Below are 57,671 nucleotides of genomic sequence, written 5' to 3'. Positions count from 1 at the left end.
TCTAAATGATAATGAGAATATGGCTTTGCAGTATCAGAAGGTAAAGGAAGAACTGGAAAGTAAGTATGCAGATGATAGAGTAGCATACACTAATGGAAAGCAAGATATGATAGACCTTATTCTTGATAACCAATAATTTTTTCCCTTGCAGAGGCATTAGTTCTTATGTTAGGATACTATCTAAGGAAAGTACCCATGACAGGGCGTTAAGCGTCCGGGGGACGCTTGTTTAGCGCCGACCGGAGCGGAGCGTAGAGGTAGCCTCCCGAGTTTTATGATACCGGGCAACCGGAATACATAGGAAGGGAGGTGGCGCCGATGACAGCTTATGAGATCATTTCGATTTTCATTGGGATATTAGCATTGTTGATGTCCTTTGGTAGCTTGATTGTAGCGTTGCTTGCCTTTCTCGATAAGAGAAACAAGCGAAAATAAAAATGCCTATCCTGTCTGATCCACAGGATAGGCGGTGTCCTTAAGGACATTCATTAACCTAAACTCGGAGCATCCACCTTTGGAGTGGGTGCTTTCTGTTTAATTAGATATTATCATCTTATGTCTAATAATTCAAGAGGTTTCACTAATTTGGAAAAATTTTTACAGTAAGGCGGTCAGTGTCTTTTTTGACAACCATGAGAGTATGAAACCTTTTCTGTAAAATAATGTTTATAAGGTTCTTCTATGATACAATAAATATCATTAGGAGGGCCCTTTATTATGGCAAGATAAAAGAGACCTGGACATCGTATACAAATGACAGAAGGAAAACGAAACATCATCCATACTTATAAGACATGGATCGCCTAAGAGCGGCTACTGGGAGATTATAGAAAATTAGCGGGATGATAGAAAATGAAGGTTAAATTAGAAGATGATGGCGAAGATAATTCAGAACTTATTGAAGAAATAGAAGATTCATTTATAGAAGAGTATATTCCATTACCAGGACAGTATGAAATCAATGAGTACAGGATTATTGATTTAGCTAATGCACAGGATATATGGGAAGATAAGATTTTACCTCTTACTGCAAAAGAACATGATATTTTACTGGATTGCTATCGGACTAAGCTTAGGTATAGTTATTGGGTTTCTAATAGATGATATTGGTCTTGGAATGTGTCTGGGGGTTATGATGGGTGTCAGCATCGGCCCTGCAATTGATGTGCTGAGAAAAAATAAGAAATCAGAGGAGCAAGAGGATAATGATGAGAAAGAATAATGTGCTTCGCAAATATATAGCGTCATTTCTATTATTTTTGTTATTTGAGACAGTGGCAATCACGTTGTGGAAGGCTAAAGGAAACTTGTTTTATCTGTTGAATTTCAGCTACATTGGAGGATGCCTTGCGTTGGGAACAGCACTTTTTACTGCAGGAAAACGCTATACCCGACATTTTCTTGGTGTTTTTAAGACGGCAACAATCCACTACGCAGTCGCGAAGATATTCGGTCCACTGTTTTTCAATCCTGCTTGTTCACTGCGATGAAAGCAAATGTGTTCATTGTGGAAAATGTCTGCGTGTCTGCCCAATGAATGTGGAGGTCAATAAGGAATCCCGCAAACGAAAGAGAGGAACGGAGTGCATACTCTGTTATGAATGTACGAAGGTCTGTCCGACCAAAGCATTGCATTAAAAAATGGAGTTGGAGATATAGCTGCAATGGCAAAGTCGAGTTTTGTACATACACCAAAAATAAAAGATATAATTTGGAATGTAGATTATGATATACTGCAAACAAGATATAGTGCAAAATGTAACAGGAAGGAGTACGCACAGTGTCAGAGAAAAAGAAATTTACAGTATACATCGGAAGTGTAGTACTATGCGTAGGTGTGGCAGTTCTGCTTCATTATGTGTCTTTTACCAATCCTTATCTGCAATCTATTTGTCACCTTTTAAGGCCTTTTATTTATATAGGACTTTATCTGGTATGGGCGATTTCTTTTCAAAAGAGAATTATCCAAAAGGAACCCCGTCGTTGTTTAATAATGATTGCAGTGATGATGGTTTTTTGGATGCTCGTTCGTATGTGTAAATTTGAAATACCGTATGAGATGCCGACAGCACTGCGCTACGCCTGGTATCTTTATTATATTCCTATGCTGTTACTCCCTACGGTCAGTCTTTATCTGGCATTTTATATACGGCAGCCGGAGAATTATAAATTACCGGAAAGACGGTGTCTGTTATTTTTTCCGGCATTGTTTCTGATAGGGATTGTATTAACGAATGATCTGCACCAGTTAGTTTTTACTTTCCCGGAGGGAAGACTGGGGGAAGCAGCTTCCTATGAAGTAGGAGTCTATGGATATGGAGCAATGTATTATGCTATAGTCGCCTGGGATCTTGGATGTCTGCTGGTGGCACTCTTGATTATTCTATTAAGGTGTAGAAAAATTAAAAACAGGAAAATGCTTTGGATGCCTTTTGGTGCTTATGGTCTGTCGGTTGTCTATGGCATCGCCTATTATCTGAATCTGCCCTTCTGGAAAATATTTTCAAGCGATATGACAGCTGCATTATGCCTTCTGTTTGCTTTGATCATTGAAAGCTGCATCCAGTGCGGATTGATCCCTTCCAATACAGGATACGCACAATTATTTGCAGCATCTACAATTTCAGCACAGATTACAGATCAGAGTGGAAAATGCATTTATCAATCTCAGGATTCGGAATGTATTGCACCGGAAATCGTAAGGCAGGTAGTTCAATGTCCGATCATGTTAGAAAATGGGATCAGGCTGTCGGGAAAACCAATTTTGGGAGGCTATGTGTTGTGGAAGGAAAACCTGTCAGAATTACAGGAAATCGTAAGAGAGCTTGAAGATCGGAAGGAAGAATTAAAAGATGCGAATCTGATTGAGGAAGAAAATCTGAGAACAAAAAGAGAAGTAGAAAAACTTTCTGTGAAGAATCAGTTGTATGATAAAATACAGAAACAGACGGCAAGGCAGAGTAAACTTTTGACGGAATTCATTGAAGCATATTCTATGGAAGAAGATGAGAACAAAAGGGAAAAAATATTAGGGAAGATAGTTGTAATCGGAGCCTATATAAAAAGGCGTAGTAATCTTATTTTTATTGCGGAGCAGACAGTAAAATTTCCGATAAGAGAGTTGGAGTTATGTTTCAGGGAAACGATAAAGAATCTGGAATGGAATCATGTTGAGGCAGGTTTTTCCACCGCGTTAGAAGAAATACGAAGTGAAGATGCTATGCAGATTTATGATTTTTTTGAAGCAGTCATAGAGGAATCTTTGGAAGATCTGTCGGCATTTAATGTAAATTTGAAACGCAGAGAGGCGCGGATCATCATGTCTATGAGTGTGGAATGCAAAACGGATCTGCAGGAAATTGTAAGACGATATGGAGCTTATGCGGAGCAGGATTTTGACGGATCATGGCTGCTTTCTCTGATTCTGGGAGGAGGTGGCGGCAAATGATAAAAACATTTGAAAACTGTTCACCGGAGTATCAGATTACGATTGTTTGGTTTTTTATTTTTTTGACTTTGCTGTGTATGATTCTGGTTATTTATGAAGGAACAGGAAAAAGACAAAGAAAGATGTTGCTGCCGGACAGTGTATTGCTTATAGTTATTTTCCTTATAACAGCTGTCTTGTGTGTGTGGCAACGGGCGTTTTACGAAGAAGATTCCATGATATTATTTAAAATACCGTATGTGATTTTAATTGTTATAGGAATTGGTGTTTTTTTATATGTGGGATTGAAGATTTTTGGAATTTATAAGTACCGCAAGAGCTGCCTGAGGGAAAATGCAGTTCAGGAAAGTCTGGACAATTTGCCGAGTGGAATTGTTTTTTTTGATGGGAACGGAATGCCTAAACTGATGAATCGAAAAATGTATCAAATTTGCCAGAATCTGGCGGGAAGAGATATACAGAATATTACAGAACTGGAGGAAGCACTGGGACATCCTCTGAAAGAGAATGTATTTTATGATGTTGATTTGAAAGTATACTGCTTTGCGGATGGAAGTGTGTGGAAATTTTCAGAGAAAGAGATTATTACGACAGCCGGAGATCATTTTTTTCAAGTTCTTGCTTCTGAAGTGTCGGAATTATATCGGAACAAAGTGTTGCTGAAGGAAGAAAATCAGAAACTTCAGGAAATGTCTGTGGCTATGAAAGAACTTTCTAAGAATGTAATAACGCTGACCAGAGAAGAAGAAATGTTATCTATGAAAATGAGAGTGCATGATAATCTGGGATATAGCGTCCTGGCGGCACAGCGGATGTTGCTGCGCGAATCGGAAGCAGACCGGGATGTTTTCCTTTCGCAATGGAAGCAGACATTAGACTTGCTGAATAAAGATAACGAGTCTGTGAAAGGTGAACAACTGCACAGGCAGGTGCAGGAAAGAGCGGAGATTTTGGGTGTGAAAATCATTTATATAGGAGAACAAGTCTGGGAATCTCATATTTTCGAACTGATGGATATAATACTTTTGGAGGCACTTTCCAACTGTGTCCGCCATGCAGGGGCAAGCGAACTGTATGTAAAATGCAGTAGTGGGGAACAAGAATGGATTATGGTGATTACAGATAATGGACAAACAACGGAGAAGGATGTCAAAGAAGGAGGAGGATTATCCGGTATACGAAAAAGGGTGGAGCAATGTGGAGGTACATTGAGAATTTGTGCGGAGTCAAAATTTTCAATAATCGTTAAGATACCAAAGGAGGTGCGGAGATGATACGGGTACTAATCGTGGAAGACCAGCGTATGGCTCGGGAAGATATGGAAAATTATATTCAGTCCAGTGGGAGATATTGTCTGGCGGCTTCTATCACAAACGCAGCTATGGCAGAAACCGTATGCAGACAGAGCAGGTGTGAACTTGTCTTGATGGATGTCTGTACGGAGAATGATGAGAGTGGTCTTGTGGCAGCGGAGAAGATTAAAAAGACAATGCCCCAGATAAAAGTAATTATCGTGACTTCTTTAGTAGAGTGCAGTTTTATTGATAGGGCGCGCAAAGCGGGAGTAGAAAGTTTTTGGTATAAAGATGCCGGTAAAGAAGAACTGTTGGAGGTTATGGATCGTACGATGAAAGGGGAGAACGTGTATCCGGATGCTCCGCCGGTTGTGATGATCGGAACGGCGAAAAGCTGTGATTTTACACCTGGAGAATTAGCAGTTCTGCGATTAGTGGTGGAAGGAGAATCCTATAAAAAAATTGCAGAGAGCTTGTGTATATCACCGGAAACTGTAAAATGGCATATCAAAAATATGTTGCAGAAAACGAATTTTGATTCCAAAACGAAATTGGCGGTAGCTGTTACAAAGAAAAATCTGATTATAAATGGATTTTAAAAATAGCATTTTACTACCCATATGGGGAGTGCTTAAGACTCTGAAAACCGATATCATATACTATGTAAAAGTGTCTCAATCCGATGGTTCTGTTCTTTGCTGAGATGTCAGATTGTTTATAAGACACTGTCTGGAAAGGAGATAAATAATATGAGATATATTATGAGAAGAAGCTGCCTGTTCTTGGTAATGATTGCGGTTATAGTTTTTACAGGGTGTGGGCAGAAGAAAAAAGAAGATCCGGTAACCGTTACATTGTGGCATGTATATGGCGGACAGACAGAATCGCCATTAAACGATCTGATTGATGAATTTAATGAAACGATTGGAAAAGAGGAAAATATCCGAGTACAGGTTGGCAGTGTTACAAATACGAATACGATACATGAAAATGTACTGGCATCCGCATTTGGAGATCCGGGAGCCTCTAAACTGCCGGATATGTTTGTTTCCTATCCTAAAACAGTTCTGGCGATGCCGGATGATACGGAACTTGTAGATTATTATGATTATTTTACAGAAGAAGAACTGAACGAATTTATTCCGGCTTTTTTGGAAGAAGGTGTCATTCATGAAAGACTTTCCATTTTGCCGGTAGCAAAATCAACGGAAGTTATGTTTATCAATAAAACAGCATTTGATCGTTTCGCGAAAGAAACAGGAGCGAAGATGGAAGATTTAAAAACATGGGAAGGACTCTTCGCAATGGCAGAACAATATGTTGCATGGACAGATAACCAGACGCCGGACATTCCTGATGATGGAAAGAATTTTTTCGTTCATGATTATCATTTTAACTATTTTCAGGTAGGTGTAGAATCTCTGGGTGAAAATTTCTTTAAGGGAGAAAATCTGGCTTTCGGACCGGAATTTCAAACAGTATGGGAACCTTATGCAAAAGCGGCACTGTCCGGAGGAGTATGGCTTCGCAGCGGTTATGCAACGGAACCTTTGCGAACGGGAGATTCGATTGTATCGGTGGCTTCGTCAGCCAGCGTGTTGTATTATTCAGACGAAGTTACGTATGCGGATAATACATCGGAAAAAGTAGAGATTGTTTCCATGCCATGTCCCGTATTTGCCAGGGGAGAAACGATGGTCATGCAGCGGGGTGCCGGTATTTGTACGGTAAAATCTACACCGGAAAAAGAAAAAGCCTGTATTACGTTTCTTAAATGGCTGACGGAGGCCCAAAAGAATGTGGAATTTGTGACCAGTCTTGGATATATGCCGGTAAAGCAGGAAGCTTTCGATGTTTACCTTCCGGAGGCGATCGAGAAGTTAAGTGATCCGATGTATGTATCCCTGTATCAGGCTTTTTTAAAGACGCAGGAGAACTATACATTTTATACTGCTCCGAAATTGGATTCCTATCTGGATCTGGAAACAAAGTTTGAAGAACTTATCAGGCAAACCCTGTCAGTAAAGCGGTTGGAGTGGCAGGAACATCCGGAAGATATGGATAAACTTGTTTCAGAGACATTAGAGGATTTCAAAGCAGCATACACACAATAATGTCTGCCGGATCGGCAAAAAGAGGTGGCTGACATATGGGAGAAAAGAAAATAAATTTTTGGAAGATTATAAAAGGAATAAAGAGACAAAGCATCCGTATGCAGCAAAGACTGATTGTTTATTGGTGCGTGGTGATTCTAACACTTTTTTTAGTGACAGTTCTATTACTCAGTATTTTGGGAGTCCTTCCGGGAATGGATTTTAAAGTACGGGAAATGTTGTCTGCCCAGCAGAAAAATACGTTGTCAACTATGACAGAGCAGACTGATATTATGATGGCGAGAAGTATTTCTTTATCGGAAGACATTACAAAAGAATTGAATCAATGCCTGACAGTCAATGGAAAGACATTTTCAGATTTGAATGATAATCCTCAGTTGATTATGGATTTGGAGGCTGCGTTGTATCCCTCCTTGAAATCGGCATTGGACGTGAAGTATTGCAGTGGAGTTTTTGTTGTATTGGATGCAACGGTAAATACGAAGACGGAATATGCAGATACATCACGCATGGGAATCTACCTGCGCCTGTCTGATTTAAAGGCAGTAAATACAAGCAAACAGCACGTAGTTTTTTTCAGGGGGAATGCTGATATTGCAAGAGCAGAGCAGGTACAGCTCCATAACCGTTGGAATTTAGAATTTGATACGTCCGCATTGTCGGGGTATGAACAGATTATGCAGTTTGATGGAAACCGGCTGGTAGAGAGCTGCCTGTGGACAGACCGGCTGGAGCTGAGTGATACATGGGAGGATGTGCAGCTTTTATATGTCCCGGTTTTAGACAGTACCGGAAAAGTACGCGGTTTGTGCGGTATGGAGATGAGTAATCTGTATTTCAGGCTGTCTTATCCTATGGTGGAAGGTTCCTGTGGGAATATAGTGACAGTACTGGCTCCTGTGGACAAAAAAGGAAACATCTATCTGGATAAGGCGATGTTCGGAGATACAAAAGAAACGTATCTTTCACCATCAAGAACGATGACAGTGAAGAAAGGAAAATATTATAATACATATTCTACCGCTTTCGGGAATTATATAGGCAGGCATGAACTGCTTGGATTGAAGAGTTGTAATGGTATGCCGCTTGCGGTATTGACATTGATATCAGAAGCGAATTATGAAAAATTAACAGCGGACAATCGAAGGGACTGGATCATCGGTACGTTGTTGTTCCTGATTTTATTATTGGTTGTTTCTGTCGGTATGTCCCATCGTTTTGTGAAGCCGATTCTTCGGAGTTTAAAAGCACTGCAGGAGGATACGCTGACGGACGAAAACTTATCAGGCATTTCAGAAGTGGATGCACTGGTTGATTTTATGCAGAAAAAAAGGAATACGGAGAAACTGGAAAATGGAGGCATTCCTCCGAATATAGAAGAAATGCTCAAGGCGTTTGCTTTGCGTGTGGAAACTCTGACTCCGTCAGAGAGGATGGTTCTTCAGTATTATGTTGATGGATATACGATACAGGAGATTGCTTCATTGCTTTATATCAGTATTGGAACAGCAAGAAAGCATAATACAAATATGAATCGAAAACTGGGGATAACTGTCAGAGAGGAATTAATGCTGTATATTGAGTTATTTCGAAAATGCGATCAGTTAGATAAGCTGACATATAGCAGAACTGAGTAAACGAAAAAGAGTCTTTACAGCAATGTCATTAAGTTAAGATGACCAATCAAGATCTTAGCATCAGAAATGATGCTAGGGTCTTTTTTTTGTTTGCCGATAGATCTCTTTTATATTTTCACAAAAAGATACTGCGCATATATAGCGGAGAGGTAAAAATAAAACGCTATATATAGTATACTAATCGTTCGCATTTTGAAAAATAAGCATAATATACGAATGGTGACCATAGTATTTGCTTTCTGAATCTGTTACGCTTTTATTACGAAATGGTGGCCGCCCGATAAAAGAAAAAATAAAGGAAATGGATAAGGAGGGAGAACTGAGAGTGGGATGGTGATAGAGCAAGGAGGTTAACAAGGAGGTTAAAATGTGGAATATATTACGAAAAAGGATTTAATAGATTGTTCTACGCCGGATGAGTTTTGCTTTTCACTATGCTGCATGGAATGTAAAACAGTATGGAAAAGTACACCAATTCGTTTTTCCAGAGCGGGGAAAAAACCGGAAAATGAAAATCGGAAGATTATTTATGATACACTTTATGAACGGGAAAAGAATTTAGCATTTCAAAAAGCATTGAATCAGGCGAAAGAGATCTTTAATATTTGTCCGATATGTAAGCGTCTTGTATGTGACCATTGCTTTTTAATCTGTGATGATCTGGATATGTGTGTGCAATGTGCCACAAAGCTTAATGAAAAAGGTACTGTTGTAGGATGAAAACAAAAAAGAAAAATGAAAAAGAAAGGAGAACTTTGTTATGAAAAAATATGAGATTTTAGGAGGAAATTTACCAGTTGTTGTATGTGAATTATCAGCAGGAGAATCTATGATCACAGAAAGCGGAAGTATGAGCTGGATGAGCCCGAACATGAAAATGGAGACGATTTCCGGAGGCGGAATGAAGAAAATGTTCGGCAGACTGATGTCTGGTGATTCTGCGTTTCAAAACAGATATACCGCAGAAGGTGCAGACGGAATGATTGCATTTGCATCAAGTTTTCCGGGAGCGATCAAAGCATTGGAGATTAGCAACGGTCACTCCATGATCGTGCAGAAGAGTGCATTCCTTGCTTCAGAAGAAGGCGTAGAACTGTCCATGCATTTTCAGAAAAAATTAGGGAAAGGCATATTTGGAGGAGAAGGTTTCATTATGCAGAGATTGAGCGGAAATGGAACCGCGTTTGTAGAAATTGATGGACATGCAGTGGAGTATGATTTGAGTGCAGGACAGGAAATTTTGATCAGTACGGGGTACTTAGCGGCAATGGAAGAAACCTGCACTATGGATGTTGTAGCTGTAAAAGGAGTAAAAAATATGCTGATCGGAGGAGAAGGCATTTTTAATACCGTTGTGAAAGGACCGGGAAAGGTGATCTTGCAGACAATGCCAATCAGTAAGGTAGCAGAATTGCTGACTCCTTTTTTTGCAGATAAGAAGTAATTGAAAGGGGAGAAGATTATGAGAAAGAAGTTGAATTTGTTATTTGGACTGGTGCTTATCATCAGTATGATAATATTGACTGGTTGTGGAGGCTCCGGAAAAACAGGAGAGAAGAACCCGTATGAAGGAAAATGGGTAGCGGTGTCCGCTCAGATGATGGGAATGTCCGTCAGTATAGATGAAACTTTCGGAGGTGCTTTTGAATTTGAAGTGAAAAACAACGGAAAAGTTTCCTTTTCAGTTGGAGACACTACCGGGAATGGAAAATGGTCTGTCGAAGATGATCAGTTTATCTTGAGCATCGAAGGAGAAGAGATGGTGGGAATCATCGGAAAAGATATTATTTCTTTTGATAATATGCTCGAGATGGGAGTAAAGGTGATTTTTGCAAAGGATGGAACGGATGCAATGGATCCGGCACTCTATCTGACAGAGGAGGAAAATGCAGTCATAGGTGAGTGGGCTGCAGAAAGCGTGGAAGAACTTTTAGGAGACGGACCTCAGACTTCTATGGAAGGAGTAGACAACATCAATGATGCACTGCGTCTTGATTTCAAAAGTGACCGTAATGTAACAGTTATTTATAAAGGGGAGGAGATTGGGACTTTCCCATGGTCAGTTGCACTGGGATATTGTTCGATTGAATCAGAAAATCCATCTCTTACAGTGATGATAAATGACGATGGTACTTTGAAAGTAGACTACAGTGATGATGATGACTACTACACATTCCACTGTGTAAAAAGTGACAGTGAATAACTGAAAAGGGTGTGGAAATCATGAAAGGAGGGAAGACGCCATGAAAAAGAAACTATGGTGTGTGCTGTGTATCATGATATGCATGATGATGATAGCGGCATGTGGACAAAAAAAGAATCCGGAGAAGAAAAAATCGGAAAAAGCAGAGCAGGAAGAAACAGAATTTAAAGACAGAGAAAGTCTTAAATTAAGTTTATTTACAGTGTATTATCCGAAGGCATGGAACTACGATAAAGAGAATATGAAGAAAGATGAAGAATATTCTTACGTTAGATTTTTTGATGGAGATACAGTAGATGGATCCGAGAATGTCATTTCTATAGAAGCGACCAAGGAGGATTCATATACATATCGAAAGAGTTTAATTGCCTTTGGAGTGGATTTAGAGGCATATGCTGAAGGAAAAATGGACACTGTAACAATAGGAAATGCAGAATATACAGCAATGCCGGAAAGTAATTCCATAGAAAAAACGTATATGTATCGTTATGAACAGTCTGGCACATCCTATGATATCAGAGTAAGAGGACAGGAAATAGATGATTCTGACAAAGAATTGTTAGAAGGAATTGTGCTGAAATTAGAGGATGAAGGAAATAAAGACGCACCATGGCCATGGGAGGGAGAGCCTGTTGAACCTGTATTGGCAGAGCAGATGGTAGGTTCTTATACAATCGTTCCGGAATATATCCCATTTAAAGAAGCACAGGGAGTTATGCAGATTATGGATCATCAGTTTGTAAAACAGGGCAATCAAGTGTTCCATTTGCTGGAGAACAAACTGGATACTTATGAATATTCAGAAAGTGGACTTGAATTCGTATCTTCGATGGAATTAGACGATGATTTTGAATATTTGTCTGGGGACAGCAGTGGAATGTTATATCTTTCGCCTGGAATTGGAGATGTAATTGGCGTAAAAGATGGGAAAAAGGCACTTCAGACAACAGTAGACGGAGATCTGAATATGCATCCATCCGGAGAATGGGGAATCAGTTTCTGGGTGAACAGTGATACTCAGAAGATTGCGAATCAAGGCGGTAACCTGACGGCAGAACCGTGGATACTGACCGGATTAAATAAAGATGAAGAACGCAAGGGACTGTTTTCTATGATAGATGACGTACAGATCACGAATAGTCATATTATGGTTGCCGGCTCCATGGCTGTGGAAGATGAAGGCACAAAAATCGTTGTCTATGATTATGATGGCAATCAGCTTTTGAAATTAGGTGGAGAAGATATCAGTTCTCCGGACAAGCTCGGTTCCATTACAGGCATGGCGGAAACAGAAAATGGTTTTGTGGCTGCAGATGGAAATATGCGTGAAATACAATTTTGGGCAAAAGATGGAACGCACGTAGGTGCAATTTCTACAGAGGACATATTTGGTGTCAGTTATCCATGGCTGGAAGATATGCAGCTTTTAGATGACGGCTCTCTGTTAATTATGCTGACACAGGAACGAGACGACGGATCAGCAAATGAATTGATGTTTTTCAGATTGACAGGATTTTAATTGAAAAAATAAAAATCGCTTGCCGGCAGAAATTTATCTGCCGGCAAGCGATTTTTCTGTTTCCTGTTTCCAATATAAAGGTAGAATTTTATCACATCAGTGAATCAATTTTCATATTTATCGTATACAGATATATACAACATAAATGGCATAGAGGATCAACATCAGGATTCCCTCCTTTTTATCGAGTGATTTTTTGGTCCATGCCATAATCCATACGATAACACTGAATACAAGCGGAACAGCTGGGAAATGTATTGAAGGACGGGAGTTTATCATTGCACTTCCGGAAAGTTTTGTTGAGTACAAGGCAGATGACCAATTTTAAACCTATCGAATTCGATAGGTTTAAAGCAGAATCTGGTGATAATGCTTTTACGCTGACACCGTAGCAATGGATAAAAGCAACAGATGCAATCGGTATCGTATCAAAATCGGGACGGTAGAAGAGCTGGTAGAGCTGATGCTGGATGCAATATGTTCGACAAAGCCATATCAGCAGATCAACGGGGAAGCTGTACCTACACAAGTGGTCAAGAGCCGTTTGCTGAAAGTCAGGTATGAACACATCCAGTATGTGTTTTTCAGTCTTGACAGGAGTACAAGTAAAGCGAAGAATATCCGGCAGTATATGTTGAGATTTTTGATAAAATTGCCATTTCGAATTATTGCAGCTTCTGCTTGGCTGGTACTTGCAGCGGTGAATATTGTGTTGGTAAAGAGTCAGTAAGTGAGATTGAAAAGAAATACCAGGAATTACTGGAAACGTTATCCCCAGAACAGGAAGAAGTGATTACGGAATACTGTAATGCAATTTTCAGCAGTGGAGCGGATACAGAAAAGTTTTTCTATCGGTTGGGATTAAAAGATGGACTGAATCTAAAAAATACGGTAAAATCTGTATTAGAAATGATATCGTGAAATCGGAATTTGTGGAGAGATTTCTTGAACTTTCCTTATTTTTCAAGGCTCACAGCCTCTTAGATAGTGAAATGATATGTATTTTCCCTTATTTTTGCCCTTATGCGGAATCCGCAAGGGAAATAAGGGAAATTTTTGTTTAAGCATTGCTCGCTACTTTATCAAGAAGTCTTGCGGAATCCCGTTTTGCTTTTCTTGTTGAGTGAGCGTAAATATTCATTGTAGTACTGACATCAGAGTGACCTAACAGTTCCTGTACATCTTTCGGAGCTGCCCCATTGGAAAGCAGGTTGCTGGTGTAAGTGTGACGCAACTGATGGAAATGGAAATCTTCAAAGCCATCCAGTCTTTTTGACACTGATCTGCATACAATGCCGAGTGTACTCGGCAGTTCCAATGAGCCGTCTGGTCGCAGGCAGACAAAGGAGATTTTTTTGTAATCTGCCGGGACTTCCTGTGTTCCGTCAAGATGGTAGTATTCATAATATACCCTGTTTTTCACATGCACTTCTTTGTAGTAATTGCGATGATATAATTCGCCATACTGCATCCGGTTTTTGAGCTGTTCTTTTCTGGCAGATTTCAATATTTCAGTCAGTGTATCACCAAAATCAACAATCCTTGCTTTCTTCCGCTTTGTTGGTCCGATTATATTTTTGTGTTTCATACCATCGTAGCGGATACTGCGTTTTATGGTCAGGCATTGTTCTTCAAGGTTAATGTCCTGCCAGGTAAGACCGCAGGTTTCTCCGATTCGGAGTCCGGCATAATATGCAATCTGGATCGGCAGAATGGCGGGTGGATTTTTCTTTTCAAGATATTTGATAAGTCGTTCATAATCTTCGTGTGAAATTGGCTGTGTGCCTTCTTCCACTTCATCATCGGAAAAGAGGTCAACTTCCTCTGCCTGTCGTTTCAGCTTGATATATTGCATCGGATTGAAACTGATTAACTGTTTGGGAAATACTGCAAAACGGAATGACTGCTGTAACACTGCGGAGAAAGAATGGATATAATCTTTACTGTATCCTTTTCGCACCTTTCCGTCTGGAAACTCGCCACCGAATGTAAGCAGGTCAAGGAAACTCTGTAAATGTTCTGCGGTAACTGTTTTCAGTTTGCGTTCTGCAATCGGGTGTTTCTTGATACATCGGATTGCACCAAGGTAATTTTCCACTGTGCCATTACTGAGTGTTCCGGTTTTCAGTTCTTCTTCCGCCCACATATCCAGAAGTTCCCCTACCGTAAGGCTGTCTGCCTTTGCGACAAACTTCTTGTTTTCATAATCTTCCAGTGCTTTGCGGAGAAGTTTTTCCGTCTCACTTTTACTTTCGGTTCCAGCATATTCTTTCTGAACCATTTTACCGCTTGCATCTTCTACATAGAAGCGATAGTACCATTTCTTTCCTTTTTTTCTTACAGATCCTTTTGCCATAATCGTATGTCTCCTTTCGATATCAGACAATCGGAACTGTTGAAATGCTTCTTGCGTGTAGGCATCTTATGGACAAGTCCATAAGCCAATTCGCCGCTCGTCAAATCTGTGAACAGCCTGACTCGCTTGTGCTCATTGTATCATAACTCCGGTTGTCTTACTATACCGATTCAGAATCCTCATACATAACTTCGGATAAAAGATTGGCAAGCCTTTGTTCTGCTGTTTCTGGTTTTTTAGAATAGAGTCTTATCACATCTGCCATATCGTTAAATGCGTTGACAGTATGCGTGATCTCCCTGAGAAACATAATCTCATTATATTCATCTTTCGATTCAAATCCCATTGAAAGAGGCTACCGATGCAATCATCTCATCCTGCGGTTCTTTTGCATCCTCCAGCTTGATGATCTGCTGGGTCTTTCCCCGGACCAGGCCTGCATAATTCACCACTCGCGCCGTCCCTTGTATCTTACTGACCAGAATCATGATCGTCAAAAACAGGGCGATCAGGATCACTGTTAAAAGCATCATCAGCATTCTTACTATTTTAGAAATCTTACAGTCTTTACTTTTCATAACCACCTTCACTCCATATATCCTGTTATCTGATATTTCACATCTTCCATAACAGATTCTTATTTTATAATAATATCTCTGTTTTATACATTTTGCAATTTTCTCTTTGCTAATATGCTAGTACAAAGTCAGATACAAAAAACTTGCCACCTGCTACTTCTTACAAATGCATGGCAATACATAAAACTTGCCACTGACAGCATCTCTTGCATACTATGGTATAAAAAATGTGGACTGGCACCTCTTTTTTCAGGAACCTGTCCACATTTTTATTTTCTTTTCCGTATATTCACCTGTTATATCTTATGCAGTCCGGAATCTATTTTTTATATTCAACCTCGAATGATCCAAGTTCATATCCATGAACGCTTCCCTTTACCTCTCTGGATACAAGCTCTACTTTCTGTTCAAGATGTTCACTATATACTCTTGTTGTCAGAACTGTTTCCCCGTTATTAATGAATATCTCAATGGCTGATGTATCCGAAAAGATGGTAATATCCGAAAGCTCTTCCACCTTAGCAAAGCGCTGCTTTCTTCCACGTCCGCTTTCTCCCATCGATAAGGTAAAAAGCCCGTCCTTCCAGCTTATTGTAACATCTTCACGAAGCTTAAGCTCCAGATTTTTTGCTTCTTCCACGTCAAGTCTCAGTTCAAAACAGCAGTCCGCAGGCGCCCACTTTGTAAATGCTTCCAGCTCGCAGGTAAATGCATTTTTACGCAGATCTTTCATCTCCTTTAATGGATGCTGTAAGATCTTTCCATCTTTCCATTCCAGTTCTCTTGGCATGGTAAGTGCATGGATCCAGTCATATGCAACCGTTGCATCATTATCATAATCTGCATCCGGAATCCCCATCCAGCCAATCAGGATTCTTCTACCCGCTTCATCTGCAAATGTCTGTGTCGCATAGATGTCAAATCCTTTGTCAAATTCCTGAAATTTTCCAAAGCTGTATGATTTGTTCTTCAGGTCAAACTCTACCGGAAAATATCCACACTGGTACACATTCTGGTAATCATATCCCTTCTGATCTACTCCCTGTGGACAGCATGTCATAATCTGCTGGCCGTCAATCTCGAACAGATCCGGGCACTCCCACATATAACCAAATGGCTTTGCTGTCCGCACCGTATCGTACCATTTCCAGTGTTCCAGATCGTCGGAACAAAACAAAAGTGCACAGCCATCAGATTCCGCATCACGGCCTCCCTGGATCATATAATAACGGCCGTCTTTTTTATAGATTTTTGGATCTCTGACATGCTTGGACATATTCACCGGATAATCATCATTGGTCATTACAAGCTTCTTGTATGCAATATTCTTTCCATCCGGACTGAATACGTGAATCGTATTCTGTTCCCGTCCATTCATGATATAATCATAATCTTTATCCCAGAGTTTTACATTTCCTGTGTAAAAATAGTGAATTCCATCTTCACAGGTATAGGCTGATCCGCTATATACACCGTCTCTGTCCCATTCTTCGTCCGGATAAAGGAACGGCTCTTCTTCTTTATAATGAATCCAATCCTTTGTTGTGTAATGTCCCCAAAGCTTCGTTCCCCATCCGGCAAGAAATGGTGTATATTGGAAATAAATATGATTCACACCCTGAAATTCACACAGACCATTCGGATCATTCATCCAGCCTGTCGGCGGCATCATATGAAAGTGAAGTCTGTTTTTATCTTTTTTTACATTCTCCCTCATACTTTCATGCTTCGGATATTCTGTTAAATATGTCTCTTTGTTCATCTGTTCCTGTCCACCTTATCCTTACACGATTTCAGCCATCTTATCATTTTTTGCAATATGTTTTTCTTCTGTTTTGATGGTCTTTCCTTCCGGAAGCTCTGTGAAGATAACAAGAATCTCCGGAGAGTATCCATGCTTCTTCACCAGGTCGATGTCAAATCTGATAAGTGCTTCTTCTGCTGTTACTTCCTGTCCTTCTTTTACAAGTGTCTCAAATCCTTCACCGTTCATATTGACGGTATCTACCCCGCAGTGAATCAGGATCTCTGCTCCATCTGCAGTTGTAAGTCCGATTGCATGTCCGGTTGGATATACGAGTGATACGGTTGCCTTACATGGTGCCATAACGGTTCCGTCTTCCGGAAAGATAACGACACCGTCTCCAAGTACCTTGTTTGCAAATGTCGGATCTGTCGATGCTTCGATATCTTTTACTGTTCCCTCTGCTGCTGCATAGACTGCACCAGGCTCTTCTGTAATAACTGCCTTTGTTGTATCATTTTCTTTTGTATCGTTCTTTTTGTCATTTTTATTCTTATCCGGTGCTGACCACATTTTTCCAAAGATGACTGTACATACAAATCCAATCGTAATCGCGATTGCATGTGCAATGATGTAGTTAATGTACCCGTGATGTGCCGGATTAGCAATTGCCATTCCAGGAAGTGCAGTTGTACCGAATCCAAGAGCAGTAAGCTTTGAATAGTATACATATGCACCTGCAACTGCACCACCGATACATCCACCGATCAGTGGAAACTTGTAACGTAAGTTTACTCCGAAGATTGCCGGTTCACTGATACCAAATAATGTCGAGCAGAAACTTGGAATACAAAGCTCTCTGGCTTTTAAGTTCTTCCAGTTCAGGGAAAGATAACCAAGTACCGCACCACTTTGTCCAAATAAAGCTACAGACATCAGTGGATTTAAAAAGTTTGTTCCTGTCGATGCAATAAGCTGTGCTTCTACCGCACCGATAATGTGATGAAGACCTGTGATAACTACGATCTGCTGAACTCCGGCAAATAACGCATACCCGAATGCTCCCAGATGTTCTGTACTCCACATCAGTCCGTCTGTGATTCCATTAGAAAGAATTCGTCCTGCCGGACCTACAAGTGTAAAAAGTAATACCGTAGAGATAAATACTGTCAGCATTGGTGCAACCAGAAGCTTGATTACATCCGGAATTACCTTATTGAAGAATTTATCCAGTTTTGCAACTACAAATCCCATCATAAGCGCGATGATGATTCCTCCCTGGAATCCTACCATCTCAATCTTCAGTCCGAACAGACGGATAACTTCTATATCAACGGTTCCCTGTGCAGCCTGGTAAGCATTGGCAAGAGAACTGTCTAACATGATTGCTCCGATTACCATACCAAGAACCGGATTCCCGCCAAATCTTTTTACGGCTGAATAGCATACTGCCATTGGAAGGATTGCAAAGATACCTGTAGACGCAAGACTTACCAGCCGGTTGATCGCATATAAGGTATCATGTGTCTTTACTACTTCAAGTCCGCCAAGGACGCTTGTAATTCCCATCAGAAGGGCTGCTGCAAGAAGTGCCGGCATGATTCCGATAAATACATCAGATAACGCTTTGATCACTGCCTGAAGTGGATTCTGCCTCTTCGCACTTTCTTCCTTCAGATCTCCCAGTGACATATTCTGTGTATTCGTATACTCGGCAAATACCTCATATACATCATTCACTGTTCCAGCTCCCAGGATCAGCTGTAACTGATTACCTGCTATGAACGCACCTTTTACTTTGTCGATATCTTCCAGTTTTTCAATATCTGCAAGATCATTATCTTTCAATACGATCCTGAGTCTGGTTGCACAGTGTGCTGTTCCCTGGATATTATCCATTCCACCAATATTGGCTACGATCTGTTTTGATATTTCCAGATACTCATTGTTCTTTCCCATTTCTCTTCTCCTTGTATTGTTTTGCTTTGGAACCGGTTCCATTCCTATGTTTTTATTATATACATCAGCTTTTGTATGTCAACACAAAATGTCACTGCAATTTCATTTTTGGAAACGGTTCCAAAAATTGATATCTAAATTTGTCTATATTGCACAAAAGCGGGTCTGTCAAATTGACAGATCCGCCTGATTCTCAGTTCTCTTTTACACTTTTTCTTTCTATAATTTCATACGGGTTGACCTGAAGCGGGCTTACCGGCTTTCCTAAAATCATCTGGATCATCGACTCAGCACTGATCTCCCCCCAGTTCTTCCAGTCAAATTTTACCGTCGTAAGTGGCGGCTGTAACAGTTCTCCTGCTTCGTAATCGCCAAATCCTACCACGGATACTTCTTCCGGTATCCGTATACCTTTCTCTGACATTACTTTGTACACGCCAAATGCGATACGGTCTGTTGCGCATACGACTGCCGCCGGTGTCTTCATATGATCTACAAATTTCTGTACATTTTCAATTGCATTTTCATAAAAGAACGTTGTCTCTATGACTTCTTTTGGCTTTTTCTCACAGGACATAAGTCCATCGATCACTCCATGGCGTCGTTCTCCTCCTACTGCCGGGTCATCTTCAGGTACCCAGAGCATATAAATCTCCTTGAACTTACGTTGTCCGATATAATTACCCACCGCATATCCTGCATTGTAATCATCATTAATGACAGAATTCTCTCCCGGGAAGCGTTGTCCAAGAAACAGGATTGGAATTTTTAACTTCTTTACTGCTTCTTCGTATTCTTTTGTGCTTCCCGTCGCAAGAACCATAATTCCATCTACATTCATATTCTTCAGCCGTTCGATACAGCGTATTTCTTCTTCGATATCATTTTCCGTATGCATGATAAGAGGTGTATAATCATTTTTCTTAAGATAGGCAACGATTACTTCTACAAGTCTCGGTGTTGTTACCGAGTTAAATCCAGGTACCGTAAGTCCTATGATCCGGCTCTCTTTTGCATTCAGCCTTGCAAACAGATTCGGCTCATAATTATTTTCTTCGATGATTTTTTTTATCTTCTGGGCCGTTGCATCTTTGACGCTTCCCCCGTTCAGATATCTTGATACAGTACTTTTTGCCACACCGGACATCTGGGCTATATCATTTATTGTCAGTTTTTTTTCCAAATTATTTTCCCCCATAGCGTCTATTTCGAACCTGCTTATAATACAGAGAACCTGCCAGTGACAGCTTCTTCCGGACACATGCCGATTCAAAATGTCTTAATATGTATTATACTCTTCTTTGAAATTTCCTGTCAAATTATCTCCTGTCCGAAATAGAGGATTCACACAAAGAACCTGCCAGTGACAGCTTATCTTGCATCCTATGGCAGCTAAAAACCGGAATCCTGTTCGTGAATTCCGGTTTTTCTTCATTCTCTGACCATATACTAATGATTGATTAAATGATAAGGAGATGGGATACGATGAGAACAATATTTGCAGAATACAATCAGTTATCAGTTACAAAAATTAGAAGCATTTCAATCAGTTCACCATGTCACTTTTATTTTGTGTTATACTGTTTTATAGATTTTTCTTGCCCTTGTATTTGCCCTTATCAGAGTTCGTAAACACTGGTGGGACGATATAACACAAGGGAAACAATAAGGGAAAGCTCACCTGCGACAAATCCAGTGTTTTCAATGGTTTGCGGAGAATTTAATAACAAAATATAACAGTTATTAAATTTCTTAAAACAGGTGAAATCTCAATCGGAATTTGGAGGAGATGCTTATTTATGAAAAAAGGAATAAACAAATCAATCTTATTTTATGTTGTATCAGCTCTGTTTTTGATAGCCTCAGCTATTGGCTTAACGACTGGAAATGAAAATACTATGGCTATAATATGGTTAAGTCTTGGTTCTTCATTTCTTGGCTTGGGTGCGACTCATAAGAAAAAGGAAAACAATACAGATGATAAATGATTTCCTGCTTGTATTGTTGGAAAATCGGAATTCATAGAGTTCTTTTGTGATTTGCAACTGCTGGTTGACAGATTTACAGCCTGAAATGGTGGAATGCAAACAGCAAAACTGTTATATTGAGCTCATAAAATCTGCAAAAGGAGAAAAAAATGATTTTAGCTGATAAGATTACAGAGGAAAGAAAAAAGAATGGATGGTCACAGGAAGAACTAGCCAATCAGTTGGGCGTATCCAGACAGGCAGTATCTAAGTGGGAAAGTGCAGGAGCTGTTCCAGATTTGCAAAGAATTTTACAGATGTCGGAGCTATTTTGTGTTAGTACAGATTACCTATTAAAAGATGAAATGAAAGCAGAAAATATCACCTATCACGAAAGTACTGAAAGCTATGCAGAACCGTTGAAAAAAGTAACTATGGAGAATGCAAATGAATTTCTTGACATGAAAAGAAATGGATCCAAAGTAGTGGCAAACGCAACAAGTATGTGTATCTCAAGTCCAATATTATTGATTGTTCTTGTGACAATGGCAGAAGATGGCGTATTTCATGTTTCGGAATCTCTGGCAACAGTATTTGGATGTGTTTTTTTGCTTGGAATGGTTGCGGCAGCCGTCTTTTTGTTTATTACATATGGAATGCGAGAATCACATATGGAACATTTTGAAAAAGAATGCTTTGAAACAGAGTATGGTGTATCTGGAATAGTACGAGAAAAAAAAGATTCCTATGAACCGATTTTTATCAGAGGAACAGCTGTTGGGGTAGTGCTTTGTATACTGGCAGTAATTCCGACAATTATTGCCGGAGCCATGGGAACGTCTGACTATTGTTGCGGCCTTTCCGTTGGATTGCTGCTATTCATACTTGCAATAGGAGTGAATCTGTTGGTTCGTGTTGGGATGGTAAAAAGCAGTTACGATACCCTTCTTCAGGAAGGCGAATATACAAAAGAAGAAAAACTGTTTAAGAAAAAGACTGACACGTTTTCTGGTGTATATTGGTGCTTGACTACAGCGATTTACCTTGCATGGAGCTTCTGGACGATGAGCTGGGATATTACATGGATTGTATGGCCGGTTGCTGGTGTTTTGTTTGCAGCATTGCTTGGTGTGGTGAAAATGGTGTTAAAGAATGGCAGTGAAACTCAGCACTATATTTAAGATGGAGTTAAGTTTTTTTCGCATATTATACGCATCCTGAGATTCCAGTTGACCGAGTTCTTTAGAACGAAGGATTGGTGGATTAGAAAGTGTCTTTTACAGGAAGGTGATTAGATGAATGATCAATTCTTACAAGGGGTAATATTCGATTGGAATAGAATTGATAACGATAGTTATTTAAAGAGAATTAAGGCTTTTAAGGGGATTCAAAAACTTGATTTCAACAAAGCAATCACCTTTTTTGTCGGAGAAAATGGCAGTGGTAAATCAACTTTATTGGAGGCACTTGCCGTAGCACATGGTTTTAATCCTGAAGGTGGAACAAAGAATTATGTTTTTTCTACGCATGATACACATTCAGAGCTGTGTGATGCGATAAGAATTTCTAAAGGTTATCGGAAGGAAAAGTGGGGTTATTTTCTTAGGGCTGAAAGTTTTTATAATGTTGCAACGAAGGAAGAAGAATATGCAGATCTCGCACATCCTTCTGCCAAATATCATGAAAAATCACATGGAGAGAGTTTTCTCGCATTGGCACAGAACAATCTGCATCCAAATGGCTTGTATCTTTTTGATGAGCCGGAAGCTGCATTATCCCCACAGAGACAGCTTACATTGTTGATGCAAATATATAGTTGTGCAAAAGAGGGAGCACAGTTTATTATAGTTACGCATTCGCCGATTTTGTTAGGAATACCAGATGCAGATATCTATTGTTTTGATAATGGACGCATACATCTGTGCGAATATGAGGATACAGAGAGCTACCAGGTAACAGAAATGTTTATAAACAACAGGCAGATGCTGTTGGATAGATTACTAACAGATTAGATAATAAAGAAATTGACAATTTCCAGTTTGGAGAATTGAAAAAAACGGAATTTACCTATTAGGACATATAAACTGTTGACAATAAAGCTCCTATATAGTATGTTTTTAATAAACTACTATATAGGAGCTTTTGTATGGAAATGAATGGAGGATTTCTTGTCACCAAAATAAAACAGCTTGGAGACCGGATTTTCGAGAAGATTCTCAGTGAAAAGAATATTGATGCGTTTAATGGAGCCCAGGGGCGTATTCTTTATGTGCTGTGGCAGGAGGATGGTATCTCAATCAGGTCACTCTCGACTAAATGCGGATTAGCGATAACATCTCTTACTACGATGCTGGAAAGAATGGAAAATCAAGGGCTGATAAGCCGTGTTCAGTCTGAAACGGACAGAAGGAAAACACTCCTGTTTCTGACTGAGAAAGCACATGCCTTAAAGGGCGAGTACGATTCTGTATCTGATGAGATGGGCAGTATTTACTACAAAGGTTTTTCAGAGGAAGAAATTACCCGGTTTGAGGAATGCCTCGACCGCATCAGAAAGAATCTTGAGGAGTGGCAGAAGTCATGAGTATTTGTATCAAAGATCAGATTCAGAACATGAATATTGTCATTGGCTGCACAGTGGGGTGTGCATATTGCTATGCCCGCAACAACGTGAAACGCTGGCATATGATTGATGACTTCGCTGACCCTGAATTCTTTCCGGGTAAGCTCAAGATGATGGAAAAGAAACGTCCGCAGAACTTTCTTCTTACCGGCATGAGCGATCTCTCCGGATGGAAGCCGGAATGGAGAGACGCGGTATTTGCAAAGATCTTAATAAAGTGTTAGAGGTACAGAAATCATGGCAGAAGTAATAAATGGAATCCTCATTCGTGAGGTGGAAACAAAGAACATCATGACTAAGTCTAGTCTGCCGGTAGGCGGTTACTCGGTCAATCCCTATGTGGGCTGTACACATGCCTGCAAGTATTGCTATGCTTCTTTTATGAAGCGCTTTACCGGGCACAAGGAGGAATGGGGCACTTTCCTTGATGTGAAGCATTGGCCGGAAATTAAAAATCCGAAGAAATATGCCGGACAGCGGGTGGTCATCGGTTCTGTGACAGATGGCTACAATCCACAGGAGGAGCAATTCGGGAATACCAGAAAACTTCTGGAGCAGCTGATCGGCAGTGACGCAGATATTCTGATCTGCACAAAGTCGGATCTTGTGGTACGGGATATTGATCTGCTGAAGAAGCTTGGACGTGTAACCGTTTCATGGTCGATCAACACATTAGATGAAAATTTCAAGAATGATATGGACTCTGCTTCGAGCATTGAGCGCCGTATCGCTGCTATGAAGCAGGTATATAAAGCAGGTATCCGTACAGTCTGTTTCGTATCCCCGGTATTCCCCGGTATCACGGATTTTGAAACAATCTTTGAGCGAGTAAAGGATCAGTGCGATCTGTTCTGGCTCGAAAATCTCAATCTTCGAGGCGGTTTCAAAAGGACAATTATGGATTATATCGCCGGAAAATATCCTGATCTTGTACCACTTTACGACGAGATCTATAACAAGCATAACCGCAGCTACTTTGAAGCACTTGAAGTAAAAGCTGAGAAAATGGCTAAGAAGTATGATTGTGCCTTTGTGGATAATGAAATGCCTTATGGCAGAGTCCCGCAGGGGCATCCGGTGATCGTAGATTATTTCTATCATGAGGAAATCCGTGGGACAGAGAATACCGGAAAAAGAAATCGCTAACTTCAAGTTTGTATATTTCATCAAAAGTTGCATATTTAAATAAACAAGGGGAGATGATAAAATGAAAGCTCATGAATATTGGTTCAGTCACTATGGTGTCAGGAGAAATCCTGGCATCTTTTTTTATGTTTTTTTGCACTTCAAAAAATAATTTCTAAAATCATGTCCGATTTTGTCTCTCCCAATACAGAGTATATGTAGCTTTTTCTTTTCGTTCTTCGGCGAGTTTTTCTTTGAGATTTTCTTCACGCTTATCGTCGAATACAACGGCTGCATTATTCAAAAATTCTTTCTTCCATACTGATTTTAGTATATCAGATTCATTATAATCTGTCCGAAAAAGTGTCTAAATTTATGAGACCATTATAGGAGAGTAAAGATAAAAAAAGGTGGTTTATTAGTCTGATAATCGGTATAATAATGATTACAGGGGTTGTTTTGGATATTTGCAATATGAGCGTGACATGGATGTGTATGGTTCAGCTATGATCAGTCGGTTCCGAATGCATTATATATGACTGTGTATGCATCAAAGTGGCAGACGAAAAAAGGAACACAGCTAATGATATACAATACTATTATGATGTGAAAAACGAAAAAGTACTCATGATTTTTGATGGTATGGTTGAGGGCGAAGATAATCCAGAGCTTATTGAAAAAATACTTGTCATGCATGGAAAGCAACAGCAAAAACAACAGGAAGATCTGGATGATGCAGCAGTGTACAGAATTTGTGGGGATATACGCATGAGATTTCAGGAGGAACAATGAAAAGTAAAAAGATTGGGATGCAGGCACTAAAAATTGCGATAGGAAGCAGTCTGGCGATTTACATAGCCAATCTGTTTGGACTGAAGTATTCACTGGCGGCAGGGAGTGTTGCACTTCTTACGATGGTGACTACAAAGTGGAAAACTGTTAAATTATCGCTAGCGAGGGTTGTAACATTTATAATTTCAGTACTTATGGCGCTTATTATATTCTCGGCAGTAGAATCAGAATGGATGGCATATGGTATTTATGTTTTTTTTGTGGTTATTATCGCAGAGATGATCGGATGGGGAGCGACGATTTCTGTAAATGCACTGATCGGAATGCATTTTCTGGAAGTCAGAGATTTTGAAGTTGATTTTATTGCAAATGAATTTATGCTGGTATTGATCGGAATTACGATGGCACTGGTCCTGAACTTGTTTTATGATTATGGAAGTCAGCGCAAGGCGTTGGTCGAAAATATGCGATATACGGAAGAACGTCTGCAGATGATACTTGGAGAGATCTCGGCATATCTGGCGAATAAGGAAATGCAGAGAAATGTATGGGATGATATCTGTGCGTTGGAAAAAGAGGTTCAGGGCTTTATCCAGGATGCCTATGAATATCAGGATAATACGTTTCACTCACATCCGGGATACTATATCGATTATTTTGAAATGCGTATGAAGCAGTGCAACGTGATCCATAACTTACATTATGAGATGAAGAAAATCAGACATATGCCAGATGAGGCAATGATCATTTCGAGTTATGTGTTTGATATGCTGGTATGTGTGAAGGAACATACAGTTCCGACAGCTCAGTTGGATGAACTACATGAACTTTTTGCGATTATCAGGAACAATTCACTTCCAAAGACCAGAGAGGAATTTGAGAGCCGTGCGATGTTGTACCATATCCTGATGGATCTGGAAGAATTCCTTGTATTTAAAAGAAGGTTTGTGGATGGACTGGATGATAAAAAGCGAAAATTATACTGGGATAATTAAGCTCTCATTTGTCAAAAAGAATGTGTTATGGCACATTCTTTTTGACACTTTCAGATCATCAAATTCCTGATAATAAAAAATCAGGAACCGGATGGGATACGGATAATAAGTTTTTCACCGTCTTTTGTAACAGAAGTAAGAACCGGGATATGCTTTTTGCGAAGCTGATGCACGACCGGGTAAATAGAAAACATATCTCCATCGACATAGACAGCTTCCGGTTTCGTTTTCAGCAGATCTTTTACCAGATCTTTGATATATTTTTTCCACTCTGTTTTTTCCATTTCTACCTCAGCATAAATTCCATTGATATCTAAAGCAGGGAGATCAGGCAGAGGTTTGTGGATAATTTTTACATGCGTGAGTTCTGGCAGCTTCATTAAAAGTGTGTTTGTAGAAGTGTCGGAACTGAGATTTACAAGGGTAATCTCGTCAGTAAAGGTATCCAGACTGATCTGACATGCTTTTCGTGCATCTTCTAAAGTAGCTGTAGTCATCAAAAAGCCGCCCTTGTGACAGAAAGAAGCACTCGAAAGACCGGTTTCTTTCTGGAGTTCTTCATTTTCCAGACCGAGCCATTCAGATGGAAAACTGCATTTATAATTCAGGGAATATTCTTTTTTCTGAGGCTGGATACAGTAACCACCGCGGTTGGATGGAAAAATAACGAAAGCGATATCTGTTTCGGAAAGACGTTTCTGGCATGGAATGAATTCAGGAAGGACCAGAATACGGGAATCAGCTTCAGGATTTTGTGTTTCGAGAATTTCTTCGATCCGCTTGTCAGCACGTTCATTTCCAAGGTAACGGGCAAATTTATTGTCAAGGATCATTCCGGCAACACTGACTGCACGGAAAAAGGCTTCATCGGTTCCGCCATCTTCGTCCCAGGAAGGATTGAAGCTTCCAATCAGTGAAGCCAGTTCATTTTTTTCACCGGTATTATCATTATTATCCAGTGGCTGGACAAAAGCTTCGTCAAACTTAGCAGCAAGCTCTTCCCCCAGGATTTCGGTACCAAGTTCTTCCCAGAGAAGGCCGAATGCCGCGTAAGGGATGCCATTTTCACGGATGCGGCTGTCTTTCTGGTGATGGTCATATCTGCCGCGCCCAATGTCGAATATGATGCCGTCAAAGTCTTCGGGTACTTTATTACCACGAAGGATTGTAATTTCCGGATTTAAATATAATAACAATGCAGAGGAAAATACATCATCTGCGTGGAATTTTCCACTATGTGTAAATGCGGAAGCATCTTTTAGGCGGATCTTTTTTAATAATTCATTCATCTTAATCTCTCCAAATAAAAATAGTTTTGCTAATGTAATAATGTATAAGCAGAAAAGGAAAATGTCAAGTGTGGAAAATAGTAGAATTCCGGGCTGTTTCGCAGAGAGGATGGGGAGTTTTGTCAGGATGTGATAATAATCCGGATCATAATGTGCCATCACGCTATGAAAAGATTTATGGATTTTTAGAACTCCCGGATACGCCGGAGGAAAAAGTGGGTTCTCTCCGGCATCCGGGGGAAAAGTCACATGGATATGCAGCTGAGGTGATTATAAGCTATCTGGAAGAACAGCTTATCTGTCAAAAATAGATTCCAGGATTCTGACAAAGTGTTCCAGCCCTTCCTGATCTTCTTCATCAAAACGGGCGAGAACAGGGCTGTCGATATCCAGAACGCCAACGATTTCATTTCCTTTATGAAGCGGAATTACGATCTCGGAATTAGAGGCGCTGTCGCAGGCGATATGTCCCGGGAACTGGTGGACATCCTTTACCAGCATAACCTGATCGTTTGCCACAGCGGTTCCGCAGACACCTTTACCGATTTCAATTTCAATACAGGCAGGTTTGCCCTGGAAAGGACCAAGGACGAGCCTGCCTTCTCTCATCAGATAAAAACCAACCCAGTTGATGTTCAGAAGCGCATCACCGAGAAGGGCCGATGCATTTGCCAGATTTGAGATCTGGTGAGGGATTCCGTCAATCAGACCGCGGAGGCGGATTGAAAGCAGGGAATACAGTGGCTTTTTATCAACTGGCCATTCAAAATTCGAAGTATTCATAAAAAATCTCCTTAAATATTTCCGTTTAACACATCTTCCAATGTAATCTCGTAGAAGAAATCATGTACCATTCCATCAAATTTCTTCCACAAAGGAAGCGTAATGCACTGCTCTTCACGGCTGCAGACCTCGGCACCTGGAACCAGGCAGGCGACTGTAGCAAGATTGCCTTCCGCAAGTTCAAGAATCTCGCCGATAGTGTATTCAGAAGGTTCCCTGGTAAGCTGGTATCCGCCCCCTTTGCCACGGCGTCCTTTTAAGAGTTTCTTCTTTACAAGAATTTTCAGGACAATTTCCAGGTATTTTTCGGAAATTTCCTGGCGGATTGCAATCTCGTTAAGCGGAACATATTCTTCGTCCTTATGCTGGGCGAGATCAATCATCACGCGGAGTGCGTAACGTCCTTTTGTAGAAATCATAATTAGTTTCCCCCATTTTTTTATATGTACAATAGCAGCACCAGAGAGTTTATGAACCCTGGTGCTTTTTTACCTATTATACCGTAGGGTTATATGTGTTTCAAGAAAAAAACAAAAAAATAAAATAACCTATTGACTTAGTAGGTAATAGATGATATTATACCAACTAAATTGATAGGAAATAAAGGTTATACAAAATAACCAGTACTGATAAATATGAACGGAGGAAGAAATAATGGCAGAATTTGATTATGAAGTAGTAAATGGAAGAAAGATCCGTGTACGTCCGCAGGAAGTTGTATCGGAGATAGATGAGAATGGATATTTTGTCCGCCAGCCAAATCATTTTACAGAAGGATTTGGAGAAGGAAAAAATCCGGTAGAAAAAGGCAGATACCATCTGGTATGGGCAAAGCTTTGCCACTGGTCTAACAGAGCTTCGATCGTAAGAGAACTTCTTGGACTGGAAGATGCAATCAGTGTCAATATGGTTGATCATGCAAAGCATGAGAAGAATCTTGGATGGGAATTCGTATACGACAAAGATCATATCGATCCGGTCCTTGGAATCCAGTTCTTAAGTGAAGCTTATTACAAAGCAGATGATGATTACACAGGAAGAACAACGGTACCGGCTCTGATCGATACAAAGACAGGAAAAGTTGTAAATAACGATTACACCTGGCTTACCAATTATTTTGAAGTAGATTTTAAACCGTTCCACAAAAAAGGAGCACCGGATCTTTATCCGGAAGAACTCAGAAAAGATATCGATGAGATGAATGACTGGCTCTTTGATAACATTAATAATGGAGTTTATAAAGCAACCTTTGCAAGATCAAAGGAAGCTTACTGGGATGCCTATAATTCTTTTTATGCAGCAATGGATATTCTGGAAAAACGTCTGGAAAATCAGAGATTTCTCTTTGGAGATTATGTGACAGACAGTGATGTGAGACTGTATGTGACGCTGGCGAGACTGGATATTCGTTACACCTGGCAGCTTGGACATACCAAACACCGCCTGATCGATTATCCGAATCTGTGGGGATATGCAAGAGACCTGTATCAGATTCCGGCATTCAGAAACAACACCTACTTTAAGGATTTCGCAAATCCAAACAACAAGAAGGTCGGCGCATTATTTTTTGAATCTTTCAATGCAAGATTTCTGGATGAGATCAATTTTGATGCATACTGGGGTGCACCGCATAACCGTGCACATTTAAGCAGCGATCCGGGCAATAAATTTAAGGCAGAAGAACAGTAGGAGGAACGAATTATGGCAGATTTTGAATATGTAGATGTAAATGGAAGACAGATCAGAGTAAGACCGAGAGAAACTGCACAGGAAATTGATGAATATGGAAATTTCCATCGTCAGCCAAATCGCTTCACGGAAGGTTTTGGAGAAGGGAAAAATCCGGTAGAAAAAGACAGATATATTCTTTTCTGGGCAAAAGGATGCAACTGGTCCAATCGGGCAGCGATCGCAAGAGAGCTTCTCGGACTTGAGGATGCAGTGAAAGTTGAGATCGTAGACTGGACAGACCGGGAAGAGAATCTTGGATGGGAATTTGTAAATTCCCCGGATCATATCAATCCGGAAACGGGCGCACAGTTCTTAAGTGAGCTTTACTACAATGCGGATGAAGAATACACAGGACGTACAACCGTTCCGGCATTTGTAGATTATAAGACAAAGAAAGTGGTAAATAATGATTACCACTGGCTTACAAATCATCTGGAAACAGCGTTCAGGCCGTTCCACAAAAAGGGAGCGCCGGATCTTTACCCGGAAGAATTAAGACCGGAGATCGATAAGCTGAACAAATGGCTCTTTGAAAATGTAAACAACGCTGTTTATCGAGCGCAGTTCGCTGAATCCTTACAGGCATTTGCCGATGGATATGAGACATTTTTCGCAGGGCTTGATGCAATGGAGGAAAGACTTGCAGACAAGAGATTCTTATTCGGAGATTATGTGACAGACAGTGATATCCGTCTTTATACAACCATCGCAAGACTGGATGTGTCTTATTCAAGAAATATCGGACCTTGCAAACACCGTCTGGTAGATTACCCGAATCTGTGGGGATATGCAAGAGATCTGTATCAGATCCCGGCATTCAGACATAACACATATTTTAAGGATTTTGCGGCATCTGTCGATCTGAATGAAGCAGATGAAGAGTATTGGGAAAATACATACTATGATATCGTGGTGCAGGAAACAGACTGGGATACTATCTGGAAGACACCGACAGGAAGAGAATCACTCAGTAAAGATCCGGCACACAAATTTAAAGCAGAAAAATAACAGACGAAAGACGAGGAAAAATATTATGAAAAAGTTGGCAAGCATTTTAGCAGTTACACTGGCAGCAGGAGTCCTGGCTACAGGATGCGGATCTTCTTCAGGAAGCGCTTCAAAGGACAGCTCTTCAGACAGTAGAAAGACAGTAATCAAAGCAGCAACCGGAGCAAACGCAAAACCATATGTCTATGTAGGCGATGATGACAAGCCGGCAGGATACGATGTGGATGTACTGAATGCAGTTTTTGATAAACTTCCGGATTATGAACTGGAATACGAAGTGACTGATTTTGGATCTGTACTTTCCGGACTGAACAGTGGAAATTATCAGATCGGAGTCAACAACTTCTCTTACAACGAAGACCGTGGAGCAAGTTATCTTTACTCTTATCCATATGACAAGATCAGCTATGTATTCGTAACAAAGAAAGGTGGAAAAGCGATCAAATCATTTGAAGATGCAGCAGGACTTTCTTTTGAAGGTGGTACGGGAATCAGCGTATCCAATGCAGTAGAAGCATGGAATGAAAAGAATCCGGATAAAGCGATCAATATTACTTACTCGGATGCAGATACATCTGTATTTTTACAGCATGTAGCAGACGGATCGCAGGATTTTACGATCATCGATCTGGCAATGTACAACTCTTACATGGAAGAATTTAACTATGATGTGCAGAAAAATGATATTCCGGAAGATGAAGCAAAAATGATTGCAGAAAACTCTTATGCATATTATATTTTCCCACAGGATCAGAAAGATTTAAGAGAACAGGTAGACAAAGCGCTGAAGGAGCTGAAGGAAGACGGAACCCTGACTGAGATCAGTAAAAAATGGTATGGTCAGGATACTGCACCGGAGGATGATAAGTTCGAGGAGACGATTAACTAATGGGTAAATTATTTGATGGAAAACTGGTATTTACACAGATACCGCTACTTTTAAAATATCTTCCGGTCACAATGGAACTGGCTGTCACAGCAATGATCGCCAGTCTCATCCTGGGACTGCTCCTTGCACTTGTGAAGATTAAAAAGGTACCGGTACTGAAACAGCTGGTAAGTATCTATATCTCGGTTATCCGCGGAACGCCGATCCTGGTTCAGTTATATGTGACCTATTTCGGTATTCCGATGCTCCTGAAATATATCAACTTTAAATGTGGAACCAACTACAATGTCAATGGAGTCGCACCAATCGTATATGCATTCGTTGCTCTGGCACTCAATGAATCTGCATTTAACGCAGAGATCATCCGTGCCTCCCTTGAATCAGTAGATAAAGGACAGGTTGAGGCAGCAAGCGCTTTAGGAATGAATTATTTCCAGGCATTGACAAGGATCATCCTTCCGGAGGCAATCGTGGTAGCACTCCCATCCCTTGGAAATGCATTTATCGGACTGATCAAAGGAACTTCTCTTGCATTTGTCTGTTCCGTAGTGGAGATGACCGCAGAAGGAAAGATTCTTGCGGGAAGAAATTACCGTTACTTTGAAGTGTATATCTCACTGGCAATTATTTACTGGGTAATTACTTTCGTACTTGAGAGAGTGATCAGCTATCTTGAGAAAAAGCTCCGGGTACCGGAAGATGCACCGGCACTTTTAGATATCAGAGATACAGAGGTGGAATAAGGTATGATCGAAATCAAAAATATATCAAAAACATTTAAAAATAATAAGGTTCTTGATGGGATCGACCTTACCATCAATCAGGGAGATGTCGTAGCGATCATCGGACCTTCTGGAACAGGAAAATCCACATTTTTAAGATGTGTGGACAGACTGGAAAAACCGGAAACCGGAACCATAACGATTGACGGTGAGACACAGGATCTTGCACATATTCATGGCAAAGATCTGACAGAACTTCGGAAAAAGACTGGCATGGTTTTTCAGAATTTCAATCTTTTTTCAAAGAAGACAGCACTTCAGAATGTAATGGAGGGGCTGAGCGTGGTAAAGAAGATGAAAAAAGAGGAAGCAGAAAGGATTGCGAGAGAGCAGCTTAAAAATGTAGGTCTTCTGGATCACGCAAACCATTATCCGAGACATATGTCAGGTGGTCAGCAGCAGAGGGTGGCAATCGCAAGAGCACTTGCGATGGAGCCAAAGCTTTTGCTTCTGGATGAGCCGACATCTGCACTGGATCCGGAGCTTGTCGGAGAAGTTCTGGATACGATCAAAAAAGCGGCAAATGAAGGATATACAATGCTTCTGGTGTCCCATGAGATGAGCTTTGTACGAAACGTTGCAACCAGAGTGATCTTCCTGGACGGAGGAAAGATCCTGGAAGACGGAACGCCGAGAGAAGTGTTTGGAAATCCAAAGAACGAACGTGTCAAAGAGTTCTTTACAAAGATTAACCGGATGGAAGAACCGGATTATTCAATTTAAGAGAAAAAACAAAATCGGCTGAGGGATCAGTCGATTTTTTCCAACAGGATAAAAGAAGGGAGCGAAAGCAATGAGTATCAGACAAGAGCAGGAAAAACAGAATTAGACAGCGTAGGAAAGGGAAAGGATTATGAGAGAAAATACATCGACAGAATGGGTAAATAAAGAAGTAGACAGTGAAGGAAATTTCAACCGCCAGAAGAATCAGTTTGAGACACCGTTTGGTGAGGGAGAAGGAAAGCTTCCGGTAGAGCCGGGACGTTATCGCCTTTTGTGGGCGCCGGTATGCCCGTGGGCGCACCGTAGTGTGATTGTAAGAAGACTTCTGGGATTGGAGGATGTGATCAGTCTTGGAACCGCAGATCCAAAGAGACCGGATGTGCCGAGAAGTGACTGGGCATTTACACTGGATGAGGGAGATGTGGATCCGGTTCTTGGAATTCACTATATCAGTGAGGCATATCTTGCAGCAAATCCGGATTATACCGGACGATTTACCGTACCGGCACTTGTAGATATCCCATCCGGTAAGGTGGTAAATAATGATTATTTCAATCTGACACTTTACTTTGAGACGGCATGGAAGCCTTATCACAAAGAGGGAGCACCGGATCTTTATCCGGAAGATTTAAGAGAAGAGATCGATAAGCTGAATGATATCATTTTCCGTGAGGTAAATAACGGTGTCTATAAAGCCGGATTTGCAAGAAAACAGAAGGCTTATGACCGTGCTTACAATATGGTATTTAACCGTCTGGACTGGTTGGAAGAAAGGCTTGCAAACCAGAGATACTTATTTGGTGACAGACTGACTGAATCGGATGTGCGTCTTTATGTGACACTGGTACGATTTGACTGTGCATATTATCCGGTATTTCGTCTGAATAAAAAGCTTCTCCGCGATTATCCGAATCTGTGGGCATATGCAAGAGATTTGTATCAGACACCGGGATTTGGCGATACAACGAATTTTGCGGCGATCAAGAAGCATTATCATATCGATTGCTGCCCGTCCAATGAGTTTGCGATCGTGCCAAATGGACCGGATGAATCCTTATGGCTGACACCACACGGAAGAGAAAAATTATCCGGAAAATAAAGAAAGCGGGGAATGAATGATGAAAGCAGTCAGAGTGACAGAAGAATGGCAGAGAGCCGGCGTACACTATGTGCGGACACAGGCAATGTGCCTGGGATTTAAGATCCCGCTTGAGGGAGAATTTTCAGATGACACACCGGAAGATGAATATATTCTGGTGATGGACGGAATTTATCCGGTATCCACCTGCAGGCTGCATTATCTGGATGAACATACCGGAAAAATTGAGCGCGTGGCAACACTGGAATCCTATAGGGGAAGACATTACGGACAGGCAGGGATCATTGAGGCGGAAAACTGGATGCGCGAAAAAGGTGTGACAAAAATCTATATCAATTCCAGAAAAGCGGTACTTGGATTCTATGAAAAGCTCGGCTATACCGCAGATTTTTCACAGGTAAGCGGCTCCGGAGAGTTTGAATGTGTGATGACGGAGAAAGAACTTGCGTAAATTTATGAAAAGAAAACTGGATTTTGGCAGAAAGATATTGTACAGTAAATAGCAACATTGATTTATAGAAACAGGAGAGATAGACAAGAATGAAGTACGGAATTGATACACGATGTCAGCATCTGGCTGACGATAATAAGGATGAAATATATGGGGCGATCAGTTATCCAATCTATCAGTCTGCAACATTTGCAAGAGACAGAGTAGGCGGAGGAAGTGGTTATGACTATTCCAGATTACAGAATCCGACGAGAGAACATCTTGAGAAGATTGTAGCATCGCTGGAAGAAGGGATTGATGCACTGGCATTTTCGACAGGAATGGCAGCAATCACAGCTTTGATGGAGATTTTCAAACCGGGCGATCACATCATCATTGATGAGGATCTTTATGGAGGAAGCGTCCGTCTGTTCCACAGCATCAATGTGAAAAATGGACTGACATTTACCAGCGTGGATTTAAGCAGTGTGGATGTAGAGGATTATATTCAGGATAACACAAAAGCAATTTATGCAGAGACACCGACCAATCCGATGATGCGTGTATCCGATCTGGAAGAACTTTCAAAGAAAGCAAAAAAACATGAACTTCTTCTGATCGTGGACAATACCTTTTTATCACCATATTTCCAGAATCCGCTGAAGCTTGGTGCTGACATTGTTGTGCATAGCGGGACAAAATATCTGGGTGGACATAATGACACACTTGCAGGTTTTCTGATAACAAACCGCGAGGACATTCAGGAACAGCTTCGTTTTATCATCAAGACGACAGGAGCAACCCTTGCACCGATGGACAGCTGGCTGATCCTCAGAGGGATCAAGACGCTTGGAGTCCGTATGGACAGGGCACAGGAAAATGCACTGAAGATTGCACATTTTCTGGAGAAGCAGGAGTATGTGACAAGGGTGCTTTATCCGGGACTTGAATCACATCCGGGCTACGAACTGATGAAAAAGCAGGCAAGAGGATTTGGTTCAATCCTGACCTTTGAAGTAGATTCCAAAGAGAGAGCATATCACATCCTGGAAAATGTAAAACTGATCCAGTTTGCGGAAAGCCTCGGAGGAACTGAGACTCTGATCACTTATCCAATCACCCAGACGCATGCGGATCTTTCCAGAGAAGAGCTTGACCGGAACGGAATTACAGACAGGATTCTGAGATTATCTGTTGGAATTGAGGGAGCAGAGGATCTGATCGCAGATCTGGAAGCTGTATTAAAGTAAATCAAATAGAATTGTGTATAAAGCGGAAGATATCTGTGACCGAAGGTGTATTAACGGACAGATAGCCGGCAGATGGAATATGACCGTGCAGATAAGGAAGTGGCAGAAATGAGTAAAATAAAGGTAAATGAACAGCGGGCAGTCGATGAATTTCAGGAACTGACTGCGATCGATGCACCAAGCTTTGGGGAGCGTCAGATGGCAGACCGGCTGATCGTGAAATTAAAAGAACTTGGTTTTGAAGTAGAGGAAGACAATGCTGGAAAACATTTCGGAGGAAACGCCGGAAACTTATATGCATATCTTCCGGGAGATCTTCCGGGAGATTCGGTCCTTTTGTCCGGCCATATGGATACGGTTGAGCCGTCCAAAGGCAAGAAAGGGATCATCGGAGAAGACGGTGTGATCCGTTCCGCAGGAAAAGCAGTTCTTGGAGCTGATGATGTGGCAGGACTTGTGGAGATCCTGGAAGGAATCCGCAGTGTAAAAGAAGCGGGAGTACCACACCGGGATATCGAGATTTTTTTTACAATTGCAGAAGAGCTTTATATCAAGGGCAGCAGCGTATTTGATTTTTCAAAGGTTCGTGCAAAAGAAGCCTATGTACTGGATATCAGCGGACCGGTTGGAAGCGCGGCATATAAAGCACCGTCTCTGATTTCTTATCAGGTGGTAGTAACCGGGAAGGCATCCCACGCCGGATTTGATCCGGAGCACGGCATTCATGCGATCGCTATTGCATCCGAAGCAATCACGCAGATCAGTCAGGGACATGTGGATGAAGAGACAACCTGCAATATCGGATTGATCGAAGGTGGGAGCGGAACGAACATTGTTCCGGAAAAATGTATTGTAAAGGGAGAAATCCGGAGCTATTCTCATGAAAAAGCGACTCGTTGTGTAGAAGAAGTGGGAAATACCTTCAAAAAGGTGGCTGAAAAACACGGAGCCGAATCAGAACTTACCTGCGAAGTTCATCTGATCGCTTATGAGACAGCAAAAGACAGTGTGCCGGTAAAACGGTTTGAAAGAGTAAGCAAAGAGCTGGGACTTGCAGGAAATCTTGTAGAGACATTTGGCGGAAGTGATAACAACAGCTTTGCGAAGAACGGGATTCCTGGACTGGTGCTGTCAAATGGAATGTACCAGGCACATTCGGTAAATGAATATACGACAATCAAAGATCTTGTGACAGGAGCAGAACTGATCGCCGGGCTGATCACCGATGAACAGTAGTGGATGTTATTATACAGAAAAGACGCCAAAAGCGTCTTTTTTATATTGATAGAAGAAAAACAGATAAAACATATTGAAATTAAATGTTTTTAAAATAATTCCCTATTAACCTATTGACAAAGTAGGTAAAAGTAGATATAATGCAACTATCAAATTTGAAAGATCACTATAGAGATCACGATACATCAGACAGTAGAAAAGAGAGGTAGAAAAATATGAGCGATTATAAATTTGAAACACTTCAGCTTCACGTAGGACAGGAAGAACCAGATCCGGCATCTGATGCCAGAGCAGTACCGATTTACCAGACAACATCTTATGTATTTAAGAACTCTGCACATGCAGCAGCAAGATTCGGACTTGCAGATGCAGGTAACATTTACGGACGTCTGACAAACTCTACACAGGACGTATTTGAAAAGAGAATCGCAGCACTTGAAGGTGGTGTGGCAGCTCTTGCAACAGCATCCGGAGCAGCTGCAATTACATATACCATCGAAGCACTTGCAGCAGATGGCGGACATATCGTAGCGCAGAAGACAATCTACGGTGGAAGCTTCAACCTTCTTGAACACACACTGACACATTACGGAATCACAACTACATTTGTAGATGCACATAACCTGAAAGAAGTAGAAGATGCAATTCAGGATAACACAAGAGCCATCTATCTTGAAACTCTTGGTAATCCGAACAGTGATATCCCGGATATCGATGCGATCGCTGAAATTGCACACAAGCATGGACTTCCGCTTGTAATCGACAACACATTCGGAACACCGTATCTGATCCGTCCGATCGAACACGGAGCAGACATCGTTGTACATTCTGCTACCAAATTCATCGGTGGACACGGAACAACTCTTGGTGGAATCATCGTAGATTCCGGTAAATTTGACTGGAAAGCAAGTGGAAAATACCCGGCAATCGCAGATGCAAACCCAAGCTACCACGGAGTATCTTTCGTAGATGCAGCAGGTCCGGCAGCATTTGTAACTTACATCCGTGCAATCCTTCTTCGTGATATGGGAGCAACAATTTCTCCATTTAACGCATTCCTTCTTCTGCAGGGAACAGAGACACTGTCACTTAGAATTGACCGTCATGTAGAAAATACAAAGAAAGTAGTAGAATACCTCTCTAACCATCCAATGGTAGAGCATGTGAACCATCCGTCACTGCCGAATCATCCGGATCATGCACTTTATGAAAAATATTTCCCGAATGGTGGAGCATCTATCTTCACATTCGAGATCAAAGGCGGACAGGAAGAAGCTCACAAGTTCATCGACAACCTGAAGATCTTTTCGCTGCTTGCAAATGTTGCGGATGTTAAGAGCCTTGTTATCCATCCGGCAACAACAACACATTCTCAGCTGACAGAAGAAGAACTGCTTGATCAGGGAATCAAACCGAACACAATCCGTCTTTCTATCGGTACAGAACATATCGATGATATCATCGCAGATCTTGAAGGTGGATTTGCAGCGGTTCAGGGCAAATAAATATTATACACACAGGAATTTTGGACGGAGGTTTTTCGAAACCTTCGTCTTTTTCGATGTGCACAGAAAATTTTAAGGAGAAAACACTATGACAAAGGCACAGATCAGAAAAAATGTTTTTCTGAAATCCATTCCGATCATGTGCAGCTACATTTTCGTAAGCATGGCATATGGGATTATGATGGAAAATGCCGGATTTGGCTGGTACTATTCACTGTTTGTCAGTCTTGCATTTCCGAAAGGAATTGCGGCAGTCAGGAGTGTTGAAAATGCTGTGCGATAAGCGGAAATCCAGTATTTTCGGATGGATCTCCCTTTGACCAGATGCACAGATTATGCTATGATATGTACCGATACATGCGCATTTTTTATTTGACAATAATCCAGATGGAACTTTCTGTTCAATAAAGAGGATTATGTGTCAGGGGACATTCTTTTTATAAGGAGAAAATCAATGAGTATAGATATTACGATCGAGGAAATGGAAGCGCTTCCTGCAGAATCCTACGAGCTTTTTGATATCCGTGGCGAGATTGAGCGCGCCCATGGAATCCTGCCGAATTCGACGGCAAGCTCAGCAGATGTACTGATGGAGAATCCGCCGGAAGATAAGGAAAAGAAGATCATTATCTGCTGCAGCAGAGGACAGATCAGCAGGGATATCGCAGAAGAACTGCAGGAGCAGGGATATGAAGCATACAGCCTGAAGGGCGGTTATGTTGGATGGCTGATGGCAGATATGAAGAAAAAGGAAGCAGATGATGTCTGTGAACATGTGGAGCTTAGTATCCGCAAGAAGTTCAAAAAGAAGATCTGGTCCAAATTTACAAAAGCTGTCAGAGAATATGAACTGGTCAAAGAAGGTGACCGGATCGCAGTATGTATTTCCGGTGGAAAAGATTCAATGCTGATGGCAAAGCTTTTCCAGGAATTAAAGCGTCACAACAAATTTAACTTTGAAGTAAAGTTCCTGGTGATGGATCCGGGATACAGTCCGGAGAACCGGAAGGTCATTGAAGAAAATGCAAGGAAGATGAAGATTCCGATCCAGATCTTTGAATCCAATATTTTTGAATCGGTATTTGAGATTGAAAAATCACCGTGTTATATCTGTGCAAGGATGAGACGTGGATATCTTTATAATTTTGCACAGCAGATGGGCTGCAACAAAATCGCACTGGGACATCATTATGATGATGTGATCGAGACGATCCTGATGGGAATGCTCTACAGTGCACAGGTGCAGACTATGATGCCGAAGCTTCACAGTACAAATTTTGAAGGGATGGAACTGATCCGCCCGATGTATCTGATCCGTGAGGATGACATCAAGGCATGGAGAGATTACAATGATCTGCATTTTATCCAGTGTGCATGTAAGTTTACCGATACCTGTACAACCTGCAACAATGAAGAAAATCAGTCAAAGCGTATGGAAATCAAAAAGCTGATTGCAGAGCTTAAGAAGACGAATCCGTTTGTGGAGGGTAATATTTTCAAGAGTGTGGAAAATGTCAATCTGGATACGGTTGTCGGTTACAAGGCAAAAGGTGTAAGACACAATTTCCTGGATACTTACGATGATTAAAAATGACTGGATGTGCCGGGGCATATCTGAGATATAAAGAAGAATGAAATTCCCGCCGGACAGGTACAGGATCTGCCCGGCGGGAATTTTGAGATTAAATGACAGGAATATTGACCTGTACCAGAATTCCTGACGTTGATCAGGATAAAACGGTTTCCTGCTGGTTCTTGATATCGTGGTAAATAACAAAACGTCCACGTCCGTTGTGCTTAGCTGTGTACAGAGCATGATCAGCAAGGCGGTATAACTGGCTGAAAGATTCAGCATCCGTTGGAGCAACAGCACAGCCGATACTGCAGGAAAGTTTCTGGTCATTTAGTTCCGGGATATCTATATTTTGAAGATTTGTATAGAGCTTTTGCAAATGCAGATGGATACTGTAATCCAGACGTACATTTTTCATCAGGATCATAAATTCGTCACCACCGACACGGCCGATGATATCGGTTGCCCGGAACTGTTCTTTCAGAAATCCAGCAAATATTTTCAGTACCTGGTCACCGGTTGCATGTCCATAAGTATCATTGATCTGCTTGAAATAATCCATATCGATCATCATTAAAGCCTGTAAATCTTCAAAATCTTTTTCGCGCAGCCATTCGGAAATCGTGTATTCTGCATAAACTTTGTTCAGAAGTCCGGTCAGAGCATCTGTATGCGCCTGGCGAAGAAGCGAAGTCTGATTCTTCTGGTTGATCTTCCAGAGTGCGAAGATCAGAAGCAGCACAATGCAGATAAAAAAGGCGAACAGAATGATTTCAAAGTTGTTGATAAAAGCAAAGGGTTGACGGGCATCGACAGCAGGAATGATATAGCAGAGCATCCAGCCGTTGTACTTTAGCGGCTGGTAGGAAATATAGCGTGCATATGATAAATCTGATATAATCTTGCGGCAGTTTGCGTGTCCTTGCTTAAAATCTTCCTGAAGGGTAGCGCCATCTTCCGAAGTCTGAAATACCCAGTCAGAGGAAGAAGTAAAAAAGTTCTTCCGGATTTCGTTGTGCGTAGATTCAATGGAAATGATGTTGCCGTCCGGGTCTGTGATAAATGAGTAGCCGGAACCCGAATACAGATCCTCAAAAAGCATGGTAGTCAGTTCCGTGACATCGATGGAGCCTCCAAAGACACCGATAATATTCTGATCTTTGTCATAAACAGGAACTGTGAGGACAACAAGGGTTTCGTTGTCTACGCTGCTTGACAGAGGAGAACTAATGACGCGTCTGCCTTCCAATGTCTTTTGAAAATAGTCCCGTGAACTTGCATCGGTCTTCTTTCCATCGCTGGAGTGCCCGATACCGTCTGTAGAAAAAAGCATAAGCCGATGATAGGAGCTGGAAGAAGCCAGTTCAGCAAGAAGCTGAAGATTATCGTTGCTGAACAGATCGGAAGTTGTTCCGAAGTATGCAGCAGGGCTCTCCAGAAATTCATATTCTTTTTCCAGAACCAGTTCCAAGTGATCCTTTTGCTGCAGTGTGTTTTTTTGAAGAACATTCTGTACACTTTTATCAACGCTCTGTTGTACAAACCAGAAAAAAATCAGAAGTGTGAACGTCATTACAATAAGGAACGAAATGATAGCCGTTCCGTATTGCATCAGTTCATGACGTGATAATTTTTTCATGTAAAATCCCCCTCATATTGTGCGTTAACAAGAAGTTGGGGCCAAAAGGTATTTTTGCCCCCTTTGATACCAGATTGCTACGTGCTTTGCACTCTCGCAATCCTCAAAAACATTTGTAATCCACTCATTTTTCTTTGAAAAATGGCTACTTACTCATGTTTTTGGCGGGTCAAGAGGTCAAAAATCCTCTTGCAAGCAAGCTTGCATCGGCTTTCTGACCTCTTGTCTCTGGTATCTTAACAAATAAGTAATTAGATTTTCTAAATTATACCATAAATGTTCTGGGATGTCATCGAATTTGTATGTGAAATGGATAGAAAATATACATAATAAACAAAAAATGAACAAAAAAAGAGAGAATAACGTAAAAAATAACAAAAGCATTACGTTATTCTCTCTTAGTTATACGTTATTGTTTATTTTGCAAGCCGGTAGATTGCATCCAGATAAATCTTCATCCAGAGATCCAGTTTATCCAGCTCCAGACATTCATTTGTCTGATGCATCAGATCAGGCTGGTCTGGGAGGAGTGCGCCGAAAGCGACACAGTTATCCAGTGCTCTTGCGTAAGAGCAGGCACCGTCTACCAGAGGTTTTGCGGACATATCACCGGTGACATTGCGGTAGGATTCCATCAGAGTCTGAACCAGGAAAGAATCCTCAGGTACGTGGATGGATTCAGTTGCATATGGGTTCTCAAAACGGAATCCGGAACCGATAAGCTGTTTCTGAATGAGCTCCTGAACCTGGGCGCACCGGTAAGTAACCGGTACACGGTTGTCGATGGAGAAAATCACCTTATGATCGCATACTTCGACCTTTCCGACATTGAAACTTAATCTGCCGGAGATCTCATCTGTAAGATCGATTCCAAGTCCCTTTCCGGTCAGGTCAAAACCGATGTGCTCCATATAAAATGTGGCAATCCTTGCCAACTCATTTTCCGGAGAAAGCTCAGATAAAGCTGACATCAGTCCGCTGATCGCATTGATTCCGGTAGAAGGATGTGCTGCGTGTGCGGCAAAACCTTCTGCGGTCAGCCGGAGGGATGCACCCGCATTTTCTACTGTGAAATGGCATCTGGTCTGTGTCTCCCAGGAGAGCAGGCTCTTGCGGATCACGGTTTCCAGTTCGAGAGGAAGCAGGACGGAAGCATGGTCTGCGACTGCGTTAAATGCATTTCCACCGGATAAAGTGATATCCTCTGAGACATCGGTTACAAGCTGATACTGAAAGACGCCTTTTTCAGCGTAAATAAGTGGGAATACTGCATCCGGTGTGAAGGACATCTGTGGAGCAGGAATCTTTTTCTTGTTGAAATAATAGTCCATGCATTTCCAGTCTGTCTCTTCATTCGCACCTACAATAAAACGGATTTTTTTGCTGAGTGGCACACCCATTTCTTTTAAAATCTTGACTGCATGGAGGCAGGCAAGAAGAGGACCTTTATCATCAAGTACGCCACGACCATACAGCTTTCCGTCAATGATTTCCGGTTTAAACGGATCACATACCCAGCTGCCACTGCATGGAACCACGTCCACATGACCGAGGATTCCGAGAGTTTCTTCCTGATCCCCATAATCTGCGTGTCCGGCATAGTGATCAAAATTTTCTGTTTTAAGACCAATGGATTCTGCCGTTTCGAGAAAGCAGTCAAGTGCTTTGGCAGCGCCTGCACCGAAAGGCATTCCTGCATCCGGTGCGGTTTCCACGCTGTCTATGGACACCAGTTTCATAATATCCTGGATCAGACTTTCACGGTCTGTCTGTATTTGTTTTTCAAAATCCATAAGAGTTTACCTCCTTATGCAAGAAGCTTATACATATAACTGAATGATCAGCATGATCGCACTGAAGACGGTAGTCATACCCATCAGCGGCATGATGAATTTCAGCCATTTATCATAAGTAACATCCACCATCGCAAGGGATGCAAGGATCAGACCGGTTGGTGTGATGAAAGAAATCAGACCAAGACCGTATGCATAAGCAGATACGATTGCTGATCTTGAAACACCTACGGTGTCGGCAAGCGGAGCCATGATCGGGATGGACAGAACTGCAAGCCCTGAGGAAGAGGAAATAAAGAATCCGAGTACGATAAATACAAGCATCATCAAGATGATGAATACGATCGGATTCATTCCACTGATCGCACCTGAGAAGAATTCCAGGATGGTGTCAGAAATCATACCGTCTTCCAGAATGATGTTGATACCACGTGCCACACCGACTACCAGAGCTACGCCCATCAGGTCAGCGGCACCGCCGATAAACTGATCCATAAAGTTCTTTTCGCCGATTCCTGAAGTAAATGCAAGCAGGATCGCGCAGGCAAGGAAGAGGGCAGTCATGTTGTCGAACCACCAGCCCTGAGCTACAAGTCCCCATACAAGCACACCGAAGGATACGCCGAATACGAGGAGGGAAAGCTTCATTTTTCCGGTAAATTCAGGAACCTCGCCCTGATGACCGAATTTCTGCATATGATGTTCATACTGGTCGTAACAGATTGATTTTGTAGGATCTTCTTTTACCTTCTTTGCATAGCGAAGGATGTAGATCAAAGTGATCAGAGTGCCGAGTACCAGAGCAACACCACGGATTCCCATACCGTCAGCAAGGCTGATTCCAGCTGCATTGGATGCGTTTCCGACAGAGAACGGGTTGATGGTCGGGAACATGGTTCCGATAGAAGATCCCATGTAAATTGCAGCGATACAAACCATAACATCATATCCGGCTGCAAGGAATACCGGTACAAGGATCGGGTAAAGTGCAATGGTTTCTTCTGCAAGACCGAAGGTAGTTCCACCGGCTGCGATAATAATCGTGATCAGGATGATCAGGATATATTCTTTGCCCTTGGTGACTTTGGAAAGTGCCGCGATTGCCGCATTGAATGCACCCATATAATTCAGGACACCGATACATCCGCCGAGGATAAATACAAAAAGGATGATATCAATGGTATCGTAAACACCACTGATTGCTGCAAGGAGGATTTTAAATACGCCCTGCGGTTCCTGATCGACTCTCTCGTAGGTTCCAGGAACAGCGATCGGTTTGCTGATACTTCCATCAAGGAATTTATTTAAGTTTCCGGTAACACCCAGCTCGTCCAGGGATTTCTGGGTAGGAGCCATTTCTGTCACTTCACCTTCCGGTGTTGTGATTTCAAATACATCATGGTCTGCGTTGTACGTTAATTTGGAATAAAGCCCTGCCGGTACCACTGCAGTTAAAATTGCAGCGAAAATAAGGACGATAAATAATACAGTGAGCGCAGAAGGGAAAGATATTTTTTTCTTTTTCATAATCAGTATCTCCGTTTCCTATTTGGTATTTACTCATTTGCAAAGATTTTTACAAGTTCTACAATGACACGGACAGCTGCTTCCATACCTTCGATGGTGACGTGCTCCAGTGGTCCGTGATATCCGTGTCCGCCTGTTCCAAGGTTCGGGCAAGGAAGACCTTTAAAGGAAAGCTTGCAGCCGTCTGTACCTCCGCGGATTGGAGAAATATCCTCCGGAACATTTGCTTTCGCACAGGCCTCTCTAGCATAATCAATCAGATACATGTGATCTTTGATGATACATTCCATGTTCTGGTATTCATCGGTAAGTGTCAGTGTGACTGTACCCTCGCCCCAGAGCTCATTTAAGATCTTTTCGATATGGCGGAGCGTATTGCGGCGGGCTTCAAAGCTTGCGCTGTCGTGGTCGCGGATGATGTATTCGGATACGGCATGCCCTTCATCTCCGTGTATGCTCAGAAGATGGTAGAATCCTTCATATTGTTCGGTATGACGCGGAATCTCGAATCTTGGGAGCATATTGTTGATATCTGCGGCAATGAGAACGGCATTGATCATCACATCTTTTGCAGAACCCGGATGTACATTTTTGCCATTGATCTCAAATTTTGCTTCGCATGCATTGAAGTTCTGATACTGGATCTCGCCTTCGCCGTCCCCGTCCAGCGTATAGGCAACCTCCGCGTCAAAAGTATCAAAATCAAAATGTGCAGCGCCGCTGCCACATTCTTCGTCCGGTGTAAATGCGACACTGATCTGTCCGTGCGGAATCTTTTCTGTGATCAGGATCTCAAGAAGCTGCATGATCTCAGCAATACCGGCTTTGTCGTCAACTCCGAGGATGGTATTCCCATCGGAAGTGATGAGTGTACGTCCCTTTAATCCTTTCAGATGCGGGAAATCTTTGGTTGTAAGAACCCGTCCACTGTCTCCGAGAACGAGATCACATCCGTCATAATCTGGTGTACAGACCGGATGGATTTCTGCCTCGCAAAATTCTGGTACAGTATCCATATGTGCGATAAGTCCAAGCTTTTTCTTATTTTCATATCCTGGTGTTGCTGCAAGGATTCCATAAACGAAGCATTTATCGTCCAGAACAACCTTGTCAAGTCCGAGTTCTTTCAGTTCATCAGCAAGGATTCTTGCAAGATCAAACTGACACTGAGAGGTTGGAACTGTATCGCTGTTTTCATCGCATGGTGTTTTGATTGCGATGTATTTGAGTAACCTTTTTTCTACTTTCATTTGTATTCTCCTTCCACATATTTGTCATACGGATGACTCCGTGGCTTGTGTTTTTATGCTATCATTTTATCCGGGTAAATCAGAAAAGACAAAAGAGGTGCATTTTATTGACACGAAAAAATCAGACGTGTTATTATTGAAAAAAGAGAAAAAATATGGTGCATACTAGAAAATTGGGGAAATGCGTTAAAATTTATGCACATATCATAAAAAAATTGATTTAAAGGAAAGAAAATTGGTATGAATGTAGATGAGAAGGTAGGGCGTAATATTAGAAAATACCGGATGGCATATAATATGACGCTGAAAGAACTTGCTGTAAGACTGCATAAGAGTGTGTCGACAGTTTCTAAATACGAAAAAGGGGATATTTCATTGGATATTTCGACATTTCTTGAATTGTCTAAGATTTTTAAGGTGTCACCTCTTGCAATTATCGGAGATGAGATTGCTGAGGAAGAGGAAGAATGTACTTATGCGGAGACAATTGAAAAATTGTACATGTACAGCTATGACGGGATTGGAAAAGTAATTGTCAAAAGTGTGATTGAACAGCAGGCGGTGGAAGGAAAGAATAACAAATATAAAGTGCATTTGTTTAATGATGTAAGTGAGGTCAAAGAACCGGGGGAATGTGGCGGACTTTATACTGGTGAGTATGAAAAGGAAGGATTTATTGGAACCTATATGCTTCATAACCAGGCTCTGAAATCAGAACATATCATGATCTCCTGTGTAAATAATCTGGTGAATCCGGGACAGCAACTGGCACTGGTGTCCGGTCTCTCTAATTATACGATGCTTCCGGTGACCTTTAAAGCAGTGATTTCGGAAAAAGAAATTGTAAATAAAGAAAAGCTTATGAATCTTCTTGCATTTAACAAAGAAGATCTTAAACTAATGAAGCAGATGAATTATCTTACTATACAAAATATGAGATAAAGAAGGACAAAAAAGATGACAAAGAAACAGAGAACATTGGAAGTAATAGAACGCTTGAGAAAGGAATATCCGGATGCAGACTGTACTCTGGATTATGATCAGGCATGGAAACTTCTGGTCAGTGTGCGTCTTGCGGCACAGTGTACGGATGCAAGGGTAAATGTAGTCGTAGAAGGTTTATTTGCAAAATATCCGACAGTAGAGGCACTTGCAGAAGCAGATGTAAATAATATCGAAGAGATTGTACGTCCTTGTGGACTTGGGAAAAGTAAGGCACGGGATATCAGTGCCTGTATGAAGATGCTTCGGGATGAGTATGGCGGAAAGATTCCGAAGGATTTTAATGCGATCTTAAAGCTGCCAGGTGTTGGGAGAAAGAGCGCGAACCTGATCATGGGAGATGTATTTGGTGAGCCTGCGATCGTAACGGATACCCATTGTATCCGTCTGGTGAACCGTATTGGACTGGTAGACGGGATTAAGGATCCGAAGAAAGTAGAGATGGAACTCTGGAAGCTGGTTCCGCCAGAGGAAGGAAGCGATTTCTGTCACAGACTGGTGTACCACGGAAGAGAAGTTTGTACGGCAAGGACGAAGCCGCACTGTGACAGATGCTGTCTGGCGGATATCTGTAAGAAGGTTGGGGTAGAAAAATAAATGCAATATACAATTCCGGATTATTATAAAGAGTTCACCTGCATCGCAGACAAATGTGAAGATACCTGTTGTGCAGGGTGGAAGATTGTAATTGACAAAAAATCACTGAATAAGTATAAGCATGTGAAAGGAAAATTCTGGTTTACGATGTTGAAATCCGTGGACTGGATCCGTGGCATTTTCAGGCAGGATAAAGAAAAGCGATGTGCATTTTTAAATGACTGTAATCTGTGTGAGATGTATGTGAATCTCGGAGAGAAAAGTCTGTGTAAAACCTGCCGCCTGTATCCGAGACATGTCGAGGAGTTTGAGGATGTACGGGAGATTACCCTGTCGGTATCCTGTCCGGAGGTGGCAAGGATTTTGATGGAGAAGAAAGAGCCGGTCCGTTTTCTTACTTATGAAAAAGAAGGAGAAGAGGAATACGAGGAATTTGATCCGTTTCTGTATTCTATGCTTGTAGATGCGAGAGATGCAATGCTTGGAATTCTGCAGGACCGGGAGCATTCATTAAAAATAAGAGTGGGACTGATTCTTGGAATGGCGCATGATCTGCAGGGCAGATTTAACCGGGAACAGTTATTTTCCTGCGAGGAAGTCATTGAACGTTATCAGACAAAGAGTGCCAGAAAGTTTGTACGGAAACTTTGGAAAGAAGAAAAGCCGTCTGTGCAGGAAAAATGGGAGATGGCGCATAAGATGTTCCGGGAACTTTATGAATTGGAACTTCTACGTGAGGACTGGGATATGCTTCTGATGGAGAGCGAAGAACTTCTGTATTCACATGGAGCAGATGCGTATAAAGGAATCTCGTCTGACTTTAAGCGGTGGGCGAAGGAAGAGAGCAATATCCAGATCCAGGCAGAGCAGCTGCTGGTGTATTTCATTTTCACTTATTTCTGTGGCGCAGTTTATGATGGAAGGATTTATGCGAAGGTGCAGATGGCAGTAATAAGTACTTTCCATATTTATGAGCTGTGGAAAGCACGGTGGATAAAAAATGAAGGAGAGCTTACACCAGAAGAGATCGTAGAGCTGGTGTACCGGTATTCGCGGGAGATTGAGCATTCGGATAAGAATCTGGAGCGGATGGAAAAGATGATGCTGCGGGACAGGCTGCCGTGGTATAGGGGATAATAAATAGATGCCTGCACGATTTTTGATGCATTTGAATAAGAATTTTTGTTAAAAAGGGCGTATGAAAAATGATTTCTCATTTTTCATACGCCTTTATAATTTTAGTCTCTATGCATAGAGAACTTATCCATATCGTAATTCTTCAGATTATCAAGAATTCCACGATCGTCAGCCTGAGAGATCAAGGCATCACGGTTCTTCTTGGAAGCCATCTGGTCATTGAATGAACTTGGACCGCCGACACATCCGCCGTCACATGCCATGCCTTCGATGAAGTCTTCCGGAAGACGTCCAACCTTCATGAGAAGGAGGGCTTTCTTACATTCCTGAGAACCATTTGCACGACAGACTTTCGCATCGATGCAGTTGTCAGATTCTTTCAGACTTTCCAGAACGGCTGCTGTTACACCGCCGGAATTTGCAAAGCGTTTTCCGAAGGTAGAAGCGGTCTGGTTGTCGTTCGGACAGGCCTCGAGTTCAACGTCTTTTGCTTTCATGATCGCACGGATCTCGCTGTATGTAAGAACATAATCTGCATTTCCTTCGATCTGCTGATCGACAACTTCGGATTTCTTAGCAAGGCAAGGTCCGATAAATACAGTGATCGCTTCCGGATCCTGTGCTTTGATCATACGGGAAATTGCACACATCGGAGAAACAGTTGTTGAAATATTGTCAGCAAGCTGTGGGTAATGCAGGCGAACCATATTTACAAATGCAGGGCAGCAGGAGGTTACTTTTTTCTGTCCTTCTTTGTAAGCTTCAGCCCATTCTTCAGCTTCGTAAGCAGCAGTCATATCTCCACCGAGTCCTACATCGTAGAAATCTACGAATCCGAGCTCTTTCATTGCTTTGCGCCAGCTTTCCATGGTAATGTCAGCACCAAACTGACCTTCTGTGGCAGGAGCAGCCATTGCGTAGATGTGTTTGCCTTCTCTTAAAGCATTGATTACCGGAACAATAAATGTTTTGGAAGCAATTGCACCGAATGGACAGCTGTGGATACATTTACCGCAGCGGATACATTTGTTTTTGTCGATTATGGAAATGCCATGCTCGTCGTAGGTGATCGCATCGACCGGACAACTGAATTTACACGGACGTTTTAAATGTGCAATGGCATTGTACGGACAGGCTTTGGCGCACTGACCACATTCTTTACATTTGGATGCGTCAATGTGGGAACGGTAATGTCCCGGTTCAATTGCCCCAAACTTACAGGCATTGATACATGCCTTTCCAAGACAGTTCTGACAGTTCTCTGTTACTGTGTAGCTGGAGATCGGACAGTCTTCGCAGGCAGAAGAAATAACCTGGATGATATTTCCATCATCTTCCGGTCCCGGAGCTTTGCCTTCTGCGAGGCGGATTCTCTGGCGGATGATCTCACGCTCTTTGTAGATACAGCAGCGGAACTGCGGGGTCGGTCCCGGAATAAGCTTCAGCGGGAGGTGATCACGCTGTTCTTCAAGTTCACCTGCAAAAGCAAGCTTTGCTACTTCGAACAGTACGTCATGTTTGATTTTGATTACGTTTCCATCAGCATTCATAATTAACCCTCTCTTCTCTAAATTGTTAAAAAATTCACTCTTCCTTTATTATAATTGAAACTACTATAAATGGAAAGAAGATTTCATGTTTTTAATGAGAAACATAGCGTAGAAGTTTGATGAGAAGTATGTTATGATGAACATGCTATGTTGGAAAATATAGTGTGCCGCATATTTGGGGAAATAAGAGGCACCGGTATGAAAGAGAGGAAAGAAAATTGAAAGAGAAGAACAAAGCAAAAAACATATTGAAAGAGTATGCAACGATCACGGTAGGAATGTTTATTGTATCGGCATCAGTGTATTATCTGATGATGCCGAATTCCTTTGTTGTGGGAAGTATTTCGGGACTTGTCATGGTTCTGGCGAATTTTATTCCGCTGAAGGTTTCGACGATGACGATGATTCTAAATGTAGCACTTCTGATCATAGGGATTGTGTTTGTCGGAAAAGAATTCGGAGGTAAGACGGTCATTACATCTTTAATGCTCCCGGTTTATCTGCGTATTTTTGAAACAGTGACACCAGATGTTCCGCCGCTCACGGATGATATGTTTATCAATATGCTGTGCCATATTCTGGTGATCAGCATCGGACAGGCGATTTTGTTTAATGTCAATGCATCTTCTGGTGGACTTGATGTTGTTGCAAAAGTTTTAAATAAATATTTGCATTTTGAAATTGGAAAGAGTCTTACGATCGCAGGATTTGTGACCGCTGCGACGTCTATCCTTGTCTACGACAGAAAGACACTGGTAGTGAGCCTTCTGGGAACTTATCTTTATGGTATTGTTCTGGATAATTTTATCGATGGTTTCAGTATCCGTAAGAGGGTGTGTATCCTGTCAAAGAAATATCCGGAGATCCAGCAGTTTGTTGTACATGAGCTGCACAGAGGGGCGACTCTTTATCCGGCAGTCGGAGGACTGGGCAATCAGGAACAGACAGAAGTGGTTACAATTCTGGAAAAGAGTGAATATGCAAAGCTTCTTGCATTTATCCATGAGACAGACCAGAGTGCGTTTGTTACGGTATCAACTGTCAGTGAGGTAATCGGAGAGTGGAATAAACATAAAAAGAACCGTTTGAGAAAAGCGGAGTAGTCGAGGAAATTTATGAGAGAAACAGTATTATTATTTAATATAAAAGATAAGAAGCGTGCGCAGGAGCTGCAGATGATCTGTATGTCACTCAGGATTCGGGTGCGGCTGATAAAAAAAGAAGAGTATTTTCAGACGGTTGGTGTACTTGCCGGAATGAAAGAAGCGTCAGAGACAGACAGGATTTATGAGGGTGAAGAGCTGGCAGATGAGATGATGGTATTTGCCGGAGTGACAGGCAGCCATCTGGATCAGATTTTATTTATGATGCGAAAGAAGGGTATGAAACGTATTGATTATAAAGCGGTTCTGACAGACACAAACAGTCAGTGGACTGTGCCGGAACTTTTTAAAGAACTGGAAAAGGAGCATGCAGCAATGCATCAGTCCTGATGTCACAGAAAAATCACATTTTTCCCATAGACAGAACAAATTTTCCGGGTAGACTACCATTTGTGAAAATTTGCGAAAGGTGATGGAAGATGTCAAAAAAGGTGAAGATAATCGGATGTGTAGCGGTACTTGTGACCGGACTTACAGGCAGTGCACAGGATCTGAATGAAAATGATGTTCTTGCCGAATCCGACTCCTTTTCTTAGGTTGCTTTTCAAAAGTTTACGGGTTATAATGGTCAGAGAATGGAAAAATTAAAGGAGGTTTTTTAAAATGTCTACAATACCGGAAAGACTTGAAAAATTGCGTGCAAAAATGCAGGAAAAGGGAATAGATATTTATATTATTCCGACTGCAGATTTTCATCAGAGCGAATATGTGGGGGAGCATTTTAAAGCAAGAGAGTATATTACCGGATTTACGGGATCTGCAGGAACAGCAGTGGTTTCAAAGACAGAAGCACGCCTGTGGACAGACGGAAGATACTTTATCCAGGCGGCAAAGCAGCTGGAGGGAACAACAGTAGAACTGATGAAGATGGGACAGCCGGGCGTTCCGAAGATTGGGGAATATTTGGAAACAGCTCTGGCAGAAGGCGAAACTGTAGGATTTGATGGACGTGTTGTTTCTGTAACAGAAGGAGAAGAATACGAGAAGATCGCATCTGAGAAGAACGGAAAGGTCGTATATGCATATGATCTGATCGATGAAGTATGGGAAGACCGTCCGATTCTTTCAGAAGAGCCGGTATTTGAACTGGAACAGAAATACACAGGAGAGACTGTGGAGAGCAAGCTTGCACGTACACGTGCAGCAATGAAAGAAGCAGGTGCGACAGCACACGTTCTTACCACACTGGATGACATCTGCTGGACACTGAACATTCGTGGAAATGACGTAGAATATTTTCCGTTGGTTCTGACCTATGCAGTGATCAGAATGGACAAGGTGGATCTTTTTGTGAATGAGAAAAAATTAAGCGATGAGATCAAAGCACATCTTGCAGCAGACGGGGTTATTCTGCACCCATACAATGATATTTATGAGGACATCAAGAAGGTTGCAGCAGAAGAAGTCCTGATGGTAGATCCGGGAAGACTGAACTTTGCACTTTACAAGAACATTCCGGAGAATGTGAAGAAAGTGGAAGAGAGAAATCCGGCGATCTTATTCAAATGTGTAAAGAATCCGACAGAGGTCGAAAATATCCGTATCGCTGAGATCAAGGATAGCGTGGCTCATGTCAGATTTATGAAATGGCTGAAAGAAAATGTTGGCAAAGAGACGATCACAGAGATGAGCGCTTCTGACAAATTGGATGAGTTCCGTGCCGAGATGGGTGGATTTATCCGTCCAAGCTTCGGACCGATCTCTGCATTCGGGGAGCACAGTGCGATCGTACACTATTCTTCTTCACCGGAGACCAATGTAGAGCTTCATGAGGGAACTTTCCTGATGACGGATACAGGAGCAGGATTCTACGAAGGATCTACTGATATCACCAGAACATATGCTTTTGGAGAAGTTTCACAGATTATGAAAGATCATTTTACACTGGTTGCGATCAGTAACCTGAACCTTGCAAGTCCGATCTTCAAGAAAGGCTGCTGCGGAATGAACTTTGATTATCTGGCAAGAAAGCCGTTTTGGGACAGAGGACTGGACTTCAATCACGGAACAGGCCATGGGGTTGGATATCTTCTGAACATCCACGAGGGACCGGCAGGTTTCCGTTATACTTACAGAGCCGGTGAGTCTGATGCATTCCAGCCAGGTATGGTCATTACGGATGAACCGGGAATCTACATCGAAGGATCTCACGGTGTGCGTCTGGAAAATGAATTGCTTGTCTGTGAAGGCGAGAAGAATGAGTATGGAGAATTCCTGTATTTTGAACCGATTACTTATGTGCCATTTGACCTGGATGCGATCAATCCGGATATCATGAATGCAGAAGACAAGGAACGTCTGAATACTTATCATGCAACTGTATATGAGAAGGTGTCTCCTTATCTGAATGATGAAGAGAAAGAATGGCTGAAGAAGTATACGAGAGCGATCTAATAAATATGGTAATAGGAACACATATGTCGATTGCGAAAGGGATTGTGAAGACTGCAGAGAATGTGGTGAAGATGAATGCAGATACGATGCAGATTTTCAGCAGGAATCCGCGGGGATCGAATTATAAGGATCCGACGGTGAAGGAAGCGGAGGAGTTTCAGAGGATCAGGAGAGAGGCCGGTTTTGGAGCGATTCTGGCGCATGCACCTTATACGATGAATCTGGCGAGTGCGAAGCCGGAGGTGTATGAATTCGCCTGCACGGTGATCCGGGAAGATGTGACGCGGATGGACAGACTGGGGATTGAGAATCTGGTGTTTCATCCTGGAAGCCATACCGGAATTGGCGCAGAAGCAGGAATTCAGAATATCATTGCGGGGCTTGACCAGGCGATTACCGGAAAAGAGAATATTACGGTTCTGCTTGAGACAATGAGCGGAAAAGGGACAGAGATTGGTTGGAGATTTGAAGAGCTGAAAGCAATCCGCGACGGGGTATCACATCCGGAGCGGATCGGAATCTGTCTGGATACCTGTCATGTGTTTGCAGCAGGATATGATATTGTAAATGATCTGGACGGGGTGCTGGAAGAGTTTGACAAAGTACTTGGACTTGAGCTTTTGAGAGCGATTCATTTAAATGACAGTATGATGCCATTTGGTTCAAGAAAAGACCGGCATGCGGTGATCGGCGGCGGAGAGATTGGGATAGAGGCACTTTTAAATGTTATGCGTCACCCGAAATTAAAAGATCTGCCGTTTTATCTGGAAACGCCACTGGATGATGCGGGGCATAAAGAAGAAATTGCAAGGCTTCGGAATCTTGCCTAGGTGGTCAGACAGATGGAAAAGAGTTGTTAAGGCGGTATCTGCAGGCTATAGATTGTACAGAAGATAAGTTTTATCACAGATACAGCGCGAGAAATCAAAACAGGAGGGTATGATTTAATATGAGTCATACCCTCCTGTTTTAAGAACAGCTTTTTTGCTATAATGCATATCGCAAAAGAACGACGTATATACCTATGATTCCAGTGCATCCGGATCAGCAGAAAGATCGGCAGATGCAATCCGGCGAACCGGGTTGGACTTATCAATATCTTCTGCAAATTTCTGCGCTTTTAACAGCATTTCTGATATCTCTTCCTCTTCCTCAGGAACAAAGCACCTTGCACTTTCATCCGGAAACAGATGATTTTTTAATTTGAAAGCCATCAAAAAGGCTTCCAGTTCCTGATTGAGTGCATCTTTGTAAAATTCAAAATAAAAACGAATTTCAGTTTTCTCAAAATCGGTACATATGCATCCGCACTGGGTTCCGCGTGTACGGCTTGTCCGGCGGAAATATTCGGGATCTCCGGTCACCATGTAAAAAATCTGGACCAGAAGATTTTCCTCGATATCTGTCTCATATGTAAACCAGTGCTTGCTGAGCTTGTCTTTTTGTAATGCTTTTTCATCAATATCATACTTCTTCAGAAGCTTATGATACATTTTGATGGCGGCCTCTTTCTCGCCACCTTCTCCCCGTTCGGCAAGCGCTTTAATCTTCAGCAGTTTTGCTTCTAATTTGTTGTCATCCAATTTCTTAATCCCCTTATGATTATAACACTTTTTTACATACTGAATTATTATAGCACATTTGTTATATAATGGAAGTAGAAAAATGGAAGTTAGCTAAGAGTTTTTTATAGCGGCGAATGTTAAGATTTGTTTACATTTTCGGATGAACTGTTGAAATTTGCTGACAATATCGGTAAAATAAATTTATAGAAAAACAGTAATTGATAAGAAAAGGGGGATTTACTATGACAGAAGATTTGATCAAAAAATTAAAAGATGTCAAGCAGGCACTGGTCAGCAAAGATATGACCGGCGAAGAGTGGGAAGAACGTGAAGAAATTCTGGAAAAACTGGAAGACGTAACCACGTATTTAAAAGATGCCCTCGGAAAGGGAATTGAATTCTGATGAAGGTAGAAGCACTGGTATTTGATATGGACGGACTGCTCCTTGATTCGGAACGTGTTGTGCAGAGATCCTGGAATTATGCAGGAGAGAAGCTCGGATACGGACGGATCGGGGAGCATATTTATCATACGCTGGGATTCAATGTGGTCCGCAGAGAAGCATATTTTAAAAGTGTATATGGCGAAGATTTTCCGATGGATAAGTTTAATGAGCTGACACGGGAGAAGTATTACGGCATTTGTGACAAAGAAGGGATTGGCGTAAAAGAGGGAGCAAGGGAGCTTCTTATCTATGCGAAGGAACACGGATACAAGGTCGGACTTGCGACATCCTCCAGAGAGATCCACGCAAAGGCATCTCTTGAGAAAGTCGGTTTGTGGAAATATTTTGATGGCGGGGTTTTTGGCGATTCGGTGAAACATGCAAAGCCGGATCCGGAAATTTACCTCAAAGCGTGCGAGGCGATCGGCACCGAGCCGGTACATAGTATTGCGCTTGAAGATGCACCGGCAGGAATCCGCTCGGCTTCGGCTGCGGGTATGATTCCGGTGATGATCCCGGATCTTGCACAGCCGGATGAAGAAGTGAGAGGATTATGCCGGTATGTGTATCCTACACTTCTGGATGTGATTAAGATGCTTGATCGTGAAAATGCCGAAGCTGGTCGGTAAGAGACTGGATATCAGCATCGGAAAGTGCTTCGACAAGAGCGGTCTGGTACTGAAGGATCTTTGCCGGATTGTATGGAATGTCCAGGGCAAATTCACTGTAGGCACGCAGCTTCTGAAAATAAAGGGCTGCGTTTGCCTGTTCTTTTGCCTGGATGCACATTTCATACATGGCATGGCAGTCTGTAACGGCTTCGTCTGTGCATGGCTTGCAGATCCATTTTCCTATATAATAGTAATCAGTCCCGATTCGGTAGACGAATCCGGGATTTTTTTTGAATTCTTCTAATAAGTTCATTTTTTGTATTCTCCATTCTACTACAATATAT

Annotated in this window: 59 protein-coding genes and 2 pseudogenes (1 of these 61 running past the window's edge); 45 read left to right on the top strand and 16 right to left on the bottom strand. The window is 41.7% G+C overall.

Annotated features, from left to right (window positions below; genetic code table 11):
* From PGR14_RS12515 to PGR14_RS12445, 15 genes are all read left to right on the top strand, one after another.
* A protein-coding gene (locus PGR14_RS12515) for a GrpB family protein (RefSeq protein ID WP_055156133.1) crosses the window boundary here: on the top strand, window positions 1–136 show its 3' end. It extends 383 nt beyond the left edge of the window; only the last 136 of its 519 coding nucleotides appear in the window; its start codon lies beyond the left edge, outside the window; its stop codon occupies window positions 134–136.
* Between the two features lie 182 nt (window positions 137–318).
* On the top strand, window positions 319–435 hold the full coding sequence (locus PGR14_RS16130; protein ID WP_022085598.1) for a putative holin-like toxin: 117 nt from the start codon (window positions 319–321) through the stop codon (window positions 433–435).
* Window positions 436–852: 417 nt separating this feature from the next.
* On the top strand, window positions 853–1,104 hold the full coding sequence (locus tag PGR14_RS12510) for a hypothetical protein (RefSeq protein ID WP_055156132.1): 252 nt from the start codon (window positions 853–855) through the stop codon (window positions 1,102–1,104).
* A 101-nt stretch (window positions 1,105–1,205) separates the two neighbouring features.
* A complete protein-coding gene (locus PGR14_RS12505) occupies window positions 1,206–1,490 on the top strand; it encodes a hypothetical protein (protein WP_330586417.1) in 285 nt (94 codons plus the stop codon).
* Window positions 1,405–1,638 (top strand): 4Fe-4S binding protein, encoded by a 234-nt coding sequence (locus PGR14_RS16275; protein ID WP_334297087.1) that lies wholly within the window; start codon window positions 1,405–1,407, stop codon window positions 1,636–1,638. The genes PGR14_RS12505 and PGR14_RS16275 overlap by 86 nt, the downstream gene beginning before the upstream one ends.
* A 142-nt stretch (window positions 1,639–1,780) precedes the next feature.
* Window positions 1,781–3,448 carry a histidine kinase N-terminal 7TM domain-containing protein gene (locus PGR14_RS12500; protein ID WP_330663472.1) on the top strand — a complete coding sequence of 556 codons (1,668 nt, stop codon included), beginning with the start codon at window positions 1,781–1,783 and terminating at the stop codon, window positions 3,446–3,448.
* Window positions 3,445–4,722 (top strand): sensor histidine kinase, encoded by a 1,278-nt coding sequence (locus PGR14_RS12495; RefSeq protein ID WP_270223503.1) that lies wholly within the window; start codon window positions 3,445–3,447, stop codon window positions 4,720–4,722. Before PGR14_RS12500 ends, PGR14_RS12495 begins: the two co-directional genes overlap by 4 nt.
* Entirely contained in the window at window positions 4,719–5,342 is a 624-nt protein-coding gene (locus PGR14_RS12490) for a response regulator transcription factor (RefSeq protein ID WP_055248353.1), read from the top strand. The genes PGR14_RS12495 and PGR14_RS12490 overlap by 4 nt, the downstream gene beginning before the upstream one ends.
* A 150-nt stretch (window positions 5,343–5,492) precedes the next feature.
* Entirely contained in the window at window positions 5,493–6,857 is a 1,365-nt protein-coding gene (locus tag PGR14_RS12485; RefSeq protein ID WP_330378271.1) for an extracellular solute-binding protein, read from the top strand.
* Between the two features lie 194 nt (window positions 6,858–7,051).
* Window positions 7,052–8,494, top strand: a complete 1,443-nt coding sequence (locus PGR14_RS12480) for a helix-turn-helix transcriptional regulator (protein ID WP_270223502.1) — start codon at window positions 7,052–7,054, stop codon at window positions 8,492–8,494.
* A 369-nt stretch (window positions 8,495–8,863) separates the two neighbouring features.
* Complete coding sequence (locus PGR14_RS12475) at window positions 8,864–9,214, top strand: hypothetical protein (protein WP_055156125.1); 351 nt, start codon at window positions 8,864–8,866, stop codon at window positions 9,212–9,214.
* A gap of 40 nt (window positions 9,215–9,254) precedes the next feature.
* Complete coding sequence (locus tag PGR14_RS12470; protein ID WP_055156124.1) at window positions 9,255–9,938, top strand: TIGR00266 family protein; 684 nt, start codon at window positions 9,255–9,257, stop codon at window positions 9,936–9,938.
* 18 nt (window positions 9,939–9,956) lie between these two features.
* Complete coding sequence (locus PGR14_RS12465) at window positions 9,957–10,697, top strand: hypothetical protein (RefSeq protein ID WP_195509554.1); 741 nt, start codon at window positions 9,957–9,959, stop codon at window positions 10,695–10,697.
* A gap of 40 nt (window positions 10,698–10,737) precedes the next feature.
* Window positions 10,738–12,216: a hypothetical protein gene (locus PGR14_RS12460; RefSeq protein WP_195368888.1), complete on the top strand. Its 1,479-nt coding sequence runs from the start codon at window positions 10,738–10,740 to the stop codon at window positions 12,214–12,216.
* Between the two features lie 394 nt (window positions 12,217–12,610).
* On the top strand, window positions 12,611–12,946 hold the full coding sequence (locus tag PGR14_RS12445) for a DUF6017 domain-containing protein (RefSeq protein WP_270223501.1): 336 nt from the start codon (window positions 12,611–12,613) through the stop codon (window positions 12,944–12,946).
* Window positions 12,947–13,276: 330 nt separating this feature from the next.
* Here the strand turns inward: PGR14_RS12445 and PGR14_RS12440 are convergent, their stop codons facing one another.
* The 6 genes and pseudogenes from PGR14_RS12440 to PGR14_RS12415 all read right to left on the bottom strand — a co-directional run bounded on the left by PGR14_RS12440 (window position 13,277) and on the right by PGR14_RS12415 (window position 20,036).
* Window positions 13,277–14,572, bottom strand: coding sequence for a tyrosine-type recombinase/integrase (locus tag PGR14_RS12440; protein WP_195509553.1), 1,296 nt, complete (start codon window positions 14,570–14,572; stop codon window positions 13,277–13,279).
* Between the two features lie 160 nt (window positions 14,573–14,732).
* A pseudogene (locus PGR14_RS12435) lies at window positions 14,733–14,921 on the bottom strand (helix-turn-helix domain-containing protein); the annotation flags it as partial.
* Entirely contained in the window at window positions 14,908–15,150 is a 243-nt protein-coding gene (locus PGR14_RS12430) for a hypothetical protein (RefSeq protein ID WP_270223497.1), read from the bottom strand. The pseudogene PGR14_RS12435 and the gene PGR14_RS12430, both read right to left, overlap by 14 nt.
* 319 nt (window positions 15,151–15,469) lie before the next feature.
* Complete coding sequence (locus PGR14_RS12425) at window positions 15,470–16,912, bottom strand: glycoside hydrolase family 32 protein (protein WP_117824042.1); 1,443 nt, start codon at window positions 16,910–16,912, stop codon at window positions 15,470–15,472.
* A gap of 21 nt (window positions 16,913–16,933) precedes the next feature.
* A complete protein-coding gene (locus PGR14_RS12420) occupies window positions 16,934–18,853 on the bottom strand; it encodes a PTS beta-glucoside transporter subunit IIBCA (protein ID WP_028087350.1) in 1,920 nt (639 codons plus the stop codon).
* 193 nt (window positions 18,854–19,046) lie between these two features.
* Window positions 19,047–20,036, bottom strand: a complete 990-nt coding sequence (locus PGR14_RS12415) for a LacI family DNA-binding transcriptional regulator (RefSeq protein WP_028087351.1) — start codon at window positions 20,034–20,036, stop codon at window positions 19,047–19,049.
* Window positions 20,037–20,652: 616 nt separating this feature from the next.
* Here PGR14_RS12415 and PGR14_RS12410 point away from each other — a divergent pair.
* The 8 genes and pseudogenes from PGR14_RS12410 to PGR14_RS12375 all read left to right on the top strand — a co-directional run bounded on the left by PGR14_RS12410 (window position 20,653) and on the right by PGR14_RS12375 (window position 26,355).
* The gene (locus PGR14_RS12410) at window positions 20,653–20,841 is read left to right on the top strand and encodes a hypothetical protein (RefSeq protein WP_270223496.1); all 189 of its coding nucleotides are present in this window, start codon (window positions 20,653–20,655) and stop codon (window positions 20,839–20,841) included.
* 149 nt (window positions 20,842–20,990) lie between these two features.
* The gene (locus PGR14_RS12405) at window positions 20,991–22,001 is read left to right on the top strand and encodes a helix-turn-helix domain-containing protein (RefSeq protein WP_055262103.1); all 1,011 of its coding nucleotides are present in this window, start codon (window positions 20,991–20,993) and stop codon (window positions 21,999–22,001) included.
* Between the two features lie 114 nt (window positions 22,002–22,115).
* Complete coding sequence (locus tag PGR14_RS12400) at window positions 22,116–22,832, top strand: AAA family ATPase (RefSeq protein WP_055262101.1); 717 nt, start codon at window positions 22,116–22,118, stop codon at window positions 22,830–22,832.
* A 134-nt stretch (window positions 22,833–22,966) separates the two neighbouring features.
* On the top strand, window positions 22,967–23,404 hold the full coding sequence (locus PGR14_RS12395; protein WP_270223495.1) for a radical SAM mobile pair system MarR family transcriptional regulator: 438 nt from the start codon (window positions 22,967–22,969) through the stop codon (window positions 23,402–23,404).
* Window positions 23,401–23,652: pseudogene (locus PGR14_RS12390) on the top strand (radical SAM mobile pair protein A); the annotation flags it as partial. The gene PGR14_RS12395 and the pseudogene PGR14_RS12390, both read left to right, overlap by 4 nt.
* A 28-nt stretch (window positions 23,653–23,680) precedes the next feature.
* Window positions 23,681–24,589: a radical SAM mobile pair protein B gene (locus tag PGR14_RS12385; protein ID WP_270223494.1), complete on the top strand. Its 909-nt coding sequence runs from the start codon at window positions 23,681–23,683 to the stop codon at window positions 24,587–24,589.
* A gap of 534 nt (window positions 24,590–25,123) precedes the next feature.
* On the top strand, window positions 25,124–25,360 hold the full coding sequence (locus PGR14_RS12380; RefSeq protein ID WP_173690254.1) for a hypothetical protein: 237 nt from the start codon (window positions 25,124–25,126) through the stop codon (window positions 25,358–25,360).
* Complete coding sequence (locus PGR14_RS12375) at window positions 25,357–26,355, top strand: aromatic acid exporter family protein (RefSeq protein ID WP_173690253.1); 999 nt, start codon at window positions 25,357–25,359, stop codon at window positions 26,353–26,355. The genes PGR14_RS12380 and PGR14_RS12375 overlap by 4 nt, the downstream gene beginning before the upstream one ends.
* 80 nt (window positions 26,356–26,435) lie before the next feature.
* Here PGR14_RS12375 and PGR14_RS12370 read toward each other — a convergent pair whose 3' ends face one another.
* Window positions 26,436–27,644, bottom strand: coding sequence for an MYG1 family protein (locus PGR14_RS12370; protein WP_270223492.1), 1,209 nt, complete (start codon window positions 27,642–27,644; stop codon window positions 26,436–26,438).
* A gap of 68 nt (window positions 27,645–27,712) precedes the next feature.
* Here PGR14_RS12370 and PGR14_RS12365 point away from each other — a divergent pair, with 68 nt between their 5' ends.
* Window positions 27,713–27,955, top strand: coding sequence for a hypothetical protein (locus PGR14_RS12365; protein ID WP_227120775.1), 243 nt, complete (start codon window positions 27,713–27,715; stop codon window positions 27,953–27,955).
* Here the strand turns inward: PGR14_RS12365 and PGR14_RS12360 are convergent.
* Both PGR14_RS12360 and PGR14_RS12355 read right to left on the bottom strand, forming a co-directional pair.
* Window positions 27,939–28,427 carry a GAF domain-containing protein gene (locus PGR14_RS12360; protein WP_055158593.1) on the bottom strand — a complete coding sequence of 163 codons (489 nt, stop codon included), beginning with the start codon at window positions 28,425–28,427 and terminating at the stop codon, window positions 27,939–27,941. The genes PGR14_RS12365 and PGR14_RS12360 overlap by 17 nt on opposite strands.
* Window positions 28,428–28,438: 11 nt before the next feature.
* Window positions 28,439–28,846: an RrF2 family transcriptional regulator gene (locus PGR14_RS12355; protein WP_055158591.1), complete on the bottom strand. Its 408-nt coding sequence runs from the start codon at window positions 28,844–28,846 to the stop codon at window positions 28,439–28,441.
* A 235-nt stretch (window positions 28,847–29,081) separates the two neighbouring features.
* Here PGR14_RS12355 and PGR14_RS12350 point away from each other — a divergent pair, with 235 nt between their 5' ends.
* From PGR14_RS12350 to PGR14_RS12295, 12 genes are all read left to right on the top strand, one after another.
* On the top strand, window positions 29,082–30,116 hold the full coding sequence (locus PGR14_RS12350) for a glutathione S-transferase C-terminal domain-containing protein (protein ID WP_270223489.1): 1,035 nt from the start codon (window positions 29,082–29,084) through the stop codon (window positions 30,114–30,116).
* Between the two features lie 12 nt (window positions 30,117–30,128).
* Window positions 30,129–31,166: a glutathione S-transferase C-terminal domain-containing protein gene (locus PGR14_RS12345; RefSeq protein ID WP_008369934.1), complete on the top strand. Its 1,038-nt coding sequence runs from the start codon at window positions 30,129–30,131 to the stop codon at window positions 31,164–31,166.
* 25 nt (window positions 31,167–31,191) lie between these two features.
* Window positions 31,192–32,055, top strand: a complete 864-nt coding sequence (locus PGR14_RS12340; RefSeq protein WP_195435072.1) for a transporter substrate-binding domain-containing protein — start codon at window positions 31,192–31,194, stop codon at window positions 32,053–32,055.
* A complete protein-coding gene (locus PGR14_RS12335; protein WP_055297668.1) occupies window positions 32,055–32,798 on the top strand; it encodes an amino acid ABC transporter permease in 744 nt (247 codons plus the stop codon). Before PGR14_RS12340 ends, PGR14_RS12335 begins: the two co-directional genes overlap by 1 nt.
* Before the next feature lie 3 nt (window positions 32,799–32,801).
* Window positions 32,802–33,560 carry an amino acid ABC transporter ATP-binding protein gene (locus PGR14_RS12330; protein ID WP_055297667.1) on the top strand — a complete coding sequence of 253 codons (759 nt, stop codon included), beginning with the start codon at window positions 32,802–32,804 and terminating at the stop codon, window positions 33,558–33,560.
* A 130-nt stretch (window positions 33,561–33,690) separates the two neighbouring features.
* On the top strand, window positions 33,691–34,659 hold the full coding sequence (locus tag PGR14_RS12325; RefSeq protein WP_270223488.1) for a glutathione S-transferase family protein: 969 nt from the start codon (window positions 33,691–33,693) through the stop codon (window positions 34,657–34,659).
* Between the two features lie 16 nt (window positions 34,660–34,675).
* On the top strand, window positions 34,676–35,110 hold the full coding sequence (locus PGR14_RS12320; protein WP_270223487.1) for a GNAT family N-acetyltransferase: 435 nt from the start codon (window positions 34,676–34,678) through the stop codon (window positions 35,108–35,110).
* An 89-nt stretch (window positions 35,111–35,199) separates the two neighbouring features.
* Entirely contained in the window at window positions 35,200–36,339 is a 1,140-nt protein-coding gene (locus PGR14_RS12315; protein ID WP_055249383.1) for a trans-sulfuration enzyme family protein, read from the top strand.
* A 108-nt stretch (window positions 36,340–36,447) separates the two neighbouring features.
* Window positions 36,448–37,575: a M20/M25/M40 family metallo-hydrolase gene (locus PGR14_RS12310; protein ID WP_055249381.1), complete on the top strand. Its 1,128-nt coding sequence runs from the start codon at window positions 36,448–36,450 to the stop codon at window positions 37,573–37,575.
* A 215-nt stretch (window positions 37,576–37,790) separates the two neighbouring features.
* Window positions 37,791–39,080, top strand: coding sequence for an O-acetylhomoserine aminocarboxypropyltransferase/cysteine synthase family protein (locus tag PGR14_RS12305; protein ID WP_008369949.1), 1,290 nt, complete (start codon window positions 37,791–37,793; stop codon window positions 39,078–39,080).
* An 88-nt stretch (window positions 39,081–39,168) separates the two neighbouring features.
* Window positions 39,169–39,363, top strand: coding sequence for an AzlC family ABC transporter permease (locus PGR14_RS12300; RefSeq protein WP_243267923.1), 195 nt, complete (start codon window positions 39,169–39,171; stop codon window positions 39,361–39,363).
* A 171-nt stretch (window positions 39,364–39,534) separates the two neighbouring features.
* Window positions 39,535–40,668, top strand: coding sequence for an ATP-binding protein (locus tag PGR14_RS12295; protein WP_008369954.1), 1,134 nt, complete (start codon window positions 39,535–39,537; stop codon window positions 40,666–40,668).
* A gap of 139 nt (window positions 40,669–40,807) precedes the next feature.
* On the opposite strand, the gene PGR14_RS12290 is transcribed toward PGR14_RS12295, so the two are convergent.
* The 4 genes from PGR14_RS12290 to pepT form a co-directional block, all read right to left on the bottom strand.
* A complete protein-coding gene (locus tag PGR14_RS12290) occupies window positions 40,808–42,292 on the bottom strand; it encodes a sensor domain-containing diguanylate cyclase (protein WP_270223486.1) in 1,485 nt (494 codons plus the stop codon).
* A 416-nt stretch (window positions 42,293–42,708) separates the two neighbouring features.
* Complete coding sequence (gene pepV / locus PGR14_RS12285; protein ID WP_008369960.1) at window positions 42,709–44,085, bottom strand: dipeptidase PepV; 1,377 nt, start codon at window positions 44,083–44,085, stop codon at window positions 42,709–42,711.
* Between the two features lie 27 nt (window positions 44,086–44,112).
* A complete protein-coding gene (locus tag PGR14_RS12280; protein ID WP_156330672.1) occupies window positions 44,113–45,612 on the bottom strand; it encodes a YfcC family protein in 1,500 nt (499 codons plus the stop codon).
* A 29-nt stretch (window positions 45,613–45,641) separates the two neighbouring features.
* On the bottom strand, window positions 45,642–46,862 hold the full coding sequence (gene pepT, locus PGR14_RS12275) for a peptidase T (RefSeq protein ID WP_055156207.1): 1,221 nt from the start codon (window positions 46,860–46,862) through the stop codon (window positions 45,642–45,644).
* A 240-nt stretch (window positions 46,863–47,102) separates the two neighbouring features.
* On the opposite strand from pepT, the gene PGR14_RS12270 reads away from it, so the two are divergent.
* Genes PGR14_RS12270 through fliB form a run of 3 tightly spaced genes read left to right on the top strand, consistent with a single transcriptional unit; the run spans window position 47,103 to window position 49,598 of the window.
* A complete protein-coding gene (locus tag PGR14_RS12270) occupies window positions 47,103–47,804 on the top strand; it encodes a helix-turn-helix domain-containing protein (protein ID WP_055156206.1) in 702 nt (233 codons plus the stop codon).
* Window positions 47,805–47,819: 15 nt separating this feature from the next.
* Window positions 47,820–48,461: an endonuclease III domain-containing protein gene (locus PGR14_RS12265; RefSeq protein WP_055156204.1), complete on the top strand. Its 642-nt coding sequence runs from the start codon at window positions 47,820–47,822 to the stop codon at window positions 48,459–48,461.
* A complete protein-coding gene (gene fliB / locus PGR14_RS12260) occupies window positions 48,462–49,598 on the top strand; it encodes a flagellin lysine-N-methylase (protein WP_055156202.1) in 1,137 nt (378 codons plus the stop codon).
* Between the two features lie 101 nt (window positions 49,599–49,699).
* Here fliB and PGR14_RS12255 read toward each other — a convergent pair whose 3' ends face one another.
* Window positions 49,700–51,148: a 4Fe-4S dicluster domain-containing protein gene (locus PGR14_RS12255; RefSeq protein ID WP_022220021.1), complete on the bottom strand. Its 1,449-nt coding sequence runs from the start codon at window positions 51,146–51,148 to the stop codon at window positions 49,700–49,702.
* Window positions 51,149–51,366: 218 nt separating this feature from the next.
* On the opposite strand from PGR14_RS12255, the gene PGR14_RS12250 reads away from it, so the two are divergent.
* The 4 genes from PGR14_RS12250 to PGR14_RS12235 all read left to right on the top strand — a co-directional run bounded on the left by PGR14_RS12250 (window position 51,367) and on the right by PGR14_RS12235 (window position 55,535).
* A complete protein-coding gene (locus tag PGR14_RS12250; RefSeq protein ID WP_082424298.1) occupies window positions 51,367–52,251 on the top strand; it encodes a YitT family protein in 885 nt (294 codons plus the stop codon).
* Window positions 52,252–52,263: 12 nt separating this feature from the next.
* Window positions 52,264–52,641: a DUF3783 domain-containing protein gene (locus PGR14_RS12245; RefSeq protein ID WP_055156200.1), complete on the top strand. Its 378-nt coding sequence runs from the start codon at window positions 52,264–52,266 to the stop codon at window positions 52,639–52,641.
* Between the two features lie 273 nt (window positions 52,642–52,914).
* Entirely contained in the window at window positions 52,915–54,705 is a 1,791-nt protein-coding gene (locus tag PGR14_RS12240; RefSeq protein WP_008369981.1) for an aminopeptidase P family N-terminal domain-containing protein, read from the top strand.
* Window positions 54,675–55,535: a deoxyribonuclease IV gene (locus tag PGR14_RS12235; protein WP_173692277.1), complete on the top strand. Its 861-nt coding sequence runs from the start codon at window positions 54,675–54,677 to the stop codon at window positions 55,533–55,535. The genes PGR14_RS12240 and PGR14_RS12235 overlap by 31 nt, the downstream gene beginning before the upstream one ends.
* A gap of 192 nt (window positions 55,536–55,727) precedes the next feature.
* Here the strand turns inward: PGR14_RS12235 and PGR14_RS12230 are convergent, their stop codons facing one another.
* The gene (locus tag PGR14_RS12230; RefSeq protein ID WP_022220216.1) at window positions 55,728–56,288 is read right to left on the bottom strand and encodes a hypothetical protein; all 561 of its coding nucleotides are present in this window, start codon (window positions 56,286–56,288) and stop codon (window positions 55,728–55,730) included.
* Between the two features lie 224 nt (window positions 56,289–56,512).
* On the opposite strand from PGR14_RS12230, the gene PGR14_RS12225 reads away from it, so the two are divergent.
* Entirely contained in the window at window positions 56,513–56,674 is a 162-nt protein-coding gene (locus PGR14_RS12225; protein ID WP_008369991.1) for a hypothetical protein, read from the top strand.
* Complete coding sequence (locus PGR14_RS12220) at window positions 56,674–57,345, top strand: HAD family hydrolase (protein WP_055156196.1); 672 nt, start codon at window positions 56,674–56,676, stop codon at window positions 57,343–57,345. Before PGR14_RS12225 ends, PGR14_RS12220 begins: the two co-directional genes overlap by 1 nt.
* Here PGR14_RS12220 and PGR14_RS12215 read toward each other — a convergent pair.
* Window positions 57,305–57,671: hypothetical protein (locus PGR14_RS12215; RefSeq protein ID WP_270223484.1), on the bottom strand; the 367-nt coding region annotated here is incomplete at its 5' end. The genes PGR14_RS12220 and PGR14_RS12215 overlap by 41 nt on opposite strands.

Source organism: Coprococcus sp. AF99-45 (genome assembly GCF_027663865.1).
GTDB lineage: Bacteria > Bacillota > Clostridia > Lachnospirales > Lachnospiraceae > Allocoprococcus > Allocoprococcus comes.
This window is presented reverse-complemented; position numbering and strand designations above follow the sequence as displayed.

What these genes read in the sequence shown, in the direction of transcription:
- fliB (WP_055156202.1), top strand. Translation starts at nt 48,462, where the DNA reads ATGCAATATACAATTCCGGATTATTATAAAGAGTTCACCTGCATCGCA.
- PGR14_RS12295 (WP_008369954.1), top strand. Translation starts at nt 39,535, where the DNA reads ATGAGTATAGATATTACGATCGAGGAAATGGAAGCGCTTCCTGCAGAA.
- pepT (WP_055156207.1), bottom strand. Translation starts at nt 46,862, where the DNA reads ATGAAAGTAGAAAAAAGGTTACTCAAATACATCGCAATCAAAACACCA.
- PGR14_RS12360 (WP_055158593.1), bottom strand. Translation starts at nt 28,427, where the DNA reads ATGAATACTTCGAATTTTGAATGGCCAGTTGATAAAAAGCCACTGTAT.
- PGR14_RS12395 (WP_270223495.1), top strand. Translation starts at nt 22,967, where the DNA reads ATGGAAATGAATGGAGGATTTCTTGTCACCAAAATAAAACAGCTTGGA.
- pepV (WP_008369960.1), bottom strand. Translation starts at nt 44,085, where the DNA reads ATGGATTTTGAAAAACAAATACAGACAGACCGTGAAAGTCTGATCCAG.
- PGR14_RS12510 (WP_055156132.1), top strand. Translation starts at nt 853, where the DNA reads ATGAAGGTTAAATTAGAAGATGATGGCGAAGATAATTCAGAACTTATT.
- PGR14_RS12445 (WP_270223501.1), top strand. Translation starts at nt 12,611, where the DNA reads ATGGATAAAAGCAACAGATGCAATCGGTATCGTATCAAAATCGGGACG.
- PGR14_RS12245 (WP_055156200.1), top strand. Translation starts at nt 52,264, where the DNA reads ATGAGAGAAACAGTATTATTATTTAATATAAAAGATAAGAAGCGTGCG.
- PGR14_RS12375 (WP_173690253.1), top strand. Translation starts at nt 25,357, where the DNA reads ATGAAAAGTAAAAAGATTGGGATGCAGGCACTAAAAATTGCGATAGGA.
- PGR14_RS12340 (WP_195435072.1), top strand. Translation starts at nt 31,192, where the DNA reads ATGAAAAAGTTGGCAAGCATTTTAGCAGTTACACTGGCAGCAGGAGTC.
- PGR14_RS12485 (WP_330378271.1), top strand. Translation starts at nt 5,493, where the DNA reads ATGAGATATATTATGAGAAGAAGCTGCCTGTTCTTGGTAATGATTGCG.
- PGR14_RS12280 (WP_156330672.1), bottom strand. Translation starts at nt 45,612, where the DNA reads ATGAAAAAGAAAAAAATATCTTTCCCTTCTGCGCTCACTGTATTATTT.
- PGR14_RS12490 (WP_055248353.1), top strand. Translation starts at nt 4,719, where the DNA reads ATGATACGGGTACTAATCGTGGAAGACCAGCGTATGGCTCGGGAAGAT.
- PGR14_RS12350 (WP_270223489.1), top strand. Translation starts at nt 29,082, where the DNA reads ATGGCAGAATTTGATTATGAAGTAGTAAATGGAAGAAAGATCCGTGTA.
- PGR14_RS12430 (WP_270223497.1), bottom strand. Translation starts at nt 15,150, where the DNA reads ATGAAAAGTAAAGACTGTAAGATTTCTAAAATAGTAAGAATGCTGATG.
- PGR14_RS12315 (WP_055249383.1), top strand. Translation starts at nt 35,200, where the DNA reads ATGAAGTACGGAATTGATACACGATGTCAGCATCTGGCTGACGATAAT.
- PGR14_RS12235 (WP_173692277.1), top strand. Translation starts at nt 54,675, where the DNA reads ATGGCTGAAGAAGTATACGAGAGCGATCTAATAAATATGGTAATAGGA.
- PGR14_RS12220 (WP_055156196.1), top strand. Translation starts at nt 56,674, where the DNA reads ATGAAGGTAGAAGCACTGGTATTTGATATGGACGGACTGCTCCTTGAT.
- PGR14_RS12440 (WP_195509553.1), bottom strand. Translation starts at nt 14,572, where the DNA reads ATGGCAAAAGGATCTGTAAGAAAAAAAGGAAAGAAATGGTACTATCGC.
- PGR14_RS12410 (WP_270223496.1), top strand. Translation starts at nt 20,653, where the DNA reads ATGAAAAAAGGAATAAACAAATCAATCTTATTTTATGTTGTATCAGCT.
- PGR14_RS12335 (WP_055297668.1), top strand. Translation starts at nt 32,055, where the DNA reads ATGGGTAAATTATTTGATGGAAAACTGGTATTTACACAGATACCGCTA.
- PGR14_RS16130 (WP_022085598.1), top strand. Translation starts at nt 319, where the DNA reads ATGACAGCTTATGAGATCATTTCGATTTTCATTGGGATATTAGCATTG.
- PGR14_RS12325 (WP_270223488.1), top strand. Translation starts at nt 33,691, where the DNA reads ATGAGAGAAAATACATCGACAGAATGGGTAAATAAAGAAGTAGACAGT.
- PGR14_RS12505 (WP_330586417.1), top strand. Translation starts at nt 1,206, where the DNA reads ATGATGAGAAAGAATAATGTGCTTCGCAAATATATAGCGTCATTTCTA.
- PGR14_RS12310 (WP_055249381.1), top strand. Translation starts at nt 36,448, where the DNA reads ATGAGTAAAATAAAGGTAAATGAACAGCGGGCAGTCGATGAATTTCAG.
- PGR14_RS12300 (WP_243267923.1), top strand. Translation starts at nt 39,169, where the DNA reads ATGACAAAGGCACAGATCAGAAAAAATGTTTTTCTGAAATCCATTCCG.
- PGR14_RS12270 (WP_055156206.1), top strand. Translation starts at nt 47,103, where the DNA reads ATGAATGTAGATGAGAAGGTAGGGCGTAATATTAGAAAATACCGGATG.
- PGR14_RS12425 (WP_117824042.1), bottom strand. Translation starts at nt 16,912, where the DNA reads ATGAACAAAGAGACATATTTAACAGAATATCCGAAGCATGAAAGTATG.
- PGR14_RS12255 (WP_022220021.1), bottom strand. Translation starts at nt 51,148, where the DNA reads ATGAATGCTGATGGAAACGTAATCAAAATCAAACATGACGTACTGTTC.
- PGR14_RS12355 (WP_055158591.1), bottom strand. Translation starts at nt 28,846, where the DNA reads ATGATTTCTACAAAAGGACGTTACGCACTCCGCGTGATGATTGATCTC.
- PGR14_RS12405 (WP_055262103.1), top strand. Translation starts at nt 20,991, where the DNA reads ATGATTTTAGCTGATAAGATTACAGAGGAAAGAAAAAAGAATGGATGG.
- PGR14_RS12240 (WP_008369981.1), top strand. Translation starts at nt 52,915, where the DNA reads ATGTCTACAATACCGGAAAGACTTGAAAAATTGCGTGCAAAAATGCAG.
- PGR14_RS12420 (WP_028087350.1), bottom strand. Translation starts at nt 18,853, where the DNA reads ATGGGAAAGAACAATGAGTATCTGGAAATATCAAAACAGATCGTAGCC.
- PGR14_RS12320 (WP_270223487.1), top strand. Translation starts at nt 34,676, where the DNA reads ATGATGAAAGCAGTCAGAGTGACAGAAGAATGGCAGAGAGCCGGCGTA.
- PGR14_RS12265 (WP_055156204.1), top strand. Translation starts at nt 47,820, where the DNA reads ATGACAAAGAAACAGAGAACATTGGAAGTAATAGAACGCTTGAGAAAG.
- PGR14_RS12305 (WP_008369949.1), top strand. Translation starts at nt 37,791, where the DNA reads ATGAGCGATTATAAATTTGAAACACTTCAGCTTCACGTAGGACAGGAA.
- PGR14_RS12465 (WP_195509554.1), top strand. Translation starts at nt 9,957, where the DNA reads ATGAGAAAGAAGTTGAATTTGTTATTTGGACTGGTGCTTATCATCAGT.
- PGR14_RS12495 (WP_270223503.1), top strand. Translation starts at nt 3,445, where the DNA reads ATGATAAAAACATTTGAAAACTGTTCACCGGAGTATCAGATTACGATT.
- PGR14_RS12480 (WP_270223502.1), top strand. Translation starts at nt 7,052, where the DNA reads ATGGATTTTAAAGTACGGGAAATGTTGTCTGCCCAGCAGAAAAATACG.
- PGR14_RS12460 (WP_195368888.1), top strand. Translation starts at nt 10,738, where the DNA reads ATGAAAAAGAAACTATGGTGTGTGCTGTGTATCATGATATGCATGATG.
- PGR14_RS12400 (WP_055262101.1), top strand. Translation starts at nt 22,116, where the DNA reads ATGAATGATCAATTCTTACAAGGGGTAATATTCGATTGGAATAGAATT.
- PGR14_RS12225 (WP_008369991.1), top strand. Translation starts at nt 56,513, where the DNA reads ATGACAGAAGATTTGATCAAAAAATTAAAAGATGTCAAGCAGGCACTG.
- PGR14_RS12370 (WP_270223492.1), bottom strand. Translation starts at nt 27,644, where the DNA reads ATGAATGAATTATTAAAAAAGATCCGCCTAAAAGATGCTTCCGCATTT.
- PGR14_RS12385 (WP_270223494.1), top strand. Translation starts at nt 23,681, where the DNA reads ATGGCAGAAGTAATAAATGGAATCCTCATTCGTGAGGTGGAAACAAAG.
- PGR14_RS12330 (WP_055297667.1), top strand. Translation starts at nt 32,802, where the DNA reads ATGATCGAAATCAAAAATATATCAAAAACATTTAAAAATAATAAGGTT.
- PGR14_RS12470 (WP_055156124.1), top strand. Translation starts at nt 9,255, where the DNA reads ATGAAAAAATATGAGATTTTAGGAGGAAATTTACCAGTTGTTGTATGT.
- PGR14_RS12345 (WP_008369934.1), top strand. Translation starts at nt 30,129, where the DNA reads ATGGCAGATTTTGAATATGTAGATGTAAATGGAAGACAGATCAGAGTA.
- PGR14_RS12290 (WP_270223486.1), bottom strand. Translation starts at nt 42,292, where the DNA reads ATGAAAAAATTATCACGTCATGAACTGATGCAATACGGAACGGCTATC.